Origin of the sequence: Arthrobacter sp. UM1 (genome assembly GCF_020483305.1) — a bacterium.
GTDB lineage: Bacteria > Actinomycetota > Actinomycetes > Actinomycetales > Micrococcaceae > Falsarthrobacter.
On the sequence record NZ_JACWAB010000002.1, the window covers coordinates 228,099 to 285,247 of the forward strand.

Consider the following 57,149-nt stretch of genomic DNA (forward strand, 5'->3'; position numbering starts at 1 on the left):
GCACCACGCCGGCCACGAAGGAGGCCGCGGCCGCGGCGGCGGCGAAGACGGGCAAGGCCTTCGACGCGGCCACGTTCGTCCCGGGCATGGGCATCCCGCGGACGGAGTTCCTGTGGATGCTCATCATCGGCGTCGTGTTCTTCGGCGTCTTCACGGTGCTCTCGGGGCCGTGGGCGGAGAAGATGGGCCGGCGGAACCTGGTCATCGGAGTGTCCGCGGCGATCGCGGTGTTCGGCGCCCTCTGGCAGCCGCTGGTCTCGATGGGGCGGCCGGGGGCGATGATCCTGCTCGTCGTCGGCTTCGCGCTCATGGGCACCACGTTCGGTCCGATGGCGGCGTATCTGCCGGAGCTGTTCCCCTCGAACGTCCGGTACACGGGCTCGGCGGTGGCCTACAACCTGGCCTCGGTCATCGGCGCCGCGCCGGCGTCCTTCGTGGCGGTCTGGCTCTGGCAGAAGGCGCACGGGAGCGTGGTGCTCGTGGGGCTGTACCTGGCGCTCTCGGCGGTCATCACGCTGATCGCGGTGTTCTTCTCCAGGGACACGCGCGACGTGGCGTATGAGGACAACGTGGCCTGACGATCGCCCAGGTGCTGCCTGGGACCAGTTCTGGGCCACAGGGGCCGTGCGGGCCCGAGCAGGGCCTTGCAGGCCCTCGGGGCGGGGGCGTTGAATCGCCACTATGGAGTTCTCACCGCAGCCCCCACTGTCGTCTGACCCATCCGCGCAGCGCGGCGACCGGTCCGCACGGTCTTCCGTCCAGCCTGAACAGCCCGGCGCCTCGAGCTCACTGCTCGACGACGCCCGCTCGCTCCAGGAGGACCTGCGCCGCTTCCGCCGGGACCTGCACCGCCACCCCGAAGTGGGCCTGGACCTCCCCCGCACCCAGGAGGCCGTGCTCGGGGCCCTGGAGGGCCTGGGCCTCGAGGTCTCCCGGGGCAGGGAGGTCTCCTCGGTCACGGCGGTGCTCCGAGGCGGCCGGCGTCGGGAGCGCGACGGCGACGGCGTCCCGACCGTCCTGCTCCGCGCGGACATGGACGCGCTGCCTGTGGAGGAGCGCTCGGGCGCGGAGTACGCGAGCGAGGAGCCCGGGGCCATGCACGCCTGCGGGCACGACCTCCACACGGCGATGCTCGTCGGCGCCGCCCGTCTGCTCGCCGCCCGGCGGGACGAGCTCGAGGGCGACGTCGTCTTCATGTTCCAGCCGGGCGAGGAAGGATGCGACGGCGCCGGCCACATGCTCCGCGAAGGCGTCCTCGAGGCCAGCGGCCGCCGTCCCGACGCGACGTTCGGCCTCCACGTCATGAGCCTGCCCGGGCCGCGGGGCCGCGTCCGCCACCGCGGGGGAGTGCTCATGGGCGGAAGCAGCGCCCTGAGGGCCACCCTCCTCGGCCGGGGCGGCCACGGATCCTCGCCGCACCTCGCAAAGGATCCTGTGCCCGCCCTCGGCGAGATCATCACGGGCCTCCAGTCCGTGGTGACGCGCACGGTGGACATCCTGGATCCGGCCGTCCTCAGCGTCGGCGTGGTCGAGGCGGGCGGGGCCAAGAACGTCATCGCCGAGTCGGCCCGCTTCGAGGCGACGGTCCGGGCCTTCTCGGAGGACAGCGTCGCCGTCCTCGAGCGCGCCCTCCCGGCGTACGTCCGGGGTGTGGCCCAGGCGCACGGGCTGGAGGCCGAGGTCGAGTTCGAGCGCGAGTACCCGGTCACGGTCACGGACCCCGCGGAGGACGCGAACGCCGCCCGGCTCGTCGAGGAGATGTTCGCCCAGGCCGGGGACGCCGGACGTCTCGAGGAGCTTCCCCGGCCCATCTCCGCCTCCGAGGACTTCTCCCGCGTGCTCGCGGAGGTCCCGGGCACGTACATGTTCCTGTCCGCGGCGGCCGATCCGGAAACGGTCCAGCGCCCCGACGCGTTCAACCACTCGCCGTTCGCGGTGTTCGACGACGACGTCCTCGCCGACGGCGCCGCAGCCCACGCGTGCTTCGCGCTCGGGCGGCTGGGGCAGCTCGCCCGGGGAGAGGAGGCCTGATGGAGCACGCACCCGTTTCAGAAGGCGGACGTCCGCTGCGCTCGCCGGAGCGTGCTCCGCGCCCCGAGGGCCGCACGCTCGTGGCCGCCGGCGCGGGCAACGCGGCCGAGTGGTTCGACTGGGCCCTCTATGCCACTTTCGCGTCCTTCCTCGCGGGGGCGCTCTTCTCCAAGGCCGATCCGGCCTCCGCGTTCCTCCAGACGCTCGCGATCTTCGCCGTGGGGTTCGTCGCCCGGCCGGTGGGAGGCTGGCTGTTCGGCCTGGCGGGAGACCGGATCGGGCGCAAGCGGGCCATGCTGGCCTCGGTCCTCCTCTCCGCCGCGGGCTCCCTCCTCATCGGCGTGATCCCGGACTACAGCGTGATCGGCGCCTGGGCCTCCCTGCTGCTCGTCGTCGGCCGGATCTGCCAGGGGCTCGCGCACGGCGGCGAGCTTCCCACCGCGCAGACCTACCTCGCCGAGATCTCTCCCCGCGAGGAGCGAGGGGCCTACGCCTCCGTCATCTACGTCTCGGGCACGCTCGGGATCGTCGGCGGATCGCTCGTGGGGGCCGTGCTCGCGAGCCTCCTCTCCCACGAGCAGATGGCGCAGTGGGGATGGCGCATCCCCTTCCTCCTCGGCGGCGTCCTCGGCCTCGTCACGCTCCTGCTGCGCAGCCGGATGGACGAGTCCGAGCTCTTCGAGGACGTGAAGGAGGAGGGCGTGGACGCCCCCTCGACCTGGCAGACCGTGCGCGAGAACTGGCGCTCGGGCCTGACGGTCATCGGCCTGACGGTGGGCCTCACCGTGGCCTACTACGTGTGGAGCGTCTCGGCTCCCGCCTACGCCATCAACGTCCTCGGCGTGGACGAGAAGGGGGCCCTGTGGGCCGGGGTCGCGGCCAACCTCTTCATGGTGGCGGTCCTGCCGCTGTGGGGCCGGCTGAGCGACCGGATCGGCCGCCGTCCCGTTCTCCTCATCGGAGCGCTCGGCACCGCGCTCGTCTTCTTCCCCGCGACGGCGATGATCCGGGGCACAGCGCTCAGCCTGGGGCTCGCGATGGCGCTGGCGCTGCTCTTCGTCTCGGCCTTCGCGGCGATCTCCCCGGCGGTCTACGCCGAGCTGCTCCCCACGAAGAGCCGCACCCTCGGCGTCGCGATCCCGTACGCCCTCTGCGTGGCGCTCTTCGGAGGGACGGCCGCCTATCTTCAGGCGGGCATGAAGCAGTGGTTCGGGGCTCACGGCGGGGACGCGTTCAACGGGTATGCCGTGGTGCTGCTGCTCGTCTCCGCCGTCGTCGTGCTCCGCATCCCGGAGACCCGCGGCAAGGACCTCCGCGAGGACGACTGACGCCGGGCGCCGGAACGCGCGCGGGGCGGGATCCGAGGTGAATCGGATCCCGCCCCGCGCGTCCGGGCGGCTCAGAGAGCCGGGAGTCAGGCGTCCTTGATCGCCGCGAGCACCGTGCCCGCCGTGACCGTCTGGCCCACCTCGACGGCGAGGCCCTCGATCACGCCGTCCTTGTGGGCGGCGATCGGCTGCTCCATCTTCATGGCCTCGAGGACGACGACGAGGTCACCCTTGGCGACCTTGGCCCCGTCTTCGGCGGCCACCTTGATGATGGTGCCCTGCATCGGCGCGGTGAGGTCGTCGCCGGAGGCCGCCGGTGCGGCGCCGCCGCGGCCCCGACGGGTCGGCTTGCCGCGGCCCGCGCGGCCCTGGGAAGGAGCGGGAGCCGCCGCGGCGCCCGCGCTGAGACCGGCGGGGAGGACGATCTCCACGCGCTTGCCGTTGACCTCGACGGTGACGGAGGTCTTCTCGTCCTGCTGATCCGGGTCCTCGACCGCGTTGAACGGCTCGAACTCGGTGGTCTGCTCGGTCTCGATCCAGCGCGTGTGCACCGTGAAGGGCGATCCGTCCGCCGGGGCGAACGCCGGGTCCTCCAGCACGGCGCGGTGGAAGTCCGCCACCGTGGGGATGCCCTCCACGACGAGCTCCGAGAGCGCCCGGCGCGAGCGCTCGAGCGCCTGCTCGCGGGTGGAGCCGGTCACGATGAGCTTGGCGAGCATCGAGTCGAAGCTGCCGGAGATCGAGTCTCCCGCCACGACGCCGGAGTCGATCCGCACGCCCGGTCCGCCCGGCCACGTGAGGGCCGTGATCTTGCCCGGGGAGGGGAGGAAGCCGCGGCCGGAGTCCTCGCCGTTGATGCGGAACTCGAACGAGTGGCCGCGGATCTCCGGGTCGGTGTAGCCGAGGGCCTCGCCGCGGGCGAGCCGGAACTGCTCGCGGACGAGGTCGATCCCCGTGACCTCTTCGGAGACGCAGTGCTCCACCTGGAGGCGGGTGTTGACCTCGAGGAAGCTGATGGTGCCGTCCGTGCCCACGAGGAACTCGCACGTGCCGGCGCCCGTGTAGCCGGCCTCCTTGAGGATGGCCTTCGAGGACTCGTAGAGGCGCTCCTCCTGCTCGCGGCTGAGGAACGGCGCGGGCGCCTCCTCGACGAGCTTCTGGTTGCGGCGCTGCAGGGAGCAGTCGCGCGTGGAGACGACGACGACGTCGCCGTGCGCGTCCGCGAGGCACTGCGTCTCGACGTGGCGGGGGGCGTCGAGGAAGCGCTCGATGAAGCACTCGCCGCGGCCGAACGCGGCCGTGGCCTCGCGCACCGCCGAGTCGTAGAGCTCCGGGATCTCCTCGCGGGTGCGGGCGACCTTGATGCCGCGGCCGCCTCCGCCGAACGCGGCCTTGATGGCCACGGGGAGTCCGAACTCGTCGGCGAACGCCAGGACCTCGTCGCTGCTCGAGACCGGGTCCGCCGTGCCCGGCACGAGCGGGGCGCCGACCTTCTCCGCGATGTGGCGGGCCTGGACCTTGTCTCCCAGGGAGGAGATGGCGCGCGGGGAGGGGCCGATCCACGTGAGGCCGGCGTCGATGACGCGGCCGGCGAAGTCCGCGTTCTCCGCGAGGAAGCCGTAGCCCGGGTGGACGGCGTCCGCCCCGGACTTGCGCGCGATCTCGAGGATCTTGTCCTGGTCGAGGTAGGTCTGGCCCGCGGTCTCTCCCTTGAGCGCGTAGGCCTCGTCGGCGAGCTTGACGTGCTGCGCGTTCTGATCCGAATCCGCGTAGACGGCGACCGTCCTGAGGCCCTCGTCCCTCGCCGCGCGCGCGATGCGCACCGCGATCTCGCCGCGGTTCGCGATCAGGACTTTCGTGAACTCGTTCAATCCGACTCCAAACCAGTGTGTCTGTCCTGCCCGCTCAGGCGCACGCGTGGGGATGGGCGCCGAGGGGCTGCTTCGGTAAGAGCTTACGCGCATTCGGAGGAAGTCCACAGCTGCACCGGGGCGGGGTGTCAGGTGAGACCCGCTCCGTTGTGGGAACCCTACAAAAAGGCGCCCTCACAGCCGGGCGCTCCGAACGCCGGCGCTCAGTCTGCGGGAGCCCAGACGTCCGCCATGCGGACGCCCAGCTCGGCGAGCTGCTCCCTCAGCGCGGCGACCGAGATGCCGACGACGGCCGACGGGTCCCCGTCCACCTTCGCGATGAAGGCCGCACCCCGCCCGTCGATCGTGAACGAGCCGGCGCAGTGCAGGGGCTCGCCCGTGGCGGTGTAGGCCCGGATCTCGTCCTCGGCGAGCTCCGCGAACGTGATCGCCGTGGACACGGTGCGGCCGGAGGCCGGATGCGAGCCGGTGCGGTCGCGGCCGTCGTCGTCGTTCGCTGTGCCGGAGGCCGGGGCCTCGCCCCGCGTGTCCACGAGCCACTGGCCGGTGTGGAGGACGCCCGTGCGGCCGGACTGGGCCCGGAGGCGCTCGGCGGCCCGCTCGGCGGTGTAGGGCTTGCCCTGGACCTCGCCGTCGAGCTCGAAGAGGGAGTCGCAGCCGACGACGAGCCGCCCGCGGGCCTCGGGTCGCTGTGCGACGGCCTCAGCCTTGGCGCGAGCGAGCAGGAGGACGAGCTCCGCCGGGGAGGCGTCCGCGCTGGCGGCGGTGAGCGCCTCCTCGTCCGTGTGCGAGACGAGCTGCTCGAACCCGATGCCGGCGGCGCGCAGGACGCCCGCCCGGCCGGGGGACTGGGAGGCGAGGACGAGCAGGGGAGCGGCGCTCATGCGGTCAGCTCTCCCCGCATCGCCTTGACGAGCGTCGAGAGGGGGAGCGAGCCGAGGCCGAGTGCCCGTGCATGCCACGCCTTGACGTCGAGCGGCTCCTCGGAGCGGGAGGCCGCCTCGTCCCGGAGCTGCTCCCAGATGCGCTGGCCCACCTTGTAGCTCGGCGCCTGGCCGGGCCAGCCGAGGTAGCGGAGGTACTCGAAGCTGCGCTGCCCCTCGGAGAGGTCCAGGTGCTCGTCGAGGAACGCCTTGCCGGCGTCCGGGGTCCAGCGGGTCTCGCCGGTGCGCTTCTGCCACTCGGCGGGCATCTCCAGCTCGAGGTGCACGCCGATGTCGAAGACCACGCGGGCCGCGCGCATCCGCTGCGCGTCCAGCATGCCCATCGCGTCTCCCGGGTCCGAGAGGAAGCCGAGCTCCTGCATGAGCCGCTCGGCGTACAGAGCCCAGCCCTCGCCGTGGCCAGACGTCCAGCAGAGGTCGCGGCGCCAGGCGTTGAGGGCGTCCTTGAGGAAGGTCGCCGTCCCCACCTGGAGGTGATGGCCGGGGACGCCCTCGTGGTAGACGGTCGAGGTCGTGCTCCACGTGGTGAACGACTCCTCGCCCGGCGGGACGGACCACCACATGCGGCCCGGCCGCGAGAAGTCGGAGCTCGGACCCGTGTAGTAGATGCCGCCGTCCTGCGTGGGGGCGATCCGGCACTCCAGCGTGCGGAGCGGCTCCGGGATGTCGAACTGCTCGCGGCCGAGCTCCTCGACAGCTCGGTCCGAGATCCCCTGCATCCATTCGCGGAGGGCGTCCGTGCCGTGGAGCTGCCGGGCCGGGTCCTCGTTGAGCACGCGCTTGGCCTCGGCGACGCTCGCGCCGGGACGGATCCGCTCCGCGAGGGCCTCCTGCTCGGCGACGATCGAGGCGAGCTCCTCCAGACCCCATGCGTAGGTCTCCTCGAGGTCCACGGCCTCGCCGAGGAAGCTGCGGCTCGCCCGCGCGTAGCGCTCGCGGCCGACGGCGTCCTTCTCCGGCGCCTCATCCCACAGCTCGGACCGGAGGAACCCGGCCAGCTTGGAATAGGCGACGTTGGCCTGCGCCGCGGCCTCGTTGAGCCGCTTGGCGAGGGCGGGGTGGCGTTCCTCCCCGGCGGCGGCCAGCTGGGTGAAGAACCCGTCCGCCGCGCCGTAGGCCGAGCACTGCTCGATGACCGTCTCCACCTGCCTGCGCGCCGCGACGACGCCTCGCTCGGCCGCACACCGCAGGGACTCGATGTACCCGGCCACGGCGCCCGAGACGTTCTCCATGCGCCCGGCGATCCGCTCGAAGTCCTCCCGGCTCTCCTGCGGCATGAGGTCGAACACCGCCCGGATGTCCTGGGCGGGGGAGGCGATGTTGTTGAGCATCGCGTGCTCGTCCAGGGCTTCCACACATTCGAGGGCGAGGCCGAGGCGCTCCCGCATCGCGTCGAGCGTGACGGCGTCGGTCTCGTCCTGAGGCGTGAGGGCCGCCAGTCGCGCGAGCGTGCGGCGGGCCAGAGCGGCGCCCTCCTCGATGCCCGCGGGCGAGTAGTCGGGGAATTCCGTCTCGCGGCCCGGGACGCCGAGCATCGTGGCGAGAGTCGGGTCGAGTGCGATGGCCTCGGCGGCGTAGTCCTCGGCGGCCTGGTCGATCTCGGTGGGCGTGCGGCGGGGCGTCTCTGGCGTCGTGGAGCTCATGCCCCGACTGTAGCCCGGTTCGGCCGGGACGGGGTCAGCGCTTGCGCTTCCAGGAGCCGGGGCCCGGCATGTTCGGCAGCGCGAGGAGCGCTCGCCGCACGAACGCGCGGGCCTGCGAGCGCGGGCCGGGCGCCTTCTTCTTGGGCTTCGGCGCGGGCGCGTAGGAGTTCGTGGCGGCGACGACGACGGTCAGCGCGGCCAGCTCCTCGTCCGTCAGCTCGCCGCGGACCACGGTCAGCCGCGGCTCGGCGGCCTCGTTCTCCAGTTCGGTGCTCATGGGTCAGTCCTTACAGCGGGATGTTGCCGTGCTTCTTGGCGGGCAGGCGCTCGTGCTTGTCGCGGACGGCGCGCAGGCCCTTGATGATCTGCAGCCGGGTCTCGCTCGGGGCGATGACAGTGTCGATGTAGCCGAGCTCGGCCGCCTGGTAGGGGTTGAGCAGGTGGGCCTCGTAGTCCTCGATGAGCTCGGTGCGGCGCGCCTCGACGTCGCCGCCGTTCTCCGCGATGCCCGCGAGCTCGCGGCGGTAGAGGATGTTGACGGCGCCCTGCGCGCCCATGACGCCGATCTGGGCCGTGGGCCAGGCGAGGTTGATGTCCGCGCCGAGCTTCTTGGAGCCCATGACGATGTACGCGCCGCCGTAGGCCTTGCGCGTGATGAGCGTGATCTTGGGGACCGTGGCCTCGGCGTAGGCGTAGAGCAGCTTGGCGCCGCGGCGGATGATGCCCTGGAACTCCTGGTCCGTGCCCGGCAGGAAGCCCGGGACGTCCACGAGCGTGATGATCGGGATGTTGAACGCGTCGCAGTTCCGGACGAAGCGCGCGGCCTTCTCCGAGGCGGCGATGTCCAGTGTGCCGGCGAACTGCATGGGCTGGTTGGCCACGATGCCCACGCTGCGGCCCTCCACGCGGCCGTAGCCGATGACGACGTTCGGTGCGTAGAGCGCCTGCATCTCGAGGAAGTGGCCGTCGTCCACGATCGACTCGATGACGGTGTGCATGTCGTACGGCTGGTTGGCCGAGTCCGGGACGAGCGTGTCGAGGGCGAGGTCCTCCTCCGTCTCGGCGTCCTCCTGGCCGTGCGGCACGCTCGGCGTCTCCGTGAGGTTGTTGCTCGGCAGGAAGTCGAGGAGCTCGCGGACGAACTCGAACGCGTCCTCCTCGTTGCTCGCGAGGTAGGTGGCGGTGCCCGTCTTCTCGTTGTGGGCGCGCGCGCCGCCGAGCGTCTCCATGTCCACCTCCTCGCCGGTGACCGTCTTGATGACGTCCGGCCCGGTGATGAACATGTGGGAGGACTGGTCCACCATGACCACGTAGTCCGTCAGGGCGGGGGAGTAGGCCGCGCCGCCCGCGCACGGGCCCATGATGAGGGAGATCTGTGGGACCACTCCGGAGGCGTGGACGTTGTTGCGGAAGATGTCCGCGAACATCGCGAGCGAGGCGACGCCCTCCTGGATGCGGGCGCCTCCGCCGTCGTTGATGCCGATGACGGGGCAGCCGGTCCGCATGGCGAACTCCTGCACCTTGACGATCTTCTCCCCGTTCACCTGGCTGAGGGAGCCGCCGAAGACCGTGAAGTCCTGGGAGTACACGGCCACCTGGCGGCCGTCCACGGTGCCGTAGCCGGAGACCACGCCGTCCGTGAGGAGCTTCTTCTTCTCCATGCCGAAGGACGTGGAGCGGTGGACGGCGAGCTGGTCGAACTCCACGAACGAGCCCTCGTCCAGCAGCGCCTCGATGCGGGAGCGGGCCGTGCCCTTGCCGCGCGCGATCTGCTTGTCCAGGGCGGCCTGGCCGGCCGGCGCCATCGCCTCCTCGCGCCGCGCCCTGAACTGGGCGATCTTCCCGGCGGTGGTGGTCAGATCGAATTCCTCGGACGACGGCGTCGTCCCCTGTCCCTCGGCAGTCATGTCTCTCATGCTAGCCCGAGGCCCCGCCCGGGACGGGGGACCTCCGGCCGGGCGTCTGCCTTACCGGGCGGTAGAGCGCTCCCGTAAGGTGAATGACATGGATCACAGCCAGATGACGTTCCACGACCCGCAGCAGGCCACGCCCGCCCCCGGCGTCTCCCCGAGCACGAGGACGCTCGAGGGCCGCACCGTCCTCATGTCCGGCGGCTCGCGGGGGATCGGCCTCGCCATCGCCGAGCGGGCCGCGCGCGACGGCGCCAACGTGGCGATCCTCGCGAAGACCGACACGCCGCACCCTGCCCTCGAGGGCACAGTCCACACCGCGGTGGAGCGGATCGAGGCCGCCGGAGGCCGCGGCCTCGCGATCGTCGGGGATGTGCGCGACGACGATCAGGTGGCCCGCGCCGTGGAGCAGACCGCGGCGGAGTTCGGCGGCATCGGCCTCGTCGTCAACAACGCCTCGGCGATCGACCTCACGGGGTCCGCGACGATCCCCATGAAGAAGTACGACCTCATGCAGGACATCAACGCCCGCGGCACGTTCCTGCTGAGCCGCCTCAGCATCGAGGCGCTCGCGGCCGCGGAGAACCCGCACATCCTCACCCTCTCGCCGCCGCTCAACCTGGACCCGCGGTGGTTCGCCTCCAACCTCGCCTACACGATGGCCAAGTACGGCATGTCGATGACGACGCTCGGCCTCGCGGCCGAGCTCGCCGAGCAGGGGATCGCGGTCAACTCCCTCTGGCCGGCGACGACGATCGACACCGCCGCCGTCCGGAACGTCATCGGGGTAGAGGAGCTGGCCGCGGTGAGCCGGACCCCGGAGATCGTCGCGGACGCGGCCCATGCGGTCCTCACCCAGGACTCGCGGGCTGTGACGGGCCGGTTCCTCATCGACGAGGAGGTGCTCGCCGCCGTCGGCGTCACGGACTTCTCCCGGTACGCGCACGGCGAGGGGCCTCTCGCCAAGGACTTCTTCCTCGACTGAGGCGCTGAGGCCCCGGCCGGGGAGGCCCGTCCGGGGCGCCCCCCTCGCGGAGCCGGCCGCCCAGGATGCTCTGAGACCCCCTCGCTAGGATGTGATCCATGCCCGCTTCCCCTCCCGTTCTCGCCCAGGACGCGCTCGCCGCCGCCCTCGCTGAGCTCGGCGAGGCCTCGCTCGACGTCCGGGTGCTCGAGGAGACCGGGTCCACGAACGGGGACCTGGTCCAGGCCGTCCACAGCGGCGCCGTCACGAGGCCGTGCGTCATCGCGGCCCGCCACCAGACCGAGGCGCGCGGACGGCTCGAGCGCTCGTGGGCGGCTCCGCGGGACTCCTCCCTTCTGCTGTCCGTCTTCCTCAGCCCCGAGCACCTCCACGCGGACGGGGACCCCCACGCTCTGCGGAGCCCGGACGCCTCGAGCACGCGCCGCTCCTCGGCCTTCGAGACGGCCACGGACGCCCTCGGCCTCCTGCCGCTCGCCGTCGGCGCCGCCGCGGTCGAGACGGTGCGCCGGGAGACGGGGGTGCGGGCGGAGCTCAAGTGGCCCAACGACGTCCTCGTCGGCGGACGCAAGCTCGCGGGGATCCTGTGCCAGCTCACCCCGCACCGGGGAGGGCTCGGGATCGTCGCGGGCGTGGGCCTCAACGTGGCCCAGTTGCGGGGCGAGCTGCCCGTGGACCGCGCCACCTCGCTCGCGCTGGAGGGGGCCGAGTCCGTGGACCCGAACCGGCTCGCGGCCGCGCTCGTGGCCGCGATCCTGCGCCGGAGCCGCACGGTGCTCGTGGACCGGGACCTCGCCTCCATCGCCTCCCTCATGTCCACCGTCGGCGCCCGGGTCCGCGTGGAGCGCGTGGCCGAGGACCCCGCGCAGGACGTCGTCGGGACCGCCACCGGCCTCGCCCCGGACGGCGGCCTCATCGTGGTGCGCGAGGACGGCGTGACGGAGACCGTCCACGCCGGGGACGTGTGGCACCTCCGGGACGCGGAGGCGCCGCGCACCCCGCAGCCCGGCCGGGAGGCGGACCGCCAGGAGGCGGGCGCGTGAGGATCCATCTCGGCGAGGGGGAGCACGTCATCCTGGCGGAGCGTCCGAGCGGACAGTCGCTCGTGTGGCCCTTCGTCCGGCTCGTGCTCGGCGTGCTGGTGCTCGGCGCGGCCCTCTCCGCGGCGCGCGTGCTCTGGACCGGGACGCGGTTCGCCGCGGCCGGCTCGCTGCCGGACCTCGTCCTCGGATGCATCGGCGCGGCCCTGGCCCTCTGGGTGCTCAACGCGCTCAGCCTGCGGAGGATCCGCCACTGGCTCTTCACCTGGTACGTCCTCACGAGCGAGCGGCTCATCCTCCGCCGCGGCGTCGGCGGCCGGATCGAGGACAGCGTGCCGCTGCCCGCCGTCTACCGCGTGGACATCCGCCAGGCCTGGACGCAGCGGATGACCCGCACCGCCTCCCTCCGCTTCTCCGTGGCGCAGGGAACCCAGTTCACCCTGAGAGACGTCCCCAACGCGCCCGTCTTCCGCGCGGAGATCGTGGACGCGATCTCGAAGGCGCAGCAGCGCCACTGGCACCACCCCATGCAGCCCGGCCCCGTCCCCGCCGGCGCCGAGAGAGGATACGCATGAGCTCCGTCGTCGTCCCCCGCGAAGAACCCGAGCCGAACGGAGAGGAGCCGGCCGAAGAGGAGCCGCGCCCGCTGACGCTCTCGATGCCGATCATCCGGCCCGGCGCGCCCATCTCCGACTACCCGAGCAGCTTCCCCGACCGCCGCTCCGGCGAGCTGGCCGGCCGCGCGATCGGCGCGAGCCGCCCCGCGGACCAGGCGGCCACGGACGAGGCCGTCGAGCGCCTCCAGAACATCCTCCTCGGCTCTGAGCGCACGCTGCGCCGGCGCGAGGTGGCCAACGGCGCGGGGGTCTCCCTCCTCTCCGCGCGGAAGCTCTGGCGGGCGCTCGGCTTCCCGGACACGGCGGACGACGACGTCGCGTTCACCCCGCAGGACCGGACCGCGCTGGACACGCTCGTCTCGCTCGTGAGGGACCGGAACCTGACCGAGGACGCCGCGATCTCCATCACCCGCTCGATCGGGCAGATGACGGACCGCATGGTCGTCTGGCAGGTCGAGGCGCTCATCGAGGAGATGATCGCCCACCAGGGCCTCTCCGACGAGGAGGCCCGGCGCCGGCTCGTCCACGAGATGCCGAGCCTCATCGAGACGCTGGAGAGCTCGATCGTCTACGCGTGGCGCCGCAACCTCAACGCGGCCGTGGACCGGCTCGCCGTCCGGTCCGACTCGGGCCCGGACACGAAGGGGCACGGCACGGGCGCCGGCGCCGACAGGGCCCTGCCGCTCGCCCGGGCCGTGGGCTTCTGCGACCTCGTCTCCTACACGGCGATGTCCCGGCAGATGTCGGACCGCACGCTGGCCCAGCTGGTGCACCGGTTCGATCGGACCTGCTCCGAGATCATCTCCGTGGGAGGAGGCCGGCTCGTCAAGACGATCGGCGACGAGGTCCTCTTCATCGCCGGGACCCCGGAGGAGGGCGTGGAGATCGCGCTGGCGCTCGCGCAGGCGATCAACGACGACGACAAGCTCCCGCCCGCCCGCGTCTCCCTCGTGTGGGGCCGCATCCTCTCGCGGCTCGGGGACATCTACGGGCCCACGGTCAACCTGGCGGCCCGGCTGACCTCGCTCGCCGAGCCCGGGACCGTCCTCACGGACGCGCCCACCGCCTCGGTGCTCTCCGGCGACGACCGCTACGTGCTCCTGCCGCAGGCCATGCGCTCCGTGCGCGGCTTCGGGGAGATCCAGCCCGTGACGGTGGCGCGGGGGCGGGGCAGCGGCCTCAGCATCGACTAGACCGCGCCCCGCCCCCGGGCCCGTCAGCGGGGACCGGTCCGCACGTCAGTGCGCAACAGGGCAGCGGCCCTGCGGAGCCTGCGCGTCCCGGCCGCCGATCCGCACGCCCGTGGACGGGCGCGTCAGGATGGTGGTCCAGGAGAACGTGCGGTCCTCGGGGCTGGCCGAGATCGAGACTCCCTCGTCGCTCAGCGCCGCGACGGCGGTGGACAGCGCGCTGACGGCGATCTTCTCGCCGGGGCAGCGGTGACCCGTCCGGACGCCCGCGCCGCCCTGGGGGATGAAGTCCGCGATGTCCTCCGCGTTCTCCACGCCCATGAAGCGCTCCGGGTTGAAGGAGTCCGCGTCCTCCCAGCCGGCCGCGCCCGTGTTGGTGCCGAGGATGTCGATGAGGAGGCGGTCGCCCTTGCGCACCGGGCAGCCTTGGACCGTGGCGTCCTTCCGGGCGAGGCCCGGGAGCATCGGCACGAACGGGTAGACGCGGCGCACCTCCTGGGCGAACGCGACGGCCTCCGGCACCTCCGTGAGGACGCCCTTCTCGGCCGCGGCGGCGCGGATCCGCTCCCGCCACTCGGGGTGCTCGGCGAGCGCGACGGCGGCGAAGGCCGCGAAGCGGGAGACCGCGACCGTTGGCCGGGTCAGGTTCTGGAGCTCGATGCCGGCCGTGCGGGCGTCGAGGAGCTGGCCGTGCTCGTCCTTCATCTCCGCGACGCGGGCGAGCGTGCTGCCCTCGGGGGCTGCGAGGGAGCCGTCGCGGGCGCCTTCGATGAGCCCTGCGGCCCACGAGTCGAGCTGGCGGCGCTCGAACCAGGCGACGGGGTTCGTGGGGAATCGGCCGAAGGTGTCGAGCAGGCGGCTCATCTGCTCCGCGCGGCGCACCATCTCGGCGCGCTCGGCGGGGATGCCGGCCCAGCGGAATGCGGCGAGGCCGAACGCCTTCGCCGTGTCGTCGTAGACGTTGCCGCCCCGGCCCTCGCGCCACTCGGCGAGGAGGTCCTGCATCTCCTCCCGGATGAGGGGGATGAAGCGGGCCACCTCCTCGTCCTCATAGGCGAGGTCTGCCATCGTCTGCTTGCGGACCGAGTGCGCGGTGCCGTCCAGGCCGTGGACGGCGCCCTTGCCGAAGAGCGGGCCGCTCACGAACTCGGGCATGGCGCCGGAGCGCTCGACGAGCTCGGGGTCGTAGAAGGCCTCGACGCCCTCCTTGCCGCGCAGGAGCACGGTGCGGCGGCCGAGGAGCGGGAAGTCCACCGGGGTCTCCGCCTCGGAGGAGACGCCGGCCCGGCGGCGCATCTTCGAGGCGAAGAGGTAGCCGGACTTGAGCAGCTCGCCGAGCCGCTCGGAGGCGAGCCGGGAAAGGGGGTTCTGGGACTGCGTGGACATGGAGGCGGTCTCCTCAGCGGATCGGGGATGTGAAGCGTTCTCTGTCTTTCCGCTCTCGACGCTATCGGGTGAGGAGATCAGGCCGCGAGCGTTGTGGAGCCGGCTGTCAGGCGGCTGTCAGGTCAGGCCCAGTCAAGCGGGGGATGGGGTGCGACGGCGGAGGCGCGATAATGGACGGGTGAGCGATCAGAGCGAGAACGTGACCATCCCCCGTCCCTCCGACTACACCACCGAGGCGCTCGCGGCGCTCGACGACGAGCAGCGGCAGGAGCGGTACGAGTCCCTGGCCCAGTTCATCCGGGAGCAGCGGATCGCGTACTACGTCAAGGACGCGCCGCTCGTCTCGGACGCGGCGTTCGACGCGGCCTACCGGGACCTCGAGCGCTTCGAGGCCGAGTACCCGCACCTGCGGACCAACGACTCGCCCACCCAGGAGGTCGGCGGCGAGGTCTCGAGCGCGTTCGCCCCTGTGACCCATCTGCACCGGATGTACTCGCTCGAGGACGTCTTCTCCGTGGAGGAGCTCACCGCCTGGCTCGAGCGGGCCGAGGCGAGCCTCAACGGGGCCTCCCCGCGCTGGCTGACGGAGCTCAAGATCGACGGCCTCGCCGTGAACCTCCTCTACCGGGACGGCGAGCTCGTCCGCGCCGCGACGCGGGGCGACGGCGTCACCGGCGAGGATGTGACGCACAACGTCAAGACGATCGCGGACGTGCCGGCCCGCCTCCAGGGCTCGGGCTGGCCCGCGGAGGTGGAGATCCGCGGCGAGGTGTTCATCCCCTCGGCCGTCTTCGAGGAGCTCAACGCCGGGCTGCTCGAGGAGGGCAAGGCCCCGCTCGCCAATCCCCGCAACGCGGCGGCGGGATCGCTGCGCCAGAAGGACGCGGAGCTGACCCGCAAGCGGCGCCTGTCCATGTACGTCCACGGCATCGGCACCCCGCTGGGCGAGCTCGCCTCGAGCCAGTCGGACGCGTACGCCCTGCTCAAGGAGTGGGGCCTGCCGACCTCGCCCCACTTCGAGGTGCTCGACTCGGTCAAGGCCGTCCTGGACTACATCGAGCGCAACGGCAGCCACCGCCACGACCTGGAGCACGAGATCGACGGCATCGTGGTCAAGCTGGACAGCTACGCCCAGCAGCGCCACCTCGGCCACACGAGCCGCGTCCCGCGGTGGGCCGTGGCCTACAAGTACCCGCCCGAGGAGGTCCACACGAAGCTCCTGGACATCCGGGTCCAGGTGGGACGCACGGGCCGGGTGACCCCGTACGGGGTCATGGAGCCGGTCAAGGTGGCGGGCTCCACGGTGGAGATGGCCACCCTCCACAACCAGGACGTGGTCAAGGCCAAGAACCTCCTCATCGGAGACACGGTCATCCTCCGCAAGGCCGGGGACGTCATCCCGGAGATCGTGACGAGCGTCCCGGCACTGCGCGACGGCACCGAGCGCGAGTGGACCATGCCCGCCGAGTGCCCCTCCTGCGGCACCCCTCTGCGCCCGGCCAAGGAGGAGGACGTGGACCTGCGGTGCCCCAACGCGAAGTCCTGCCCGGCCCAGCTCGTGCGCCGCGTCATCCACGTGGGCTCCCGCGGCGGCCTGGACATCGAGTCCCTCGGCTCGGAGGCGGCGGCCGCCCTCGTCACGCCCGCGGAGCCGGAGGGCGGCGGGCTGACGAGCGAGGCGCAGCTGTTCGAGCTCACCCTCGAGGACCTCAAGCCCCTCATGGTGCTGCGAGACGAGCGCGTCTACCTCAAAGAGGAGAAGCGGTACGAGAAGACGGGGGAGAAGGTCGCCGTCCCGTACTTCTTCAAGGCCTCCGCACCGGACGAGCCGCAGGAGCACGCCCTGGAGCTCATCGCGGAGCTCGAGAAGGCCAAGGCGCAGCCGCTCTGGCGTGTGCTCGTGGCCCTCTCGATCCGCCATGTGGGCCCCACCGCCGCCCGGGCTCTCGCCACCGAGTTCGGCAGCATGAGGGCCATCCGGGAGGCAGGCTTCGAGCGCCTCGCCGAGGTGGACGGCGTCGGCCCCACGATCGCCAACGCCGTCGTCGAGTGGTTCGAGGAGGACTGGCACGCCGAGATCGTGGACCGGTGGGCCGCCGCCGGCGTTCGGATGGAGGACGAGCAGGACCCCGAGCTCGTCAAGACGCTCGAGGGCCTGACCGTCGTGGTCACGGGCACGCTCGAGAGGTTCTCCCGGGACTCGGCCAAGGAGGCCATCGTCTCCCGGGGCGGCAAGGCCTCCGGCTCGGTCTCCAAGAAGACGCACTACCTCGTGGCAGGGGCCTCGGCTGGCTCCAAGCTGGACAAGGCGAGGGACCTCGGCGTGACTGTCCTCGACGAGGACGGCTTCGAGCGCCTCCTCCGCGAGGGGCCTGAGGAGGCCGACGACGCCGGGGCCGGCGCGGACAAGCAGACGAGCGAGAGCGCGGACGGAGGGAAGGCAGAATGACAGAGAAGCAGAGCCAGGCGCGGAACCGTCCTGAAAGCCGTCCCGCGGGCCGGGCCGAGACCCGAGGCGGATCCGAGGCGGTCGCCCCGCCGCAGGCCCCGCCGACGGCGGCCGAGCTCCTCCGCGTGGCCCGCCGCGCCGCCCAGGCCGGAGCCGCGGTGCTCGCCGAGCGTCCCGCCGGGCCCCTCAGCCTGGGCGCGCTCGGCGGCAGCACCAAGTCCTCCGCCTCGGACCCGGTCACGGAGTTCGACCGGCGCGCGGAGGACGCCGTCCGCCGCGTCATCACAGAGGCCCGTCCCCAGGACGCCATCACGGGCGAGGAGCACGGCCGCACGGTGCCGACCCGCCCGAGCGGCTACCAGTGGAGCGTGGACCCGCTGGACGGCACGGCCAACTTCGTGCGCGGCATCGCGTACTACGGCACGAGCGTGGCCGTCCTCGGCCCGGACGGGGACTGGCTCGCGGGGTCCGTCGTGGCCCCGGCGCTCGGCGTGCAGTGGTGGGCCAGCCAGCGCGGGGGCGCGTTCCGCCAGGACGGCGAGCAGGCGCCCGTGGCCCTGACCGGACCGGACCCCGACCGGGCGGGGAAGATCCTCGCCACGGGCTTCGCCTACGACGCCGAGCGCCGCCGCCACCAGCTGCGGGAGTTCGCGGACCTCTTCCCGGACTTCGACGACGTCCGCCGGCTCGGCGCCGCCGCGCTGGACCTCTGCCTCGTGGCGGACGGAACGCTGGACGCCTATGCGGAGCGCGGCATCCACACCCACGACTGGGCGGCCGGGGCGCTCATCGCCGAGGAGGCCGGCGTCGTCGTCGAGCGCCCGGGGCCGGATGCCCGGCAGGACGGCGAGTACCGCGAGCTCCCGCGGGTCACCGCGGGGCTCAAGCGCCGCACCGCCCCGGACCAGACCGTGACCGTGCGCCCCATCCGGCCCGAGGACTACGCCGCGGTGGCCGACTTCACCGTCCGCAGCTACCTCGCGGCCGGCCATTTCGACGACGCCGAGCACGAGTACATGAAGAAGATCGCGGACGTGAAGACGCGCGCCGAGGCAGCCGACGTGCTCGTGGCCGAGCGCGGGGGAGAGGTCATCGGCTCGGTGACGCTCGCCCGCCACGGGGACGAGTGGGCGGACATCGCGCAGCCCGGAGAGCTGGAGTTCCGCCTGCTCGTCGTGGACCCGGAGGCGCAGCGCTCCGGGGCGGGGCGCGCGCTCATGCAGGCCGTCATCGACGAGGCGGAGGTGGACCCCGAGATCACCGACGTGGTGCTCACCACCGGGAAGGACTGGCGCGCTGCCCGGTCGATGTACTCGGCGATGGGCTTCACGGGCCGTCCGCTCCGGGACTGGTTCGTGCCGGACACGGACATCCGCCTCCTCGTGTACGGGCTGCGCATCCGGCCCGCCGCTGAGGACGCCGGCGGCGGCCACTAGGCTAGAGAACAGAATCCAGACCCTGAAACACCAAGGAACTGATTACCCATGAGCGCTTTCAGCGTTGACGAGATGGCCCACCTGGCCGGTCTCGCCCGCATCGAGATGAGCGAGTCGGAGCTGCAGCAGCTCTGCGGCGAGCTCGGCGTCATCGTCGACTCGGTCAAGAGCATCAGCGAGGCGGTGGGGGAGGACGTCCCCGCCACGAGCCACCCGATGCCGCTTGCGAACGTCATGCGCGAGGACGTCGTCGGCCAGACCCTGACCCAGGACGAGGCCCTCTCGGGCGCGCCGGACAGCGCCGAGGGCCGGTTCAAGGTCCCCGCGATCCTCGACGGCGAATAAGGAGAACCATGAGCATCATCACCCTCTCCGCCGTGCAGATGGCGGACAAGCTCGCCGCGGGCGAGATCACGAGCCGCGAGCTCGTCCAGGCGCACCTCGACCGGATCGCCGAGGTCGACCCGAAGGTCAACGCGTTCCTCCACGTCAACGCCGAGGAGGCCCTCAGCGTCGCGGACGAGGTGGACGCGGACCGCAAGGCCGGCAAGCCCCTGCACCGCCTCGCGGGCGTGCCCATCGCGGTCAAGGATCTCATCGTGACCAAGGGCCAGCCGACCACGGCCGGCTCGAAGATGCTCGAGGGCTGGGTCTCGCCGTACGACGCCACGGTGATCGAGAAGATCCGCGCGGCGAAGCTGCCGATCCTCGGCAAGACGAACCTCGACGAGTTCGCGATGGGCTCCTCCACGGAGCACTCCGCCTACGGGCCCACGCGCAACCCGTGGGACCTTGACCGCATCCCCGGCGGCTCCGGCGGCGGCTCGGCCGCGGCCGTGGCGGCCTTCGAGGCGCCGCTGGCCCTCGGCACGGACACGGGCGGCTCCATCCGCCAGCCGGGCGCGGTGACGGGCACCGTGGGCGCCAAGCCCACCTACGGCGGCGTGTCCCGCTACGGCGCCATCGCCATGGCGAGCTCGCTCGACCAGATCGGTCCCGTGACCCGGACGGTCGAGGACGCCGCGCTCCTCCAGGAGCTCATCGGCGGCCACGATCCCAAGGACTCCACGTCGCTTCCCGAGGCCCTCGAGGGCCTCGCCGAGGCCGCCCGGACGGGCGGAGGGGGCTCCCTCGCCGGCCTGCGCGTGGGCATCGTCGCCGAGCTCCAGGGCGAGGGCTACCAGGACGGCGTCGAGGAGCGCTTCAAGGAGGCCGTCGAGCTGCTGCGCGGCGCGGGCGCGGAGATCGTGGAGGTCTCCTGCCCCAACTTCGTCCACGCCCTGAGCGCGTACTACCTCATCATGCCCTCGGAGGCCTCGAGCAACCTCGCCAAGTTCGACGGCGTCCGCTACGGCCAGCGCCGCCTGCCCGAGAACCCGCCCGTGACCATCGAGCGGGTCATGTCCGCCACCCGCGCCCACGGGTTCGGGCCCGAGGTCAAGCGCCGCATCATCCTCGGCACCTACGCCCTCTCGGCGGGGTACTACGACGCGTACTACGGCTCCGCGCAGAAGGTCCGCACGCTCATCCAGCGGGACTTCGCGGCGGCCTTCGAGAAGGCGGACGTGCTCGTCTCCCCGACGGCGCCCACGGTCGCGTTCGAGCTCGGCTCCAAGCTGGACGACCCGCTCGCCATGTACCTCAACGACGTGGCGACGATCCCCGCCAACATGGCCGGCGTGCCCGGCATCTCCGTCCCGGCCGGCCTCTCCGAGGGCCTGCCCGTCGGCGTCCAGTTCCTGGCGCCGGCCACCGAGGACGCCCGCATGTACCGAGCGGGCGCGGCCCTCGAGAAGCTCCTCGAGGAGAAGTGGGGCGGCCCGCTCCTCGGGAAGATCCAGGACCTGACGGCGGCGCCGGCCGGCTCGGCCGCGGACGCAGCCTCGAACGACGCAGCAGGAGAGCACTGATGACCGACCTTGTCTCATACGAAGAGGCTCTCGGCGCCTACGATCCGGTCCTCGGCTTCGAGGTGCACGTCGAGCTCAACACCAAGACCAAGATGTTCTCGGACGCGCCGAACGAGTTCGGCGACGAGCCCAACACCAACGTCACCCCCGTGGACCTCGGCCTGCCGGGCGTCCTCCCGGTGGTCAACAAGGCCGCGGTGGAGTCCTCGATCCGCCTGGGCCTCGCCCTGAACTGCCAGATCGCGGAGTCCTGCCGGTTCGCCCGGAAGAACTACTTCTACCCGGACACGCCGAAGAACTTCCAGACCTCGCAGTACGACGAGCCGATCGCGTTCGACGGCCACCTCGACGTCGAGCTCGAGGACGGCACCGTCTTCCGCGTGGAGATCGAGCGCGCCCACATGGAGGAGGACGCGGGCAAGCTGACGCACGTCGGCGGCTCGACCGGCCGCATCCAGGGCGCCGAGTACTCCCTCGTGGACTACAACCGCGCGGGCGTCCCGCTTGTCGAGATCGTGACCAAGCCGATCGTCGGCGCCGGGGACCGCGCTCCCGAGCTGGCCCGGGCCTATGTCACGGCCATCCGGGACATCGTCAAGGCGCTCGACGTCTCCGACGGCCGCATGGAGCGGGGCAACGTCCGCTGCGACGCGAACGTCTCGCTCATGCCCAAGGGCGCGTCCCAGTTCGGCACGCGCACCGAGACGAAGAACGTGAACTCCACGCGCGCCGTCGAGCACGCCGTCCGCCACGAGATCCAGCGGCAGGCGGCCGTGCTCAACGCCGGCGGCACCGTGGTCCAGGAGACCCGCCACTGGCACGAGGACACGAAGGCCACCACGTCCGGGCGACCGAAGTCGGACGCGGACGACTACCGCTACTTCCCGGAGCCGGACCTCGTCCCCGTGGTGACCACGGCCGAGATGGTCGAGGAGCTGCGCGGAACCCTCCCCGAGATGCCGGCGGTGCGCCGCAAGCGCCTCAAGGAGGAGTGGGGCTACGCGGACAAGGAGTTCCGCGACGTCGTCAACGCGGGCCTGCTCACCGAGATCGAGGAGACCATCGCGGCCGGGGCCACGCCTGCGGCGGCCCGCAAGTGGTGGATGGGCGAGATCTCCCGCCTGGCCAAGACCAAGGACGTGGAGCCCACGGAGCTCGGCGTGCGGCCGCAGGACGTCGTCGACCTCGAGGGGCTCATCGGCGAGAAGAAGATCAACGACAAGATCGCCAAGCAGGTCCTCGACTTCATCTCCCAGGGCGAGGGCACGGCGGCCGAGATCGTGGACGCCAAGGGGCTCGCCGTCGTCTCGGACGAGGGCGCCATCGGCGAGGCCGTGGACGCTGCAATCGCGGCCAACCCGGACGTCGTGGAGAAGATCAAGGGCGGCAAGATGCAGGCTGTCGGCGCGCTCATCGGCCCCGTCATGGGCGCCACGAAGGGCCAGGCCGACGCCGGAGCCGTGCGCGCCATGATCCTGGAGAAGCTCGGCGTCAGCTGAGCCGCCGGGGTCCTGCCGGCCCAGAGCGCCCGCCCTCGCCCGTCACGGGCGTCGGCGGGCGCTCTGCGTTCCTGGTGCGCATCCCGGCTGTTTGCTCCCTCTCGGCGCGGCGCGCGCGCATTCCGACGGCGCATGTCGCCGCAGGGGAAGCGCAAAGGATGCGCATCCGGTGAGGTGAGGCACAATTGGAGGTGCCACCGCTCAGGTGACGGCCCGAGCCCGCGGGAACCCCGGCGGGACGCGGCGGGACGGTGGACCTGCCCCGGATTCGGACGCCTCGCCTGAGCCCTCCCCAGATGAAGGAGCCGCCAGCCCCATGCGCGCCTTGTACAAGCCGGACGCGAGCGCCGGATTCGAGATGACCGAGCGCCCCGAGCCTCAGCCGGGCCCCGACGACGTCAAGATCCGCGTCATGACCACGGGCATCTGCGGCACGGACCTCCACATCCTCGCGTGGGACGCCTGGGCGCAGGGAGCGGTCAACGCGCCGCTCGTGGCCGGGCACGAGTTCTACGGCGAGGTCGTCGAGGTCGGCTCGGACGTCCGGGACGTCAAGGTCGGGGACCGGGTCTCCGGCGAGGGGCACATCGTGTGCGGCGTCTGCCGCAACTGCCGTGCGGGCCGCCGTCAGATGTGCATCCGCACGGTCTCCGTGGGCGTGCAGCGGGACGGCGCCTTCGCGGAGTTCGTCGTCATCCCCGAGACGAACGTCTGGGTCCACCGCGACCCCTCGATCCAGCCGGCCCTCGGCGCGATCTTCGACCCGCTCGGCAACGCCGTCCACACGGCGCTCAGCTTCCCGCTCGTCGGCGAGGACGTGCTCATCACCGGCGCCGGGCCGATCGGGCTCATGGCGGCCGCCGTCGTGCGCCACGCCGGCGCGCGCAACGTGGCCATCACGGACGTCTCGAAGCCGCGCCTCGAGCTCGCGGAGCGGGTGGGCGCTGACCTCGCCGTCGACGTCTCCTCGATGCGCATCCGCGAGGCGCAGGAGCGGCTCGGCATGCTCGAGGGCTTCGACATCGGGCTCGAGATGTCCGGCCACAAGACGGCGCTGCCCGAGATGATCGAGAACATGAACCACGGCGGCCGGATCGCGATGCTCGGCCTGCCCGCCACGTCGATCGACATCGACTGGGGCAAGGTCGTCACCCACATGCTCACCCTCAAGGGCATCTACGGCCGCGAGATGTTCGAGACCTGGTACGCGATGTCCGCGATGCTGTCCTCCGACCCGGTGACGCGCGAGCGCATCGAGTCCGTCATCACGCACACCCTCCCGGCGTCCGAGTGGGCGGACGGCTTCGCGCTCGCCGGCGACGGCAAGAGCGGCAAGATCGTCCTCGACTGGACCGTCTGAGCCGCCGCGACCGAATCGACCGTCCGGACCGTCTGAACAGTCGGCCCGGACGCTCCGGACCGAACCCCTGACCCGTACCCCGAAAGGCACACCGTGTTCGCATTCAAGGACGACCTCGCGGCCGAGCTGGCCCAGATCGACGCCGACGGCCTCTACAAGCGCGAGCGGCACATCGACTCCGCCCAGTCCAACCGCATCCAGGCTGGGCAGCTCGGGCAGGACGCCGTCGAGACCCTCAACTTCTGCGCCAACAACTACCTCGGCCTCGCAGACGACCCCCGCCTCATCGAGGCCGCCAAGCGCGGACTCGACGAGCGCGGCTTCGGCATGGCCTCGGTCCGCTTCATCTGCGGCACCCAGGACCGGCACCTCGAGCTGGAGCGGAAGATCTCCGAGTTCCTCGGCACCGAGGACACCATCCTCTTCTCCTCCTGCTTCGACGCGAACGGCGGCGTGTTCGAGTCGCTCTTCGGCAAGGAGGACGCGATCGTCTCGGACGCGCTCAACCACGCCTCGATCATCGACGGCATCCGCCTCTCCAAGGCCGCACGCTTCCGCTACAAGAACCAGGACATGGAGGACCTCCGCGCCCAGCTCGAGGCCGTGAAGGAGATGAACGACGGCGCCGGGGCCCGCCGGACGATCATCGTCACGGACGGCGTGTTCTCCATGGACGGCTACCTCGCGCCGCTCGAGCAGATCTGCGACCTCGCCGAGGAGTTCGGCGCGCTCGTCATGGTGGACGACTCGCACGCCGTCGGCTTCATGGGCCAGACCGGCGCGGGCACACCGGAGCACGCGGGCGTCTCCGACCGCGTGGACATCTACACGGGCACGTTCGGCAAGGCGCTCGGCGGCGCGTCCGGCGGCTACGTCTCCGGCCGCGGCGAGATCGTGGCGATGCTCCGGCAGAAGGCCCGCCCCTACCTGTTCTCCAACTCGGTGGCGCCGGCGATCGTCGAGGCGACGCTCACTGCGCTCGACCTCGTCAAGGAGTCCGGCGAGCTGCGCGGCCGGCTCTTCGAGAACGCCGCGCTGTTCCGCACGCGCATGGGCGAGGAGGGCTTCGAGCTCCTCGACGGCGAGCACGCGATCATCCCCGTCATGTTCGGCGACGCCGCGCTCGCGGCCCGCGTGGCGGACGCGATGCTCGAGCAGGGCGTCTACGTCACCGCCTTCAGCTACCCCGTGGTGCCCAAGGGCGCCGCCCGCATCCGCGTGCAGCTCTCGGCGGCCCACTCCTCGGAGGACATCGAGCGCGCGGTGGCGGCCTTCGTGGCGGCCCGCAAGAGCGCGACGGCGGGGGAGTAGGAAGCAGCCGCCCGTTCGGCGCCGGGCGAGTGGTCCCTGTCCGGTGTCGGGCGAGTGGTCCCTGTCCGGTGTCGGGCGGGCGGTTCCCGTTTGGGGTCGGGCGCGTGGCTCAGAAGGGGAGTGCGCAGGCGAGGACGATGCTCACTGCGGTCAGGCCAACGGGCAGCCCCATCGCCATGCTGCGGGACCGCGAGGAGGCGCGGAGGGTTCCGGTGGCGAGAACAGGAACGAAGCCGTGTGCCGTCATGCGAAGCGCCCACTCTTGGGGGAGCGCGGAGCCGGCGGTCATGAGGCTTACGCAGCAGAGAGCCGCTCCCATAGCGGCGTCCGCCGCACTGGGACGCGAGTGCCGGACGTGGGGGAGCAGACGCCCTCGGGCGCAGCCGTGGCGGACCTTCCTCCCTCGGCGGATTTCGCCGTGCAGGACTGTGGCGACGAGCAACAGCGGTGGAATGGCCCAGAGTCCCTGCGTCATGGTCGGCGGCTGGCGTCGAGACGGCCGTCCGGGCCGATCTCGCGGGCCAGGAGACGGGCGTGGGCTGCAGTCCTGGCGGCGGTCGGCGCAGGGGCATCGGCACTCGTTCCGCCGTGGGCCGCAGATTCGCGATCGCGGAAAATCAAGGCAGACATGTGTTCAATATACTGCGGGGCTGCGGGGCTGCGGGGCTGCGGGGCTGCGGGGCTGCGGGCGAGACGGTGAGGCGTCGGGCCTACAGCGGGGCGCCTGAGCTCGGCTGTGGAGCGGCCCGTCCGCGCCCTCCAGGGCAGGCTTGCTGACACCCGGTTTTATGCGAGTCCTTTCGTCCCGCACCCGTTTCTGTGCACAGCAGTCCATTCGCACCCGTTTCTGCTCAAAATCGTGCTCGAAAGCGGGTGTATTTGCCTGAAAGTGGGTGTGGTGGCGATTCCGGGTGTGGGTCACGGCTCGCCTGCGCGTCGGGAGCGGGGCGTGTCTGGCTCTGGCGTTGGGACTGCCTCTGGCGTTGGGATCGGTTCTGGCGCCGTGACCTGCTCGTTGCGTCGGGCCGAGTCTGCGCCACCAGCTGCACCCGTTTCTGCTCGTCACGGACTATTCACACCCGCTTCCGCTCGCCGTTGTCGATTCGCACCCGTTTCTGCTCAAAATCGTGCTCGAAAGCGGGTGTATCTGCCTGGAAACGGGTGTGGTGGCGATTTCGGGTGCGAGCGGCTTAGGGTGCGAGCGATTTAAGGTGGGAACGGCTTGGGGTGCAAGCGGCTCAGGGTGCGAGCGGCGCGGTACGGCGTCGTGTGGGCGGCGCGGTGGGGCGTCGTGTGGGCGCCTGCCCGCCTCCAGGCCCGCCTCGACGTCGCTCCGCCGCCGCCCGGGAAGATGCGGACGACATAGAGTCGTGGCATGCACACCCACCGCCGGACCTCGAGGCGCCGAACCGCTCCGGCCGCGTCGCGCCTGGAGGCCCGGGGAGCCCCGACGTGCCGCCCCGCCACGGCCGAGCCGCGCCCCGCGGCGGTGGCGCTGCGGTGGGAGATCGGGATCGTCCTGGCGCTCTCGCTCGGCAAGTCCGCCGTCTACTCGCTCCTGGATCTGGCCAATGCGCTCTCCAAGGGAGGCCTCAAGGGACAGAGCGTCGCCCTCAACGCCCGCGCCTCGGCCGTGCCGCTCATCGACGCCCTGTACCAGCTCGCGGGCATCGTGTTCTCGCTGGCGCCGGTGGCGCTCGTCGTCTTCCTCCTCTGGCGGGAAGGCCCCAGCCTGAGAGCTGCCTTCGCCAAGCTCGGTCTTCCCGCGGCGCCGTGGGCCGGCGCCTCGGCGGGAGCCACGACGGCGCCCGCCAAACCCGCAGGCCCGACGGCGCCCGCCCGTCCCGCACACACGACAACACCCGCCCGCCCCGCACGAGCCGCACTCCGTGACCTGGCCCTCGGAGCCGCGCTGTTCCTCGCCGTCGGCCTGGCCACCCTCGCGCTCTACACGGCGGGCCGGGCCGCGGGCCTCACCGCCCGGATCGAGCCGAGCGGCCTGAGCAGCGCGCCGTGGAACGCCGCCATCCTGGCCCTCTCCGCCGTCCGGCACGGGATCCTCGAGGAGACCGTCATGCTCGGCTACCTGTTCTGGCGCGGGCGGCAGCTGGCTTGGGCGCCGTGGGCCGTCGTCGTCGGGAGCGCGGTGCTGCGCAGCCTGTACCACGCGTATCAGGGGTTCGGCCCGATGCTCGGCAATCTGGCCATGGGAATCCTGTTCGGCGCGCTCTACAGTAAGATCGGGAGGTTAGCTCCCCTGATCATCGCCCATGCTCTCCTCGACCTCACGGCGTTCCTCGCCGCTGACTGGTTCTCGCGCCTCTGAGCCGCCACGGCCCCGCGCGCCCAGTCGGCGGCCAGCGGCCCGGAGTGGGGGAGCGCGGGCTGCGTCACCCCTGCAGCGAAAGCCACCACCGCATGCTCTTGAAACTCTGGGCGCGCTACATGAGGCCCTACACCGGGCTCGTCATCGGCGTCGTCGTGTTCCAGCTCCTCTCCACCATCGCCACCCTGTACCTGCCGAGCCTCAACGCGAAGATCATCGACAAGGGCGTGGCGAACGGCGACACCGACTACATCTGGCGCGTCGGCGGGCTCATGCTCGCGGTCTCCTTCGGCCAGGTCATTGCGGCGGTCATCGCCGTGTACATGGGCTCGAAGGCCGCCATGGCGCTCGGCCGGGACCTGCGCCAGGCCGTCTTCCGCCAGGTCTCCTCCTTCAGCGCGCGCGAGGTGGGCGACTTCGGCGCGGCCACCCTCATCACCCGCGGCACCAATGACGTCCAGCAGGTCCAGATGGTCACCCTCATGGGCCTGAACTTCATGGTCATGACGCCCATCATGTGCATCGGCGGCATCGTCATGGCGCTGCGCGAGGACATCTCGCTGTCCTGGCTCGTGTGGGTCTCGGTGGCGGTGCTGCTCGTCGTCGTGGGCTCGCTCGTGGCCATGCTCATGCCGCTCTTCCGCTCGATGCAGTCCAAGCTCGACGGCATCAACGGCGTCCTCCGCGAGCAGATCACGGGCATGCGCGTGGTCCGCGCGTTCACGCGGGAGCCGTTCGAGACGAACCGCTTCGCCGACGCGAACCGGGACATCACGAACGTCTCGATGCGGATCGGCAACATCTTCGTCCTCATGTTCCCGATCATCATGATGATCCTCCACCTGGCCACCGCCTCGGTCCTCTGGTTCGGCGGCCACCGCGTGGACGCGGGGAACATGGAGGTGGGCTCGCTCACCGCGTTCCTCCAGTACCTCCTCCAGATCCTCATGGCGGTCATGATGGGCACCTTCATGGCGATGATGATCCCTCGCGCCACGATCTCCGCCGACCGCATCGGCGACGTCCTCAAGGTGGTCCCCTCGATGGCGCAGACGCGGGAATCGGCGCTCGAGGCGGACCGCGCCCGCGGCGTCGTCGAGTTCCAGGACGTCACGTTCGCGTACCCGGGCGCCGAGGCGCCCGTGCTCTCCCACCTCACCTTCACGGCGGAGCCGGGGACGACGACGGCGATCATCGGCTCCACCGGCGCCGGCAAGACGACGCTGCTCTCGCTCATCCCGCGCCTGCACGACTCGGGCTCGGGCTGCGTCCTCATCGACGGCGTGCCCGTGGGGGAGATCGGCCGCGAGGACCTCAAGCGGATCGTCTCGATGGTCCCGCAGAAGCCGTATCTCTTCTCCGGAACCATCGCCTCGAACCTGCGGTTCGGCAAGCGGGACGCCAGCGACGACGAGCTCTGGCGCGCCCTCGAGACCGCCCAGGGGCGGGACTTCGTCGAGGCGAAGCCGAAGCAGCTCGAGTCGCCCATCTCGCAGGGCGGCACCAACGTCTCCGGCGGGCAGCGGCAGCGCCTGTGCATCGCGCGCTCGCTCGTCATGCAGCCGAAGGTGTACCTGTTCGACGACTCGTTCTCGGCGCTCGACGTCGCCACGGACGCGGCCCTGCGCCGCGCCCTCGCGGCGAACACGGGGGACGCAACGGTGATCGTCGTCGCGCAGCGCGTGGCCTCGATCCGCGAGGCGGACCAGATCCTCGTCCTCGACAAGGGCGAGATCGTGGCGCGCGGCACCCACGAGGAGCTCCTCGAGTCCAGCACCACGTACCAGGAGATCGTCGAGTCCCAGATGAGCGCGGAGGAGGCGGCATGAGCGCCGAGAAGCAGAACCGCGGCGGCGCCGGCAGCCACGCCGTGAGCCGCGAGGAGGCCGAGCTCGAGGCCGGCCACGAGGCCCGGTCGCCCGGACAGCCGGAGCTCGAGGCCCGCCACGAGCCCGGCCGCGAGGCGGACCACGAGGCCGAGGAGTTCACCCCCGGCGAGATGGACGGTGACATGTTCGGCGGAGCCCCCGCCAAGAAGCCGAAGGACTTCTGGCCGAGCGCCAAGAAGCTCTTCGGCCTCCTCGCCGGGCAGAAGCTCGGGATGGCCCTCGTGACGCTCATGGTCGTGGCGGCGTCGGTGCTCAACGTCGTCGCGCCCCGGATCCTCGGCCACGCGATGGACGTCATCTTCGCCGGCGTCATGGGCCGGCAGATGGAGGGCAAGGTTCCGCCGGGGGCCACCAAGGAGCAGGTCGTCGAGGGGCTGCGCGCGCACGGCGAGTCCAAGTTCGCCGACATGCTCTCCGGCATGGACTTCACCCCGGGGCAGGGCATCGACTTCGCGCGCCTCATGCAGCTCATCATGGCCGTGCTCACCATGTACCTCGTGGCGGCCTTCCTCATGTGGCTCGAGGGGTACATCCTCAACCGCATGGTCATGAAGGCCGTCTACGGGCTGCGCGAGCGGGTCGAGGCCAAGGTCAACGCCCTGCCGCTCGGCTACTTCGACACGCGCCAGCGCGGCGACGTGCTCTCCCGCGTGACGAACGACGTCGACAACATCCAGCAGGCCCTCCAGCAGGCCTTCTCCCAGCTGCTCTCCTCGATCATCCAGGTCGTCGGCATCATCGTCATGATGTTCGTGGTCTCCTGGCAGCTCGCGCTCGTGGCGCTCGTCGCCCTGCCGCTCTCCGGCGTGGTCGCGGGCGTCATCGGCTCGCGCAGCCAGAAGAAGTTCAAGGAGCAGTGGAAGAACACCGGCGCCCTCAACGGCCAGATCGAGGAGTCCTTCTCGGGGCACGACCTCGTCAAGGTCTTCGGCCGCGAGGACGAGATGCTCGAGCGCTTCGACGAGCGCAACGAGGCCCTCTACAAAGCCTCCTTCGGCGCGCAGTTCGTCTCGGGCATGATCATGCCCGTCATGCAGTTCGTCTCCTACCTCAGCTACGTGGCCATCGCCGTCATGGGCGGGCTGCGGGTGGCGTCCGGCTCGATGACCCTCGGCGACGCCACCGCCTTCATCCAGTACTCCCGCGAGTACACGGAGCCGCTCGGTCAGATCGCGGGCATGGCGAACATGCTGCAGTCCGGCGTCGCCTCCGCCGAGCGCACGTTCGAGTTCCTCGAGGCCGAGGAGGAGCCGGAGGAGCCCGAGACCCACGTGCTGCCTGAGCGCGTGGCCGGCCGCGTCGAGTTCGACCACGTCTCCTTCTCCTACGACCCGGAGAAGCCGCTCATCCGCGATCTCACCTTCACGGCCGAGCCCGGACAGACGATCGCGATCGTGGGCCCCACGGGCGCCGGCAAGACCACGCTCGTCAACCTGCTCATGCGGTTCTACGAGATCCGCGGCGGCTCCATCCGGCTCGACGGCGTGGACATCCGCGACCTCTCCCGGACCGAGCTGCGCTCCAAGACCGGCATGGTCCTGCAGGACGCGTGGCTGTTCGGCGGCACCATCCGCGAGAACATCCGGTACGGCCGCCTCGACGCGACCGACGAGGAGGTCGTCGAGGCGGCCAAGGCCACCTACGTGGACCGCTTCGTCCGCGCCCTTCCGGACGGCTACGACACCGTCATCGACGACGACGGCGGCAACGTCTCCGCCGGCGAGCGGCAGCTCATGACCATCGCCCGAGCCTTCATCGCGAGCCCGTCCCTGCTCATCCTCGACGAGGCGACGAGCTCCGTGGACACCCGCACCGAGCTGCTCGTGCAGAAGGCCATGGCGGCGCTGCGCAGCGACAGGACGAGCTTCGTCATCGCCCACCGCCTCTCCACGATCCGGGACGCGGACGCGATCCTCGTCATGGAGGACGGCGACATCGTCGAGCACGGCAGCCACGAGGAGCTCCTGGCCCGGGAAGGCGCCTACCACCGCCTCTACATGTCCCAGTTCACCCAGGGCGTGGACATCGACGAGGAGGAGGCCGCGGCGAAGGCCTGACGGCTTCCCCGGCCCCGGACCCCGAACCCCCGGACTTCCGCCCTCCCGGTCTCGACTCACCACCCCGACCGGATTTGTGGCGCGTTTCGTGCGACTTCGACCCTGATTTCGCACGAAACGCGCCACAAACGTGAGGGGGCGAGGGATGGGGTTCAGCCCGGCCACCCGCGAGAACGGAGGCCCTCCCGGACTCGGCTGACGGCAGCCGCCCATCCGTTCCGGGCCATCGCGGCATGGACTTCGATGAGCGACCACCCTGCGGACTCGAACTGAGCCCGCTTCTCGATGTCCAGGGCCGAGCGGCCGGCAGTGAAGTGGTGTCTGCCCTGGTATTCGACGGCGACGCGCCACTGCGGAAAGGCCAGGTCCGGCGGCGGAAGCGGATGTCCTGACGGCGCGAGCAGCACCGGATTGCATGCGGGCTCGGGAAGGCCCGCTTCCGTCAGGGCAAGTCGGAGGCGGGTCTCCTGCGGCGAATCCGAGCCCATGCGTGCGAGCCCCACTGCCTCGCGCAGCCTGACCGAGCCGTGTCTGCCCTTCACCGTGTCCAACCACGCGCCGAGGCCTTCGAGAGAGTCGAAGGGCTCGAACCGGTCTTCATAGGAGATCCGCGGCTGACGGATCATCCAGTCCACAGCGCAGACGAGATCTTCCGTCGACCATGTCCTGCCCGTCATCAGCAGCGTGCGGCGCATCGAGGTCACGGGAATCTCGAGGCCCGGCAGCTCCACCGTGTCGTCGAGGGGGATGTCCGTCCGCCAGACGGTGACCTTGTCTCTGCGGCAGCCGGGCGCCTTCCTGGGGCGCGCCAGATGGATGCGTCGGAGGTCAGTCCCCGCTGGAAGCGGCATTCCGTGGAGCGCCGCTGCGGTCTCGTGGGCTGCGACGACGCCGGACATGATGCGGCCCAGAGCGTTGAGCTCTCCGGTGAGCCGAGCGCGCCATGCCGCCACGGGGTCCGGGGGAAGAGCCTGCAGGTCTGAACGCAGCGCCCAGATGCCGCGCGAGAGCCGGTCGCCCCGTGGCGAGCGCGACTTCATGTCGCCGAGTCCGGCGGCCTTGGCCTCGGCTGCGGTGAAGACGAGCGGGAGGTGAGCGCGATCAGGAGGAGTGGCGGACATGCCTTAGGTTCCCACCGCAACGCGTCGCCCCGCGGCGGTTCCCTGCCAAACGTGGACAACTTTCCTCCGCTCCCGCTCCCGCTGCCGCCCCGCCGCCGCCCCGACTGCCCCCCCGATTTGTGGCGCGTTTCGTGCGAAATCGACGTCGAAATTGCACGAAACGCGCCACAAACCGCCGATGGTGGTGGGAGGCGGGGAAGGAGGGAGCGGACGGACCTCACCCGTACGTGAAGCTGTACAGCGTCAGCCCGGGGCTCGGCTTGAGCCGGAGGGTGCCCTGCTTCTGCTCCGCCTCGGACAGGATCCGGAGCGCGTCCGGGGCGCCGTGGATGCGGTGCGTCGTCGTGCCGTGGGGGCCCTCCACGGTGAGGGTGCCCTCGCCGCCGACGACCACCTGCACGGACTTCGCGGTGTACCCGAGCACGAGCGAGGCGCCGTCGGCCTGCGGGCTGATGGACTCGTCCTCGATCCTCCACGGGCCGCTCAGCGCGTACGAGTCCGCGTTGACCGAGCTCACAGCGGGGAACGTGCCGGTGCGGTACTCGGCCTCGCCGGAGTAGAGGCGCTGCCGCTTCGAGCCGAGGTAGGTCTCGGGCGTGATGCCGCGGCTCTGCGGGGTGTCGTCGCGGACGGAGCTGCCCTCGGCCGGGAGCTTCACGCCGGGGTTCGCCTCGCGCAGGAGCTGCCGGATGAGATGCTCGGTCTCCTCGTAGTTGCCCTCGCCCACGGAGTAGTGGCGCACGGTGCCCTTCGCGTCCGCGAGGTAGTGCGCGGGCCAGTACCGGTTGGAGAACGCGTCCCAGGTCTGGAACCTGTTGTCCTGGAAGACGGGGTACTGGATGCCCATGCGCTTCACGGCGCCCTGGACGTTGGCGGCCTCGTGCTCGAACGCGTACTCCGGCGCGTGCACGCCCACGATCTCCAGGCCCGCCGACTTGTACTTCTTGTACCACTCGTTGAGATGCGGGATGGAGCGCTGGCAGTTGATGCAGGAGTACGCCCAGAAGTCCACGAGCGTCACCTTGCCCTTGAGGGACTCGTTCGTCGGCGCAGAAGCGGCGTTGAAGGTCTGGCCGCCGGGGGTGAGGCGGGGGAGCGGCCCGCAGTCGTGCAGTCCGGCGCCGCCCTCGGGGCAGTCTTTGAGCTTGCCGTCCGCGCCGCCGCCAGAGCTGAGCGCGCCGCGCACGCTCTCGTCTCCGCCCACGGCCTGCTGGAGCCCGTGCGTGTAGTCCGGCAGGGCGCGCTGGAGCTTCGCGGGCGCGTCGAGGAGGAGCCCGACGGCGAGCCCGATGAGCAGCACGCCCGCCGTGACCCGCACCGCCCGCTGCCGCTTGCGGAAGGCCTTCATCCGCTCGGCGAGCCCGCGCCCGGCGAGGGCGAACGCGAGGAGCGGGATCGCCGTGCCGATGGCGAACGACGCCGTGAGCACCACGGTCTCCCACCCGATCCGCCCGGTGGCCCCGGCCACGGTGATGGCCGCGAGGACCGGCCCGGCGCAGGGCACATAGACCGTGCCGAGCGCGAGGCCCAGCACGAATCCGCCCCGGTCTGAGGAGACGTGCTTGCGGGGCAGCCAGGAGAACGGCTTCTCGAGCCATTCCTCGAGCTTGGGCACGATCATTCCGAGGCCGACGAGCACGAGCACGGCGATGCCCGCGATCCGCAGCGCGTCCTGCGGCAGTCCGAGCGCGTTGAGCAGGAGCGATCCGAGCAGCGTCACCACGCTGAAGCTGAGGACGAGTCCCGCCACGATGAGGTACGGGCGCGTCCGGGACGGCTTGCCCTCGGCGCCGTCGCGGGAGGCCCCGCCGGAGACGAAGAGGACGGGCAGCATCGGCAGGATGCACGGCGAGATGCCGGTGATGAGGCCGCCGAGCAGGCCGATGAGGGCCAGGGACAGCATGAGGGGCTCCTTCCGTCGGGACGCGAACTGCGAGGGGTTCGCAGCCGGACGGCCCACGGATTGCGGCCCCTGAAGAGCCCCAGCTGAGCCCCAGCTGCCTCCCAGGAACCCCGCCAGGTCAGGCGGCGAGCCCCTCGGCGAGCCCCGCGGCGGGCCACTCCACGACCCGCTCCGCGAGACCAGGCGGCGAACAGCGGAAAAACTTCCAATCCGCCCCGCCGGGCGCGCCGAACCTCCCGTGAAAGCCAACCGAGGGCGTCCCCGCGGCGCCCGCTGAGCAGGGAAAGGGAGAAGCATGACTGTCTCACCCGTCTCGACCACCGCCCGCAAGATCGCTGCCGGAGCCGTCGGCGCGGTCCTCGCCCTCGGCCTCGCGGCATGCGGCGGCCAGGACAAGGGCTCGGACAAGCCCTCGATGGACAAGAGCCCGTCCATGCAGAAGACGGACGGGGCCATGGAGAAGAGCCCGTCCATGGACAAGTCCCCCTCGATGAAGAAGTCGGACGGCGCGATGGAGAAGTCGCCGTCCATGGAGAAGAGCGACGGCGCCATGCAGAAGTCGCCGTCGATGGAGAAGTCCGGCGGATCCATGGAAAAATCTCCTTCGATGAACAAGAGCACAGGGGCGGGGCAGTAGGCCCCCTCTCGTCCCAGCCCGCCTCCGCCGAGCCCTCGTCGCCGACGGAGGCGGGCCTTGCCATGCTCGCGCACCGCACCGCTCAGGGGGACGAGGAGGCGTTCGCCGGCCTCTACGACGCTCTCTCCCCGCTCGTCTACTCGATCTGCAAGCGCGTCCTCGTGGACGCGGGCCTCGCGGAGGAGGTGTCCCAGGAGGTGTTCGTGACGCTGTGGCAGCAGGCCGCCCGCTTCGACGCGGAGCGCGGCAGCGTCCGCTCCTGGGTGGCCGTCATGGCCCATCGCCGGGCCGTGGACCGGGTCCGGGCCTCGCAGTCGGCTCGGGAGCGCGAGGAGCGCGTGGGCCGGGAGGCGCCGACGGTCTATGAGCACGTCGAGGAGTCCGCCGTCATGGCCGTTGAGGGCGAATCGGTCCTCCGGGCCCTCGGCCGCCTCTCGGATGCGCAGCGCCGCGCCATCGAGCTGGCCTACTATGGCGGCCTCACGTACTCGGAGGTCGCGGCGGCCACGGGCTCGCCGCTCGGAACAGTCAAGACCAGGATTCGCGACGGCCTCAGCCGCTTGCGACTCGAGTTGGGAGGAAGCCGTGGATGACCGACAGCGCGATCTGACGGGCGCCTACGCGCTGGACGCCCTCACCGAGTCCGAGGCCCGCGAGTTCGAGCGCCACGCCGATCCGGCCGCCCGGGCCGAGGCCCGCGACCTCGCCGAGACCGCCTCCCGCCTCGCCGAGACGGCGCCCCTCGAGTCCCCGCCGGCGCGACTGCGCTCGAGCGTCCTCGCCGCGATCCGTGAGACTCCCCAGGAGCGTCCCGCTGAGAACGACGACGACGGCGCGCGCCCCGCCCAGCGCGGAGGCGGATCCTCGGCCCTGCCTGCGCCGGAGCGGGAGGCGGCGGTCTCGCCCGTTCCCGCCGGCAGCCCGGTCCGCAGCACCGCCGGCAGTCCGGCGCGCAGCACCGCGGAGGAGCCCCGGCCCGCTCGCGCCGTTCCCGGCGCGTCCTCCAGGCCGCCTCGGGCCCGGAGGCTGAGGGCCCGTGCGGGCGCCCTCCTTGCGGCGCTCTGCATCGCCGCGGGCGGCTTCGGCGCCGGAGCGGTCTACGGCGGCAAGACGGCGGAGCGGCAGGCGGCGAGCGCGTCGTCGTCGGCCTCCCCGGGAGCGCAGGCGGAGGGGAGCTCCGGCGCCATGATGGCCAAGATCGGCGCGTCCGCAGACGCGGCGATGGTCTCGGGGCGGATGGACGGCTCGAACGTCTCGGTGACCTACTCGAAGGACCTGGACATGGCGGTGAGCAACAGCATGCTGCCCGCGCCGCCCAAGGGGAAGGTCTACGTCCTCTGGCTCTTCGACGAACAGGGCAACGTGACGGCCGTCGGCGAGCTCGGGGCGGCTCCCAACGGGCACACGCCGGCGCTCGGCGAGCTGAAGGGCGGCCTGACGGGCGCCCGCGAGTTCGGCATCACCGTGGAGAGGCCCGGCGCGGTCACCCCGAGCTACAAGCCGTTCATGCTCGCGAAGGCGTAGGCGGCGCGGCCCGGCGCAGTCCGGCACAGCCCGACGGGCGGGGATCAGATGGTGACGTCGCCCTTCGGCGAGGAGAAGGTCACGGTCAGAAGTCCCGGCGTCCCGTTCGGCGCCAGGAACTCCACGTGGACGCCGTCCAGCACGCGGTCCACGTCCTCCGGGCTGGAGGCGCCGAGCCATTCCTCGAGCCGCTCGGCGCTGCCGGCGATCTGGAGGGCGGTGACGTCGGCCTGGGGATCGAGCGCCTGGGAGGGGTGGAGGTCGTCGGAGCCCTCGTCCCACCGCAGGAGATAGGGGACCTGGGGATCGGCGATGACGCCCTTGATGCCGATCTGCTTCCAGGAGAGGTCTCGGCCGTCCGGGAAGCGGCGGTGGCCGGGCACGGCGCTGCGCTCGAGGCGCTGCTCGAAGGGCGCGAGGTCGCTCACGGCCACGCACCAGCTCATCCAGCCGCCGCCCGCCTCGGAGCGGGCGCGCACCACCTGGCCGAACGGCTGCTTCTCCGCGGCGGGGTGCTCAAGGACCTCCACGACCTCGATGTACCGGCGGCCGTGGAGCGGGATGATCTTGTTCCGCGTGCCGAAGCGCGGGTGGACCCCGCCCTTGACGGCGTCCACGCCGAGTCGGGCGGCGATGCGGTCCGCCGTGGCGTCGAGGCCGTCAGGTTCTGAAGCGTAAGAGACGTGATCCAGGCGCATGCCGCCATCCTTTCACCGAGAGATGTCTCACAGTAATTAGGCAGACCTAAATTTAGGAGGCCGAAGGTTGGCGCCCGGATCGGGCGGTGCCAACCTGAGCGCTCGACGACGGCAGCGCCCGACGACGGCGGTGCCCGATGACGGCGGCGCCCGTGGGATGCCACGCCCCGATCGCCATGCGGACTCCGCTTGCGGCGGGCCGGCGGGCTGTCCCACACTGGCTGGGAATGGTCACGAGTGCCAGCGCGAAGCCCCGGCTTGCTGGCCGGCAACCCTCCCGCCGCGGTGGGGTGCCCCGGGTGAGGACCTGGTCCGCAGCATGAACGCGTGCGGGCAAGCGCGGCCGCGGTGAGACGCGGCCCTTCCCGTCGGAGGTCTCGATGAGCCGTCTCGCCCCGTCTCCCTCGTCCCCCTCGTCCGCCCGCGCCCGCGCCGGCGCGCGTCCGGCCTCGCCGCCTGCCCGTTCGGCGGCCCCGGACCCGGCCGTCGCCCCGTCCGCCTCAGGCCTGCAGTGCGCTGACCTGGGCCCCTTCCTCCTCGAATCCGGGCGCTGTCTGGCCGATCTCCGCCTCGCCTGGGAGTCGTGGGGGCGGCTCAACGAGCGGGGCGACAACGCCGTGCTCGTCCTCCACGCCCTCACCGGCGACACGCACGCCCACGGGACGCCCGAGGATCCGGGCTGGTGGGACGGCCTGATCGGTCCCGGGCGGGCGCTGGACCCGCGCGAGCACTTCATCGTCTCCATCGGAATGATCGGCGGCTGCGCCGGCAGCTCCGGCCCCTCCTCGCCGGACCCGGCCACGGGTCTGCCCTCCGGTCCCGACTTCCCCCAGCCGAGCATCCGGGACTCCGCCCGGGCCGAGCGGCTGCTGCTCGAGCGCCTCGGCGTCACGCGGCTCGCCGCGGTCCTCGGCGGGTCGATGGGCGGCGCCCGCGCACTCGAGTGGGCGGTGACGAACCCCGATCTCGTGGAGCGCTGCGTCGTCGTCGCCTCCACCGCCGCCTCGACGGCCGAGCAGATCGCCCTCGGGGGCATGCAGGTGCGGGCTCTGCAGGCGGACCCCGCCTTCCGCGGCGGACGCTACGACCCCGCGCAGCCGCCCGTGACCGGGCTGAGCCTGGCGCGGCAGATCGCCCACCTGTCCTATCGCAGCGAGGCGGAGCTCGAGGGCCGCTTCTCCCGCTGCCCCCAGGAGTCGGGGGAGTGGGCGGGGCGCTTCGCCGTCGAGTCCTACCTCGAGCACCAGGGCCGCAAGCTCACCGAGCGCTTCGACGCCAACTCCTACATCCTCCTCACCCGCGCGCTCATGGGGCACGACGTCGGCCGCGCTCGCGGAGGCGTCCGCGCCGCGCTGTCCCGGGCGGAGGGCGTGCGCTTCCTCATCGCCAGCGTGGACTCGGACCGTCTCTACCTGCCGGCCCAGTCCGAGCGCCTCGCCCGCGCCCTCGGGGCCCCGCACGTGAGCATCAGCGCTCCCAACGGCCATGACGCCTTCCTCACCCACGCCCACGCGATCGACGACGACGTCCGCCGCCTCCTGTCCTCCTGAGCCTGCCCTCCTGGGCGTGTCCCCGGAACCTGTCCACCTGAACGTCTCCTCCTCATCGTCTGTTGCGAGTTGGAGGAAAGAGCGGGTCCATTCCTCCAACTCGCAACAAACGATGAGGGGGGGGGCCGGGGGCCGGGGGCCGGGGGTGAGGGTGGGTGAGGGATGAGGGTCGGGGGAGAGGGAAGGGCAGAGCCCAGCCGAGAACTGCCCCCTACCGCTTGCCGACCTCGCCCTCGTGGGACCCCATGGGCATCGAGCCGCCGAACATGGGCGCCGGGGTGGGCCGCTTGGGCAGGACGCCGTCGCCGGACGACTCGTGCCGCAGGCGCCGCACGACCCACGGGACGAAGTGCTCCCGTGCCCAGCGGATGTCGTCGGCCCGGGCCTCGCGCCAGCTTGTCGCCGGCACGGGCTCCACGGTCTCGGGGGAGAGGCGGTGCGGGACCTGGAGCGCGTCGAGGGCCATGGCCGCGATCGTCTGGTGCCCGAGCGGGGAGAAGTGCAGCCGGTCCGCGTCCCACATGCTCTTGTCCTTGAGCTCGTGGAGGTTCCAGAGGTCGCCCACCACGGCGTCGTGGCGCGCGGCGATCCCGCGGATGTGCTCGTTGAAGACGGCCACGCGGCCGCGCACGCTCCCGAGCACGGGCGTGCTGCCGATGTCGGGCCCCGTGAAGAGGAGGATCGTGGCCCCCGAGGTCGCGAGGATCGCCACCACCGCGTCCAGCCTCGCCGCGATGACGTCCGGGTCCCCGCCCGGACGGATGACGTCGTTGCCGCCGGCGCAGAGCGTGATGAGATCCGGGCGCAGCTCGAGCGCGGAGGCCACCTGCTCGTCCCGGATCTGGTCGAGCAGCCGCCCGCGCACGGCGAGGTTCGCGTAGGCGAAGTCCGGCTGCGACTCCGCGAGGACCTCGGCCACGCGGTCCGCCCACCCCCGGTGGCCGCCGCCCTCGGACGGGTCGCCGATCCCCTCGGTGAACGAGTCCCCGAGCGAAACCTGCCGGGTCCACGGGTGGGGCGCCGCCGCCGGCACCGAGCCGTCCGCACCGAGCGCGGCGGCAGTCTCCTCGCGCACGGCTGCGTCCTTCTCAGGCGCGGGGACGGGCCTCTCGGCGTGCTCTTCGGGCTCGGGCATTGCGGGACCCCTTCCTGGCGGTTCCGTTGACATTCTCGCGAGGCGCTCGACTACGTTGGACTCCATGAGCCACGCCCTTGTCACACGCTACTCGTCGGAGCCCCGCCGGGACGGCTCCGAGCACGCCCTCGTCCTCCTCCACGGCTACGGCAGCCACGAGCTGGACCTGCTCTCCCTCGAGTCGATGCTCCCGGAGGACCTGCTCCTCGTCAGCCTGCGCGCCCCCGTCCAGGAGGGCCCGGGCTTCGCGTGGTTCCCCCTCGCCTTCCAGGAATCCGGCGAGCTCGGCTTCCGCCGCGAGGACGTCCTCAGTGCCGCGGAAGGCATCGAGCGGCACCTCGCCGACGAGCTCCGCCCCGAGGACTTCGCGAGCGTCTCCGTGCTCGGCTTCTCCCAGGGCATGGCCCTCGCCTCGGTCCTCGCGCAGCGCCGGCGGGTGCCGTGGGCGGCCGTCGTCGGGCTCTCCGGCTTCTGGGTGCCCGCGGACGAGGACGCCGACGACGACGCTCCCGCCGGACCCGCCCCGCTCTTCTGGGGACGCGGCCTCGAAGACCCGGTCATCCCGCAGCGCCTCGTGGAGGAGACGGCCGCCGCCCTGGACGGGCGGCCGCACAGCGTGGTCAAGGCCTACGAGGGCCTGCCCCACGCGATCAGCCCGGAGGAGATGCGCGACGTGAGCGCGTTCCTCAGCGCTGCTCCCGCTCGATGACGACGGCGGACTCGCCGAGCGAGAGCCAGTCGCCCGGCTTCAGCTGGCGCCCGCGCCGGGTCTCCGGCTCGCCGTTGACGGACACGAGGCCCTCGGAGACCACGGCCTTGGCCTCCACGCCGTCCTCGACGAGGTTCGCGAGCTTGAGGGCCTGGCCGAGCCGGATCATCTCGTCCCGCAGGGGGAGGGGCTCGGCGTCGGCGGGGGCGGGGACTGGGTTCTCTGCCATGCCTCTATTCTTTCTCATCGCGGTCCTCGCCGGGACCCTCATGCCCCTCCAGAGCCGGGCGAACGGCGGACTGGGCCATGCGCTGGGCGATCCGATGGCGGCGGCCGCCGTGAGCTTCGGCTCAGGGCTCCTCATCCTCGCCGTCGCCGCGCTCGCGGTGCCCTCGATGCGCCGGGGCGTGCAGTCCATCGTCCCGGCGGTCCGCTCGCGACGGATCCCGTGGTTCTACCTGCTCGCGGGACTCGTGGGCGCGTACACCGTGTTCTCCCAGTCGACGGCGGTGCCCATGACCGGCATCGCGCTCTTCACGGTGGCCATCGTGGGCGGACAGACGGTCTCCGGGCTGCTCGTGGACCACTGGGGCCTCGGCCCGGCGGGGCGCTCGCGGATCACGGCGGCCCGCGTCCTCGGCGTCGTCCTCATGCTCATCGCGGTCGTCCTCTCCATGACGGGCAAGGGCGCGGGCGGCCCGGGCGCGGCCGTGTGGCTGCTCCTGCCCCTGTCCACAGGCTTCCTCATGGGCTTCCAGCAGGCAGCCAACGGGCATTCGGCCCGGGCCTACGGCTCGCCCATGGCGGCCACCTTCATGAACTTCCTGGCCGGATTCGCGGCGCTCGCGCTCGTCTGGCTGGCGATGCACCTCGGGCAGGGGTTCCCGGCCCTGCACGGGCAGTGGTGGATGTTCCTCGGCGGCGCCTGCGGATGCGTGTACATCGGAGTCAACACGTGGCTCCTCAAGCACCTCGGCGTGCTCGCCACGTCCATGGGCATGATCACGGGCCAGCTCCTCGGATCCCTGCTCCTGGACCTGTTCGCGCCGCTGCCCGGGGCGCACGTCGGCGCGACCGCCGTCGTCGGCCTCCTCCTGACGTTCGCGGCCATGGCCGTCATGAACATCCGCAGGAAGAAGCGCTAATGTTGAAGACTGACGCGCCCGCGGGCGCATGGAGACGTTTCCCCCATCGAAAGGCCTGTCACTGTGGCTGAGAAGTCCGCCCTTGATTCCGTGATCTCCCTCGCCAAGCGGCGGGGGTTCGTGTTCCAGGCAGGCGAGATCTACGGCGGCTCCCGTTCGGCGTGGGACTACGGCCCCCTCGGCGTGGAGCTCAAGGAGAACATCAAGCAGCAGTGGTGGCAGACGTTCGTGCGCTCCCGCTCGGACATGGTGGGCCTGGACTCCAGCATCATCATCCCCACCCCGGTGTGGCACGCCTCGGGCCATGTCGCCACCTTCACGGACCCGCTCGTCGAGTCCCTCCACACCCACAAGCGCTACCGCGCGGACCACCTGCTCGAGGCGTACGAGGCCAAGCACGGCCACCCGCCGGAGAACGGCCTCGCGGACATCAACGACCCGGAGACGGGCCAGCCCGGCAACTGGACCGAGCCGCAGAACTTCTCCGGCCTCATGAAGACGTTCCTCGGCCCGGTGGACAACGAGGAGGGCCTGCACTTCATGCGCCCGGAGACGGCGCAGGGCATCTTCGTCAACTTCAACAACGTGGTCACGGCCGCGCGCAAGAAGCCGCCGTTCGGCATCGGCCAGATCGGCAAGGCCTTCCGCAACGAGATCACGCCGGGCAACTTCATCTTCCGCACTCGCGAGTTCGAGCAGATGGAGATCGAGTACTTCACCGCTCCGGACGAGGCGGACGAGCACTTCAAGCGCTGGGTGGAGGACTGCTACGCCTGGTTCGTCGATCTCGGCATCTCCGAGGAGAACCTCCGGAAGTTCGACGTCCCGGCGGAGGAGCGCGCGCACTACTCGGCCGGCACCATCGACCTGGAGTACAGGTTCGGCTTCCAGGGCAGCGAGTGGGGCGAGCTCATGGGCGTCGCCAACCGCACGGACTTCGACCTCTCCAACCACTCCGAGGCGTCCGGCCAGAAGCTGCAGTACTTCGACCAGGCCTCGGGCGAGCGCTACACGCCGTACGTCATCGAGCCGTCCTTCGGCCTGACCCGCTCCATGATGGCCTTCCTCGTGGAGGCGTACCACGAGGACGAGGCGCCCAACACGAAGGGCGGCGTGGACGTCCGCACCGTGCTGCGCCTGGATCCGCGCCTCGCCCCGGTCAAGGCCGCCGTGCTCCCGCTGTCCAAGAAGCCGGAGCTGCGCGAGCCGGCCCAGAAGCTCTCGGACGAGCTGCGCCGCCACTGGAACATCGACGTGGACGACTCAGGCGCCATCGGCCGCCGCTACCGCCGCCAGGACGAGATCGGCACGCCGTTCTGCATCACCGTGGACTTCGACACGCTCGAGGACCAGGCGGTCACCATCCGCGAGCGCGACTCCATGCAGCAGGAGCGCGTCGCCCTCGACAAGGTGCGCGGCTACCTCGCCGAGCGCCTCATGGGCTGACCGGGTGGCTTTCTCCGTCCGGCCGTGGCGAGAGGGGGACGACCTCGCCCTCCTCGAGCTCTGGAACGACGCCGAGAACGCCCAAGCGGCGGTGGACCGCGCCCTCCTCCAGGGGGATTCGGACTCGCCGTTCGCCCGGGGCGTCGTGGCGCTCGACGACGGCGTTCCCGCCGCCGCCGGATCCCTCGCCGCCTCCCGGATGCACCCCGAGCGGGTGTGGATCCACGTGGAGACCGCTCCCGCCGTGCGGGGGCAGGGCCTGGCCTCGCAGATCGCGGACCGCCTCCGGGACGAGCTCGCGGACGCCGCGGACCGCGGCCTCGTGCCGTCCGCCTCGATGAAGGCGCGGTACGCGGTGGAGCCGGGGCCGATCGCGCGGGACGTCGCCGTCCAGGCGGGGGACGCCGAGCTGTCGGCCGCCCTGAACCCGGCCGCAGCGCGCCTTGCGGCGCGGCTGGGGCTGGAGCCCGTGCAGGAGTCGCGCTCCGTCGTCGTGCGCCCGGGGGCCGTTCCGGTCCCGGACTTCCAGGACCACGCCGCGGGCTCGCGGCACGTGACGGACCTGGCCACGGGCTCGGTGGAGCTGACGCTCGCGGTCAAGGCGTTCTACGAGGCGGCGCACGCGGAGTGGGACCCGGCCGAGGCGACACCGGGCGGGATCGCGCAGATGCTTCTCTCGCCGCAGTCGGGCGCCCACGGCGCCCTCGTGGTGCGCAGCGGGCCGCCGTTGCCGGAGGACGCCCCGGCGGGCGCCAAGGCGGGGAAGATCCGCGCGTTCGCGGTGAGCTACGCTTCCGCCCAGAATCCGGAGGACGCGGAGAACTCGGGGGCGGACGCGGACGCCGCGGACGTCCTCATCGGCTGGGACCCGGAGCTCTCGGAGGACGAGCAGGTGCGAGCTGTCGCGGACCTGCTGGGCCTCATGGTCGCCGAGCGCCCGATTCGGGTGGAGGCGGACCGCTCCATGACGCCGCTGCTGCGGGTGCTCGCGGCTCTCGAGGCGGACGGAACCGCCGTGACCACGCACGAGACGCGCATCCTGGCCACCCCTGCAGCCCGTGATTCTGCCGCGAAGGGAGGCGCTGAATGAGCCTCGAGACCATGCCCGCGAAGCTGGACCTCGATCCGCTCCAGCTCGGGCGCCACACCGTGGACACGCCGGTCATCCTCGCGCCGATGGCGGGCATCACCAACCGCGCATACCGGCGGCTGTGCCGGGAGAACGGCGGCGGCCTGTTCGTGACCGAGATGGTCACCTCGCGCGCCCTCGTGGAGCGCTCGCCGGAGTCCATGCGGATCATCCAGCACGACGAGGACGAGCAGCTGCGCTCCGTCCAGCTCTACGGCGTGGACCCGGTGACGGTGGGCGCTGCGGTGCGCCTGCTCGTCGAGGAGGACCGCGCGGACCACATCGACCTCAACTTCGGCTGCCCCGTCCCCAAGGTGACCCGCAAGGGCGGGGGAGCGGCGCTGCCGTGGAAGAAGGACCTGTTCCGCGCCATCGTGGAGACGGCCGTCCGCGAGGCCTCGAAGGGGGACGTCCCCCTCACGGTCAAGATGCGCAAGGGCATCGACGCGGACCACCTGACCTTCCTCGAGGCCGGCCGGATCGCCCGGGACGCGGGCGTGGCCGCGGTGGCCCTCCACGGCCGCACGGCCAACCAGTTCTACTCCGGCCAGGCGGACTGGGACGCGATCGCCCGGCTGCGCGAGGCCCTGCCGGACATCCCCGTGCTCGGCAACGGTGACATCTGGTCCGCGGAGGACGCGGTGGCCATGGTCAACCGCACCGGCGTGGACGGCGTGGTCATCGGCCGGGGCTGTCAAGGGCGCCCCTGGCTGTTCGCCGATCTCCAGGCGGCGTTCGAGGGCTCGGCGGAGCGCCGCCGGCCCGCTCTCGGCGAGGTGGCCAAGGCCGTCTACCGCCACGGCGAGCTGCTCGTGGAGACGTTCAACGGAGACGAGCTGCAGGCCATGCGGGACATCCGCAAGCACATGGCGTGGTACTTCAAGGGCTACGTGGTGGGCTCGGACATCCGGACCCGCCTGGCCACCGTGCCCACGCTCGAGGAGCTCGCGTCCATCCTCTCCGAGCTGGACCCGGACTCGCCGTACCCCGGCGCGGACGCCGAAGGACCCCGCGGCCGCGCGGGCCGTCCCAAGCGCACCGCCTTGCCGGACGGCTGGCTGGACTCCCAGGAGCTCACGGGCGTGGGCGCCGAGATGATCAAGGCGGCGGAGGTGGACGTCTCCGGTGGCTGAGCAGACTGGGCAGGGCAGGCGCACTCCGCTGAGCGGCGAGTACACGGAGCGGGACCGCGAGCGGTGGCTGCCCGAGCCGGCCAAGAGCGCGTACCGCACGGACTTCGAGCGGGACCGCGCCCGGGTGCTGCACTCCTCGGCGCTGCGCCGCCTCGGCGCCAAGACCCAGGTGCTCGCGCCCGTCACGGACGATTTCATCCGCACCCGCCTCACCCACTCCCTCGAGGTGGCGCAGGTGGGCCGCGAGCTCGGCCGTCTGCTCGGCTGCGACCCGGACATCGTGGACGCCGCGTGCCTCTCCCACGACCTCGGACACCCTCCGTTCGGCCACAACGGGGAGAAGGCGCTCAACGAGGCCGCCTCCCAGATCGGCGGGTTCGAGGGCAACGCGCAGACCCTCCGCCTGCTCACCCGGCTCGAGCCGAAGGCCCTCTTCCCAGACGGGCGCCCCGCCGGCCTCAACCTGACGCGCGCGAGCCTCGACGCCGCGTGCAAGTATCCCTGGCGCGCGGAGGAGGCCCCGCTCAAGGCGGACGGCTCCCGCTCGTCCAAGTTCGGCGCCTACGAGGACGATCTCCCCGTCTTCGCGTGGATCCGCGAGGGCGCTCCGGAGCGCCGCGCGTGCCTCGAGGCGCAGGTCATGGACCTCTCGGACGACATCTCCTACTCGGTGCACGACGTCGAGGACGCCATCGTCGGCCGCCACCTCCAGCTCAAGTGGATGGACCACCGGGACCAGCGCGCCCGTTTCATCGGCTACACGCAGCAGTGGTACCTGCCCGGCGCGCCGGCCGAGGAGATCGACGCCGCCCTCCGCCGTCTCGAGGCCCTGCCCGGCTGGGTGCGCTCGTCCAGCGGCTCCCGCCAGGACATGGCGCGCCTGAAGAACATGACGAGCGGCCTCATCGGGCGCTTCGCCTCCGCCGCGTTCGAGGCCACCCGGCAGTCCTATGACAGTTCGGCGCTCACGCGGTACCGCGGCAGCGTCGTCGTGCCCGAGGAGACGCGGCTCGAGATCGCGGTCCTCAAGGGGCTTGCGGCCACGTTCGTCATGGAGAGCGACCTCCGCCAGCCGCTCTACGAGCGGCAGCGCTCCCTCCTCGCGGAGCTCGTGGAGGAGCTCGTGCGCACCGGGGAGCGCCACCTCGATCCGATGTTCGCCGCGGACTTCGCGGAGGCCGACGACGACGCCGCCCGCCGCCGCGTGGTCATCGACCAGGTCGCTTCGCTCACGGACCGCAGCGCCCTGGCCCTGCACGAGAGCATCCTGGGCGGGGCTCCGACGTTCCTGTAGAGGGGTGCCGGAAGGCCTTGTCCACATTCGGCGTTCGCGCCGGGTGGACGGCCTCCACTGGGCGATAGAGTGAATCTGTGGCTGGGCTGATCAAACGCGAGGTGATCGACGCGGTCCGCGACCGCGCGGACATCCGGAGCGTCGTGGAGGGGTACGTGACCCTGCGCTCGTCCGGTGTCGGCTCGTTCAAGGGCCTCTGCCCCTTCCATGACGAGCGGACGCCCTCCTTCTACATCCGCACGTCCACGAACACGTACCACTGCTTCGGCTGCGGAGAGGGCGGAGACGTCATCTCCTTCGTCCAGAAGCAGGACCACTCCACGTTCGCGGAGACCGTGGAGAAGCTCGCCGCCATGCTCGGCATCACCGTGGAGTACGAGGACGGAGGGACGGGCGCCAAGCCGGAGGAGCTGGGCCGGCGCCGTCGCCTCCTGGACGCCCACAAGCTCGCGGAGGAGTGGTTCCGCCGCCAGCTCGGGTCGGAGGAGGCGGCCACGGCGCGCTCCTTCCTCGCGGAACGCGGCTTCAGCCGAGAGGCGGCCGAGCGCTTCGGCTGCGGCTACGCTCCGAAGGGCTGGGACGGGCTCCTCAAGCACCTGACCTCCAAGGGCTACACGCGAGAGGAGCTTCTCGAAGGCGGCCTTCTCAGCCAGGGCCAGCGCGGCTCCTATGACCGCTTCCGGGGGCGCCTCATCTGGCCCATCCGGGACCTGACGGGCGCCACGATCGGCTTCGGGGCCCGCAAGCTCTTCGAGGACGACCAAGGCCCCAAGTACCTCAACACCCCGGAGACGCCGCTCTACAAGAAGTCGCAGGTGCTCTACGGGATCGACCTGGCCAAGAAGGCCATCGCCCAGCAGCGGCAGATCGTCGTCGTCGAGGGCTACACGGACGTCATGGCGGCGCAGCTCGCCGGCGTGGACACGGCCGTGGCCACCTGCGGCACGGCGTTCGGCGCGGACCACATCAAGATCGCGCGGCGGCTTCTGCGGGATGACGGCACGGGCGGCTCCGTGGTGTTCACGTTCGACGGGGACGCGGCGGGCCAGAAGGCCGCCCTGAGGGCGTTCGAGGAGGACCAGAAGTTCGTGGCCCAGACGTACGTGGTCGTGGAGCCGAACGGCCTGGACCCCTGCGACGTCCGCCTCAAGCACGGGGACGAGGCCGTGCGGAAGCTGCTTGAGAGCAAGCGGCCGCTCTTCGAGTTCGCCATCCGCTCCACGATCAAGGGCTTTGACGTCAGCACGGCCGAAGGCCGCGTGGGGGCCCTGCGGCAGGCCGCGGAGATCGTCGCGGGCATCAGGGACGCCACCCTGCGCCCCGAGTACTCGCGCCAGCTCTCGCAGTGGCTCGGGATGGACCTGGGCTCCGTGGAGCAGGCGGTGGCCCGAGCCGGCCGCTCGGGCGGACCCGCATCGCAGCCCTCCCGGGAGAGCCGAGACCGGGGGAGCGGCGAGCAGGCCCCGCCCGTGCGGCTGGACCTCCGGGATCCCGTGGTCCGCCTGGAGAGGGACGTCATGGTGGTGGCCCTGCAGATGCCCCAGCTGCTGGACCGCACCCGCTGGGCGCCGTTCACTCGGCTGCGCCTCTACACGCCGGCGCTCGCGGCCGTGCACACCGGCATTCTGGCGGCGGCCCGCAATCAGACGCCCTTGCCCCGCTGGGTGGCCGGCGTGGCGGAGCACGTCTCCCGCGAGCTGCTGCCGCTGGTCTACGAGCTCTCGGCCGTGCCCATCCCGGCCCGGGATGACGAGGGGGCGCTGCGCTACGGCTCCGAGGTGCTCGCCCGGATCTCGGAGATGAACATCACCCGCCGCAAAGCGGACCTCGTCAGCGAGCTCTCGCGCCTGGACCCGGAATCCGAGCACGAGCGCTCCAGCCAGATCTCCCGCGAGCTCATCGACCTGGAGCAGCAGCGCCGGGCTCTGCGGCGGGACTGACCGCGGCGTCGCCGTTCGTTGCCATGGGGCTGACCGGGAAGCCGATCCCGCCGTGGACGTCTCCGTCCAGGCTCGACTGGTCGAACGGGATCCGCCCGCTGAGCACGTCCTCGACCCGTCCGAAGTCCACGGTGCGGGTCCACCGGCCGACCACGAGCGTGGCCACGGCGTTGCCCGCGAAGTTCGTGAGGGCGCGCGCCTCGGACATGAAGCGGTCGATGCCCACGATGATGCCCACGCCGGAGACGAGCTGCGGCGCGTGGGACTGGAGGCCGGCCGCGAGCGTGGCGAGGCCTGCGCCGGTCACGCCCGCCGCGCCCTTCGAGGCGATGATCATGAAGACGATGAGCCCGAGCTGCTGGCCGAGGTCCATCGGCTGCCCCAGCGCGTTCGCCACGAAGATAGAGGCCATCGTCAGGTAGATCGCCGTGCCGTCGAGGTTGAAGGAGTAGCCCGTCGGCACCACGACGCCCACGGTGGACTTGTCCACGCCGAGGTGCTGCATCTTGGCCATGAGGTTCGGCAGGGCGGACTCAGACGAGGACGTGGCGACGATGAGCAGGAACTCCCGGCCCAGGAACTTGAGCAGGCGGAAGACGCTGACGCCCGTCACGGCCTTGAGCACCAGTCCGAGCACCACGACCACGAACAGGATGCACGTGATGTAGAAGCCCACCATGAGAGTGAGCAGGGACAGGACGGCCTTGAGCCCCGTGCTCGCGACGACGCCGGCCATCGCGCCGAACGCGCCGATCGGAGCCAGCCACAGGATCATCGTGAGGATCTTGAAGACGGCCTTCTGGAGCACGGCGATCGCGTCGAGCGCCGGCTGGCCCTTCTGCCCCATCTGCTGGAGGGCGAAGCCGACGAGCAGCGCCACGAGCAGCGTCTGGAGGACCTTGCCCTCCGTCAGCGCGGAGAAGAGGCTCGTCGGGATGAGCGAGGAGAAGAAGTCCCAGCCGCCGCCGGCGTGCTCCGCCTGAGAGGCGTACTTGTCCACCGCTCCCGCGGGCGCGTGCAGTCCCGTTCCCGGGTGGATGAGATTGCCGACGACGACGCCGATGCCGAGGGCGAACGTCGACATGACGAGGAAGTACGTCAGCGCGATGCCGCCCGCCTTGCCCACCGTCGAGGCGCTGCGCAGAGAGCCGATGCCGAGGACGATGGTGCAGAAGATGACCGGGCTGATCATCATCTTGATGAGGTCCACGAAGAGGTCGCCGAGGTGCTTGAGCTCCTTGCCGAGGGGCGGGAAGAAGAAGCCGACGGCGATGCCCGCGAGGACGCCGATGATGACGCCGATGTAGAGCCAGTGGGTGCGGTCCTTGCGGGCCTTTGGCGGGGCAGGGGCAAGGGGAGTGGCACTCACGGCGATCGCATCCTCGAGATCAGAGTCAGGGCAGAGGTGTGACGGCGGTCAAGTGACGCCGACCTCACCAAGGTACACGAGGGAGTCCGGCAGACGTGCACTGGGGGCAGGGCGGCCCCGCCTCCGCCAACGAGAAGAGGCCCCGCGATCTCTTCGATCGCGAGGCCTCTCAAGAGCTCCCCCGACTGGACTCGAACCAGTAACCCTTCGATTAACAGTCGAATGCTCTGCCAATTGAGCTACGGGGGAAAGCAACGGATAAGACTCTACACGAGGCGCTCGCGCTGTCCAAATCGGCGACGCCCCCGATGGCGGCCCTCGGCAGGCGCCGGCTCGGCGGCCCCGCGGCCTCTCCGAGACAAAACAAAGGTGCCCGTGACAAAATCGTCCGGTTGCCGACGTCACAGTGTCGGGCAGCACCGCGTAGAGAACGACCCGAGGACGAGCGTGAACCAGCAGGACATCCACCCGGACGCCAAGCAGCACCGGGGCAGAATCATCGCCGTGACCGTCTCCGCAGCTCTGGGAGGGCTGCTCTTCGGCTTCGACACCGCCGTGATCAACGGCGCCGTCGACGCCATCAAGGGCGAGTTCGGAGTAGGGGAGGGGGAGCTCGGGTTCACCGTGGCCATCACCCTCATCGGCTGCGCTCTCGGCGCCTGGTTCACCGGGTCCCTCGCCGACCGCTTCGGCCGTCGCAAGGTCATGGCCGTGGCGGCCCTGCTCTTCGTCGTCCAGTCGGTGGGCTCCGGTCTCGCCTTCGCGGCCTACGACCTCATGCTCTGGCGTCTCATCGGCGGCCTCGCCATCGGCGCCGCCTCCGTCATCGCCCCGGCCTACATCTCGGAGATCGCGCCTGCGAAGTACCGCGGCGCCCTCGCCTCCCTCCAGCAGCTTGCCATCACGGTCGGCATCTTCCTCTCCCTCCTCAACGACGCCGGCCTGGCCAAGCTCGCCGGCGGCGCGGCGGGGGAGCTGTGGCTCGGCATGCCGGCCTGGCGCTGGATGCTCCTCGTCGGCGTGGTCCCGGCGCTCGTCTACGGCATCCTCTCGTGGGGCATCCCCGAGTCGCCCCAGTTCCTCGTGGGCCGCCGCCGCGACGACGAGGCCGCCCACGTCCTGCGCACCGTCACCGGCATCCGCGACACGGACAAGAAGATCGAGGACATCCGCCGCACCATCGTCATGGAGCGCCGCCACACGCTCGGCGACCTCAAGGGCAGCGCGCTCGGCCTCAACCCCCTTCTCTGGGTGGGCCTCGGCATGGCGGCCCTGCAGCAGTTCGTCGGCATCAACGCGATCTTCTACTACTCCACGACCCTCTGGAAGTCGGTCGGCTTCTCCGAGCAGGACTCCTTCGTCACCTCCGTCATCACGGCGGTCATCAACGTCCTCATGACGTTCGTCGCCATCGGCCTCGTGGACAAGGTGGGCCGCCGCCTGCTCCTGCTCATCGGCTCGGTCGGGATGTTCGTCGGCCTCGTCATGGCCTCCGTCTCCTTCGCGCATGCGACGACGGCGGGCGGCGAGCTCAGCCTCCCCGCTCCCTACGGCCCCATCGCCCTTGTCGGTGCCAACCTGTTCGTCATCTTCTTCGCCTCCACGTGGGGCCCGGTCATGTGGGTGGCCCTCGGCGAGATCTTCCCGAACCGCATCCGCACCCGCGCCCTCGGCGTCTCCACGAGCGCGAACTGGGTGGCCAACTTCCTCGTGACTCTGCTCGTCCCGGTCATCACGGCCAGCCTGGGCACGAGCTTCCTCTATGGGATGTTCGCCTTCTTCGCCGCCGTCTCCTTCGTCTTCGTCCTCCGCTTCTTCCCCGAGTTCTCGGGCCGGGAGCTGGAAGATCACGGGGCTGACGCTTAGGCTGAGGGCAGAGGCGCGCCCGTGCGGCGCACCTGGGACAAATACATGATGGAATAGTCAGGTGCCTCTATCGCTGTGATCAGGATTTCCTGAAATCGGCACCGGGAGGCTTATCCCCCGCTTATGTGAATCTACGAAAGGCTAGCGATGACTACGGCGACCAGAAATGCCGAGTCTGGCTCTCACGCTGCGTCGAGCTCGCGCCGGTCCGCCCTTGATCTCGGGAAGACCCTGCTCAAGCTCGCTCCGCGCCAGATCCAGGATGAGGTCCAGATTGCCCTCCTCGAGCTGAAGAAGAAGGGCATCGGCGTCGGCGTCGCTGCCGGTCTCTTCGGTGCTGCCCTCGTGTTCGTGACGTTCATGGTCACGTCCCTCATCGTCGCGATGATCGCCGGCATCGCGGGCGTCGGCCACATGGCCATCGTCGCGCTCTTCGTCGCCCTCGGCTTCCTCGTCATCGCGGCGATCCTCGCGCTGATCGGCCTCGGCCGCCTCAAGAAGAGCCTTCCCCTCAAGCCGAACCGCGCCATCCACGGCCTGCGCCACGATCTCGGCGTGCTCAAGGACGGCCGCCGCTTCGACGAGCGCTCGCTCCTCGACACGCGCACCAAGGAGCAGCGCGAGGCGGACGCCAAGCGCGCCGCCGAGGAGAAGCAGGCCAAGGCCCGCCAGGAGAAGATCGACAAGGGCATCGACCCGGACGCCAAGCCGCTCACCCTCGAGCAGCTCATCAGCATCACCTCGCAGCGCCGTGCGAACCTCGCCGAGACTCGCGACGACTTCGTCGAGGACGTCCCCGGCCTCAAGAAGGCCGTCGACGGCGATGGCGCCTCCGGTCGAGGCACGTCCGCTCCGCGCCGCGGCGCGCAGGGCGGCCCGTCCAAGGCGGACGAGCTCCGCGCCACCGCGAGCCGGAAGCTGGAGACGGCCAAGGTCGTCGCCGCCTCCCGCTTCGAGCAGGCCAAGGCCGTGGCCGAGGAGAAGCGCCAGGCGTTCGCCGAGCGCAAGCCGGCGTCCGCCGTCGGCGTCCACGGCGAGACCGGCCGCGCCGGCTCCCCGGAGCGCGCGGGCGCTGTCGAGGGCGGCTCGATGGCCGATCGCCTCAAGGAGCGCAAGGGCGCCGTCGCCACCGCAGGCGCGTCGCTGAGCGCGTTCGCGATCCTCGCGAACAAGCTCTCCAACCGCTCCAAGTAGCACCCGGCGCCGCACGGCGCTGACGTCCCCGGAAGGAGGGCGGCCCGACGACGGTCGGGCCGCCCTCCTTCTCTGTCTCCGTCTTCTGTGCGCCCGGATTCTGTGCGTCACGGCGATGTCAGGAGTTCTCCAGACAGCCCGGCCTAGAATGAGAACTGCTCTCTTTTCCCCGTCGGAAACGGTCTCACGTGAACACAGCCCTCGCGATCAGCTTCGCGCTCGCGTCCGCCGTGTGCCTTGCCTGGGGAGCGGAGCGGCAAGGAGGCGCCGTACGCCGGGACCACGGCCAGGAAGGCCTCGGAGCGCGCGGCATGCTCGCTCTGCTGCGTCACCCGCGGTGGCTCTTCGGACTGGTGCTCATGGGGCTCGGCACGGTGCTCAACGTCGTCGCTCTGGCCTTGGCGCCCATCACGGTCGTCCAGCCGATCGGAGCGCTCGCCCTCGTCATCACCACCCTGCTCGGCGCGAGCGCCAGCAGGACCCGGATCTCGCGGAGGCTCGGCCTCTCCGTCCTCGCGTGCCTCGTCGGCAGCTTCGGATTCGTGCTCCTGGGCGTGAAGGTCCGCAATGACGCTGTGGCGGTCACCGAAGGCCAGACGCGGGTCGTCATGATCCTGACCGCCGCCGCCATCGTGGGCCTCGGGGCCGTGTCGGCGGCGCTGCGCCGCCGCATTCCCGCCTTCGGCTATGTCATCGGAGCGGGCGTTCTCTACGGACTCGTGGCGGTCCAGGTGAAGCTCATCGCCTCGAGCCTGATGCTCCTTCCGCATCGCAGCGCCCAGTCGATCTGGGAGTGGGCGCTCAACGAGGTGCCGTGGCTCGTGGTGCTCGGCGTCGTCGCCGCCGCCGTGCTGGGCGGCTGGTTCGTTCAGCAGGCGTACTCCTCAGGGCCGCCGGACCTCGTCATCGCGGGGCTGACGGTCATCGACCCGTTCGTGGGAGTCGCCGTGGGCATCGCCGTGCTCAACGAGCTCAAGCCGGGCTTTCCGCCGCTCATCGGCGTGGCCATGGGCCTCTCCGCGGCGCTTGCTATGGTGGGAGTCTTGGCGCTGGCGCGTTTCCATCCCGATGCCCAGAGGTCCCCCGCCGGAGATCCTGAACTCCTCAAGCAACCGTGATTGAAGGACACCACGTGCCGCTCGACCCGACCACCTCCGCACCCTCCGCCGGCCGCACCGAAGGCCGGCCGCTCAAGATCCTCATCGCCGCGGAGACCTACCCTCCGAACATCAACGGGGCGGCGCAGTTCTGCTACCGCCTCGCCAAGGGGATGACGGCGCGGGGGCACGAGGTCCGGGTCGTCACTCCGCGGGCTTCGTCCGGCCCGCCCACCATCGAGCACCGCCCGGAGGCCTCGGTCTACAGCGTTCGCTCGCACGCCGCGGTCACCTTCCCGGACTTCCGGATCAGCATGTGGTGGGACGCCAAGCGCGGCGTCGAGGCGCTTCTGGACGAGTTCCAGCCGGACGTGGTGCACTCTCAGTCCCAGTACTTCGTCTGCGAGATGGCGGTGCGCGAGGCGCGCAAGCGCGGCATCCGCGTGGTGACCACCAATCACACGATGCCGGAGAACCTCTACCCGCACTTCCCGTTCCCGCAGTGGCTCAAGGAGGTCAGCGGGTGGATCCTCTGGCGCCACGCGCAGTGGATCCTCGGCAAGGCGGACGTCCTCACCGTGCCCACGCCGCTTGCGGCCGAGACGCACGAGCGCCTCACGGCCCTGCGCGGAATCCTCCCCGTGTCCAACGGGATCGAGACGGCCGACTACGCCGCCAGGCCAGGGGACGCCGCCCCGCACACCGGACCGCGCGAGGTGCTCTTCACGGGCCGTCTCGCGGGGGAGAAGAACATCGACCAGCTCATCGCGGCCTTCGAGGCCCTCGAGCACCAGGACTGCCGCCTCGTCATCGCCGGAACGGGCGAGCTTGAAGAGCAGCTCCACGCCCGTGCCGCGGAGTCTCCGGCCGCAGACCGGATCGAGTTCCTCGGCTACGTCTCGGAGGAGGAGCTGCGCAAGGCGTACCGCCGTGCCGCCGTCTTCGTCATGCCCGGCACAGCCGAGCTGCAGTCCCTGGCGACGCTCGAGGCCATGAGCGCCTCGACGCCGATCCTCGCCGCCAACGCCATGGCCCTCCCGCACCTTGTGGACGAGGGGCGCAACGGCCATCTCTTCGAGCCGGGCAGCGCAGAGGACCTGCGGGTCAAGCTGGACGGCCTGCTCGCTCTCTCGGACGAGGAGCTGGACGTCATGGGCGCACGGAGCCTCGAGATGGCCGGGGAGCACGCGCTCAAGGCCACGCTGGACACCTTCGAGGCGCTGTACCGAGGCGCTGAGGTGGCCGTGGACGGCACCGGCTTCGCGAGCCTGCGCTCCGCTCCATCCGGGGAGTGACCGGCGGGCCGCGGCCTGAGGACGGCGGCCTGTGGGCCGGGTTTGAGGGCTGCGACAAGAGCGCGTACGCCGGAATCAACACCATGGCCGTGCCCGCCGATCCATCGTTTATCCACCTTTTATTCGGTGATATTTGGACGATATAGACACCCGGCGGGGGAGCGGATGCCGCTGCATCCCCGGAAACTCGCGGATTCTGTAGGGCGTGCGGGGCTTGAACCCGCGACCAAGGGATTATGAGTCCCCTGCTCTGACCAACTGAGCTAACGCCCCCTCGGCCCGTTTGTCAGCGGATCATGTCAGCGGATCAGCGTGACGTCCGGGCCTCCGCCCCATCCTAGCGGGGAGCCTGCGTCCGCGGCCGGACTCTGCCTGTCTCTGGATCATCTCTCCGAGTTCTCTCTCCGGCTCTGTGGCTCTGGCCGTTCTGTGCTGAGACCTCCTTCCGTACCGGGCGGTAGTATCGTGGCAACCGTGTTCCGGCTCACATCTGTGAGGGCCGACCTCTGACGAAAGGCATGCCATGACCTCTCTTGACGCTTCCGCCCTCCCGTACGCGGACGGCGACTTCTACGCGTTCGAGAACCTGCTCCAGGGCGAGGAGCGGGACGAGCTCCTGCGCATCCGGGCCTGGCTCGAGGAGAACGTGCGGCCCGTGGCCGTGCAGCACTGGGTGGACGCGACGTTCCCGCATGAGCTGGTGCAGAAGGTCGCGGAGCTCGACGTCATCTCCTCGGTGCGCCGCAAGGGCCGCTCGAACCTCTTCGCGGGCCTCGTCCATGCGGAGTTCACCCGAGTGGACGCCTCCTTCGCCACGTTCATGGGCGTGCACGACGGCCTCTTCACCGGCACCATCGAGGCCCTCGCGTCCGAGGAGCAGAAGGCCGAGTGGCTGCCGGACATCTACTCCTTCCGGAAGATCGGCGCGTTCGGCCTCACCGAGCCGGAGGACGGCTCGGATGTGGCCGGCGGCATCACGACGACGGCGCGCCGCGACGGCGACGACTGGGTCATCAACGGCGCCAAGCGCTGGATCGGCAACGCCACGTGGAGCGATTGGGTGGTGGTCTTCGCCAAGGACGAGGCCGACGGCCAGGTCAAGGCCTTCCTCGTGGACACCGCCGCCGATGGCTACTCGGCGGAGAAGATCGAGAACAAGATCTCGCTGAGGACCGTGCAGAACGCCCACATCACCCTCAAGGACGTGCGGGTGCCGGAGTCTCGCCGCCTGGCGCACTGCAACTCCTTCAAGGACGTCAACAAGGTCCTCAAGGTCACGCGGCTCGCCGTCGCCTGGCAGGCCGTGGGCGTCCAGAAGGCCGCCTTCGACCTCGCGCGCGCCTACGCCGTGGAGCGGAAGCAGTTCGGCCGTCCGATCGCCTCCTTCCAGATGATCCAGGAGCAGCTCGTGGAGATGCTCGGCAACGTCACGGCCTCGACCGCGATGATGGTCCGCCTCTCGCAGCTCGAGGACGCCGGCGAGGCCAAGGACGAGCAGTCCGCTCTGGCCAAGGCCTACGCCACGGCGAGGATGAGGGAGACCGTGGCCAACGGGCGCTCGATCTTCGGCGGCAACGGGATCGTGGCGGACTACGAGATCGCCAAGGTCTTCGCGGACGCCGAGTCCATCTACACCTTCGAGGGCACCCACGAGGTGAACACGCTCGTGGCCGGCCGCGCGGTCACCGGCATCTCCGCCATCGTCTGACCGGCTGGGGCCGAAGACGCCTCAGCCGAGCGGCAGAAGCACGGAGGGGCGACTGTCCAGCCCGAGGAAGGCCAGCG

47 protein-coding genes, 2 tRNA genes and 1 riboswitch (2 of these 50 cut by a window edge) are annotated in these 57,149 nt (G+C 71.2%); of the genes, 33 read left to right on the forward strand and 16 right to left on the reverse strand.

All coding sequences use genetic code 11. From position 1 onward, the window contains the following. The 3 genes from H9I38_RS04400 to H9I38_RS04410 all read left to right on the forward strand — a co-directional run. Positions 1-578, forward strand: the end of a protein-coding gene (locus H9I38_RS04400) for an MFS transporter (RefSeq protein WP_226337532.1). It extends 1,045 nt beyond the left edge of the window; the window shows 578 of its 1,623 coding nt (coding positions 1,046-1,623); the start codon falls outside the window, past its left edge; its stop codon occupies positions 576-578. A 103-nt stretch (positions 579-681) separates the two neighbouring features. Beyond that, positions 682-2,031, forward strand: coding sequence for a M20 metallopeptidase family protein (locus H9I38_RS04405; RefSeq protein WP_226337533.1), 1,350 nt, complete (start codon positions 682-684; stop codon positions 2,029-2,031). Continuing rightward, the gene (locus tag H9I38_RS04410) at positions 2,031-3,359 is read left to right on the forward strand and encodes an MFS transporter (protein WP_226337534.1); all 1,329 of its coding nucleotides are present in this window, start codon (positions 2,031-2,033) and stop codon (positions 3,357-3,359) included. The genes H9I38_RS04405 and H9I38_RS04410 overlap by 1 nt, the downstream gene beginning before the upstream one ends. Before the next feature lie 86 nt (positions 3,360-3,445). Here the strand turns inward: H9I38_RS04410 and H9I38_RS04415 are convergent, their stop codons facing one another. The 5 genes from H9I38_RS04415 to H9I38_RS04435 form a co-directional block, all read right to left on the reverse strand. Further along, complete coding sequence (locus H9I38_RS04415; protein ID WP_226337535.1) at positions 3,446-5,323, reverse strand: acetyl/propionyl/methylcrotonyl-CoA carboxylase subunit alpha; 1,878 nt, start codon at positions 5,321-5,323, stop codon at positions 3,446-3,448. 110 nt (positions 5,324-5,433) lie between these two features. Beyond that, positions 5,434-6,114 (reverse strand): Maf family protein, encoded by a 681-nt coding sequence (locus H9I38_RS04420; protein WP_226337536.1) that lies wholly within the window; start codon positions 6,112-6,114, stop codon positions 5,434-5,436. After that, a complete protein-coding gene (locus tag H9I38_RS04425; protein ID WP_226337537.1) occupies positions 6,111-7,817 on the reverse strand; it encodes a DUF885 domain-containing protein in 1,707 nt (568 codons plus the stop codon). The genes H9I38_RS04420 and H9I38_RS04425 overlap by 4 nt, the downstream gene beginning before the upstream one ends. Positions 7,818-7,851: 34 nt before the next feature. Continuing rightward, positions 7,852-8,094, reverse strand: coding sequence for an acyl-CoA carboxylase subunit epsilon (locus H9I38_RS04430; protein WP_226337538.1), 243 nt, complete (start codon positions 8,092-8,094; stop codon positions 7,852-7,854). Positions 8,095-8,104: 10 nt separating this feature from the next. Continuing rightward, positions 8,105-9,724, reverse strand: coding sequence for an acyl-CoA carboxylase subunit beta (locus H9I38_RS04435; protein WP_226337539.1), 1,620 nt, complete (start codon positions 9,722-9,724; stop codon positions 8,105-8,107). 112 nt (positions 9,725-9,836) lie between these two features. Here H9I38_RS04435 and H9I38_RS04440 point away from each other — a divergent pair, with 112 nt between their 5' ends. The 4 genes from H9I38_RS04440 to H9I38_RS04455 all read left to right on the forward strand — a co-directional run bounded on the left by H9I38_RS04440 (position 9,837) and on the right by H9I38_RS04455 (position 13,559). After that, positions 9,837-10,712, forward strand: coding sequence for an SDR family oxidoreductase (locus tag H9I38_RS04440; protein ID WP_226337662.1), 876 nt, complete (start codon positions 9,837-9,839; stop codon positions 10,710-10,712). Positions 10,713-10,810: 98 nt separating this feature from the next. Further along, positions 10,811-11,752, forward strand: a complete 942-nt coding sequence (locus tag H9I38_RS04445) for a biotin--[acetyl-CoA-carboxylase] ligase (protein WP_226337540.1) — start codon at positions 10,811-10,813, stop codon at positions 11,750-11,752. Beyond that, positions 11,749-12,324 carry a PH domain-containing protein gene (locus H9I38_RS10945; protein ID WP_226337541.1) on the forward strand — a complete coding sequence of 192 codons (576 nt, stop codon included), beginning with the start codon at positions 11,749-11,751 and terminating at the stop codon, positions 12,322-12,324. Before H9I38_RS04445 ends, H9I38_RS10945 begins: the two co-directional genes overlap by 4 nt. Further along, positions 12,321-13,559, forward strand: coding sequence for an adenylate/guanylate cyclase domain-containing protein (locus tag H9I38_RS04455; RefSeq protein ID WP_226337542.1), 1,239 nt, complete (start codon positions 12,321-12,323; stop codon positions 13,557-13,559). Before H9I38_RS10945 ends, H9I38_RS04455 begins: the two co-directional genes overlap by 4 nt. 45 nt (positions 13,560-13,604) lie before the next feature. Here the strand turns inward: H9I38_RS04455 and H9I38_RS04460 are convergent, their stop codons facing one another. Next, a complete protein-coding gene (locus tag H9I38_RS04460) occupies positions 13,605-14,942 on the reverse strand; it encodes a cytochrome P450 (protein WP_226337543.1) in 1,338 nt (445 codons plus the stop codon). 178 nt (positions 14,943-15,120) lie between these two features. Here H9I38_RS04460 and ligA point away from each other — a divergent pair, with 178 nt between their 5' ends. From ligA to H9I38_RS04500, 7 genes are all read left to right on the forward strand, one after another. Continuing rightward, positions 15,121-17,391, forward strand: a complete 2,271-nt coding sequence (ligA, locus tag H9I38_RS04465; protein ID WP_413463515.1) for an NAD-dependent DNA ligase LigA — start codon at positions 15,121-15,123, stop codon at positions 17,389-17,391. Further along, a complete protein-coding gene (locus H9I38_RS10950; protein WP_319002175.1) occupies positions 17,388-18,827 on the forward strand; it encodes an inositol monophosphatase family protein in 1,440 nt (479 codons plus the stop codon). The genes ligA and H9I38_RS10950 overlap by 4 nt, the downstream gene beginning before the upstream one ends. A 48-nt stretch (positions 18,828-18,875) precedes the next feature. Further along, entirely contained in the window at positions 18,876-19,172 is a 297-nt protein-coding gene (gene gatC, locus H9I38_RS04480) for an Asp-tRNA(Asn)/Glu-tRNA(Gln) amidotransferase subunit GatC (protein WP_226337544.1), read from the forward strand. Between the two features lie 8 nt (positions 19,173-19,180). Then, positions 19,181-20,737: an Asp-tRNA(Asn)/Glu-tRNA(Gln) amidotransferase subunit GatA gene (gene gatA, locus H9I38_RS04485; protein WP_226337545.1), complete on the forward strand. Its 1,557-nt coding sequence runs from the start codon at positions 19,181-19,183 to the stop codon at positions 20,735-20,737. After that, complete coding sequence (gatB, locus tag H9I38_RS04490; RefSeq protein ID WP_226337546.1) at positions 20,737-22,236, forward strand: Asp-tRNA(Asn)/Glu-tRNA(Gln) amidotransferase subunit GatB; 1,500 nt, start codon at positions 20,737-20,739, stop codon at positions 22,234-22,236. Before gatA ends, gatB begins: the two co-directional genes overlap by 1 nt. 316 nt (positions 22,237-22,552) lie before the next feature. Continuing rightward, complete coding sequence (gene tdh, locus H9I38_RS04495) at positions 22,553-23,596, forward strand: L-threonine 3-dehydrogenase (protein ID WP_226337547.1); 1,044 nt, start codon at positions 22,553-22,555, stop codon at positions 23,594-23,596. A gap of 93 nt (positions 23,597-23,689) precedes the next feature. Further along, complete coding sequence (locus H9I38_RS04500; RefSeq protein ID WP_226337548.1) at positions 23,690-24,907, forward strand: glycine C-acetyltransferase; 1,218 nt, start codon at positions 23,690-23,692, stop codon at positions 24,905-24,907. Between the two features lie 109 nt (positions 24,908-25,016). Here H9I38_RS04500 and H9I38_RS04505 read toward each other — a convergent pair whose 3' ends face one another. Further along, the gene (locus H9I38_RS04505; protein ID WP_226337549.1) at positions 25,017-25,154 is read right to left on the reverse strand and encodes a hypothetical protein; all 138 of its coding nucleotides are present in this window, start codon (positions 25,152-25,154) and stop codon (positions 25,017-25,019) included. Between the two features lie 1,128 nt (positions 25,155-26,282). On the opposite strand from H9I38_RS04505, the gene H9I38_RS04510 reads away from it, so the two are divergent. From H9I38_RS04510 to H9I38_RS04520, 3 genes are all read left to right on the forward strand, one after another. Further along, on the forward strand, positions 26,283-27,233 hold the full coding sequence (locus tag H9I38_RS04510) for a CPBP family intramembrane glutamic endopeptidase (RefSeq protein WP_226337550.1): 951 nt from the start codon (positions 26,283-26,285) through the stop codon (positions 27,231-27,233). Between the two features lie 92 nt (positions 27,234-27,325). Then, entirely contained in the window at positions 27,326-29,062 is a 1,737-nt protein-coding gene (locus H9I38_RS04515; protein WP_226337551.1) for an ABC transporter ATP-binding protein, read from the forward strand. Continuing rightward, a complete protein-coding gene (locus H9I38_RS04520) occupies positions 29,059-31,179 on the forward strand; it encodes an ABC transporter ATP-binding protein (protein WP_413463516.1) in 2,121 nt (706 codons plus the stop codon). Before H9I38_RS04515 ends, H9I38_RS04520 begins: the two co-directional genes overlap by 4 nt. A 152-nt stretch (positions 31,180-31,331) precedes the next feature. On the opposite strand, the gene H9I38_RS04525 is transcribed toward H9I38_RS04520, so the two are convergent. Then, a complete protein-coding gene (locus H9I38_RS04525) occupies positions 31,332-32,300 on the reverse strand; it encodes a hypothetical protein (RefSeq protein ID WP_226337552.1) in 969 nt (322 codons plus the stop codon). Positions 32,301-32,517: 217 nt separating this feature from the next. Beyond that, positions 32,518-34,203, reverse strand: a complete 1,686-nt coding sequence (locus tag H9I38_RS04530; RefSeq protein WP_226337553.1) for a cytochrome c biogenesis protein CcdA — start codon at positions 34,201-34,203, stop codon at positions 32,518-32,520. A gap of 295 nt (positions 34,204-34,498) precedes the next feature. On the opposite strand from H9I38_RS04530, the gene H9I38_RS04535 reads away from it, so the two are divergent. From H9I38_RS04535 to H9I38_RS04545, 3 genes are all read left to right on the forward strand, one after another. Continuing rightward, positions 34,499-34,840, forward strand: a complete 342-nt coding sequence (locus H9I38_RS04535; protein WP_226337554.1) for a hypothetical protein — start codon at positions 34,499-34,501, stop codon at positions 34,838-34,840. 62 nt (positions 34,841-34,902) lie between these two features. Beyond that, complete coding sequence (locus tag H9I38_RS04540) at positions 34,903-35,433, forward strand: sigma-70 family RNA polymerase sigma factor (RefSeq protein ID WP_226337555.1); 531 nt, start codon at positions 34,903-34,905, stop codon at positions 35,431-35,433. Continuing rightward, the gene (locus H9I38_RS04545) at positions 35,426-36,364 is read left to right on the forward strand and encodes an anti-sigma factor domain-containing protein (protein ID WP_226337556.1); all 939 of its coding nucleotides are present in this window, start codon (positions 35,426-35,428) and stop codon (positions 36,362-36,364) included. Before H9I38_RS04540 ends, H9I38_RS04545 begins: the two co-directional genes overlap by 8 nt. Before the next feature lie 44 nt (positions 36,365-36,408). Here the strand turns inward: H9I38_RS04545 and H9I38_RS04550 are convergent, their stop codons facing one another. Continuing rightward, the gene (locus H9I38_RS04550; protein ID WP_226337557.1) at positions 36,409-37,062 is read right to left on the reverse strand and encodes a VOC family protein; all 654 of its coding nucleotides are present in this window, start codon (positions 37,060-37,062) and stop codon (positions 36,409-36,411) included. 229 nt (positions 37,063-37,291) lie between these two features. After that, a riboswitch (SAM riboswitch) is annotated at positions 37,292-37,408 on the forward strand. 34 nt (positions 37,409-37,442) lie between these two features. On the opposite strand from H9I38_RS04550, the gene metX reads away from it, so the two are divergent. Then, the gene (metX, locus tag H9I38_RS04555) at positions 37,443-38,612 is read left to right on the forward strand and encodes a homoserine O-acetyltransferase MetX (RefSeq protein WP_226337558.1); all 1,170 of its coding nucleotides are present in this window, start codon (positions 37,443-37,445) and stop codon (positions 38,610-38,612) included. Between the two features lie 211 nt (positions 38,613-38,823). Here metX and H9I38_RS04560 read toward each other — a convergent pair whose 3' ends face one another. Then, positions 38,824-39,747, reverse strand: coding sequence for an SGNH/GDSL hydrolase family protein (locus H9I38_RS04560; protein ID WP_226337559.1), 924 nt, complete (start codon positions 39,745-39,747; stop codon positions 38,824-38,826). Positions 39,748-39,811: 64 nt separating this feature from the next. Between H9I38_RS04560 and H9I38_RS04565 the strand changes: the two genes are divergently transcribed. Continuing rightward, entirely contained in the window at positions 39,812-40,456 is a 645-nt protein-coding gene (locus H9I38_RS04565) for an alpha/beta hydrolase (protein ID WP_226337560.1), read from the forward strand. On the opposite strand, the gene H9I38_RS04570 is transcribed toward H9I38_RS04565, so the two are convergent. Continuing rightward, the gene (locus H9I38_RS04570; RefSeq protein WP_226337561.1) at positions 40,434-40,685 is read right to left on the reverse strand and encodes an RNA-binding S4 domain-containing protein; all 252 of its coding nucleotides are present in this window, start codon (positions 40,683-40,685) and stop codon (positions 40,434-40,436) included. The two genes, H9I38_RS04565 and H9I38_RS04570, sit on opposite strands and share 23 nt — an antisense overlap. On the opposite strand from H9I38_RS04570, the gene H9I38_RS04575 reads away from it, so the two are divergent. The 6 genes from H9I38_RS04575 to dnaG all read left to right on the forward strand — a co-directional run bounded on the left by H9I38_RS04575 (position 40,684) and on the right by dnaG (position 48,543). Further along, positions 40,684-41,601, forward strand: coding sequence for a DMT family transporter (locus H9I38_RS04575; RefSeq protein WP_226337562.1), 918 nt, complete (start codon positions 40,684-40,686; stop codon positions 41,599-41,601). The two genes, H9I38_RS04570 and H9I38_RS04575, sit on opposite strands and share 2 nt — an antisense overlap. Before the next feature lie 63 nt (positions 41,602-41,664). Continuing rightward, on the forward strand, positions 41,665-43,047 hold the full coding sequence (locus tag H9I38_RS04580; protein ID WP_226337563.1) for a glycine--tRNA ligase: 1,383 nt from the start codon (positions 41,665-41,667) through the stop codon (positions 43,045-43,047). A gap of 4 nt (positions 43,048-43,051) precedes the next feature. Further along, positions 43,052-44,137 carry a GNAT family N-acetyltransferase gene (locus tag H9I38_RS04585; protein ID WP_226337564.1) on the forward strand — a complete coding sequence of 362 codons (1,086 nt, stop codon included), beginning with the start codon at positions 43,052-43,054 and terminating at the stop codon, positions 44,135-44,137. Continuing rightward, the gene (dusB, locus tag H9I38_RS04590; protein ID WP_226337565.1) at positions 44,134-45,309 is read left to right on the forward strand and encodes a tRNA dihydrouridine synthase DusB; all 1,176 of its coding nucleotides are present in this window, start codon (positions 44,134-44,136) and stop codon (positions 45,307-45,309) included. Before H9I38_RS04585 ends, dusB begins: the two co-directional genes overlap by 4 nt. After that, positions 45,302-46,603 (forward strand): deoxyguanosinetriphosphate triphosphohydrolase, encoded by a 1,302-nt coding sequence (locus tag H9I38_RS04595; protein ID WP_413463517.1) that lies wholly within the window; start codon positions 45,302-45,304, stop codon positions 46,601-46,603. The genes dusB and H9I38_RS04595 overlap by 8 nt, the downstream gene beginning before the upstream one ends. A gap of 77 nt (positions 46,604-46,680) precedes the next feature. Further along, a complete protein-coding gene (dnaG, locus tag H9I38_RS04600; protein ID WP_226337566.1) occupies positions 46,681-48,543 on the forward strand; it encodes a DNA primase in 1,863 nt (620 codons plus the stop codon). On the opposite strand, the gene H9I38_RS04605 is transcribed toward dnaG, so the two are convergent. Both H9I38_RS04605 and H9I38_RS04610 read right to left on the reverse strand, forming a co-directional pair. Further along, complete coding sequence (locus tag H9I38_RS04605) at positions 48,500-49,918, reverse strand: cation:dicarboxylate symporter family transporter (protein ID WP_413463520.1); 1,419 nt, start codon at positions 49,916-49,918, stop codon at positions 48,500-48,502. The genes dnaG and H9I38_RS04605 overlap by 44 nt on opposite strands. A gap of 170 nt (positions 49,919-50,088) precedes the next feature. After that, a tRNA-Asn gene (locus H9I38_RS04610) sits at positions 50,089-50,161 on the reverse strand. Between the two features lie 198 nt (positions 50,162-50,359). Here H9I38_RS04610 and H9I38_RS04615 point away from each other — a divergent pair. From H9I38_RS04615 to H9I38_RS04630, 4 genes are all read left to right on the forward strand, one after another. Continuing rightward, complete coding sequence (locus H9I38_RS04615; protein WP_226337567.1) at positions 50,360-51,778, forward strand: sugar porter family MFS transporter; 1,419 nt, start codon at positions 50,360-50,362, stop codon at positions 51,776-51,778. A gap of 147 nt (positions 51,779-51,925) precedes the next feature. Then, on the forward strand, positions 51,926-52,972 hold the full coding sequence (locus H9I38_RS04620) for a phage holin family protein (RefSeq protein ID WP_226337568.1): 1,047 nt from the start codon (positions 51,926-51,928) through the stop codon (positions 52,970-52,972). A gap of 188 nt (positions 52,973-53,160) precedes the next feature. Beyond that, positions 53,161-54,090 (forward strand): DMT family transporter, encoded by a 930-nt coding sequence (locus H9I38_RS04625; RefSeq protein WP_226337569.1) that lies wholly within the window; start codon positions 53,161-53,163, stop codon positions 54,088-54,090. A gap of 14 nt (positions 54,091-54,104) precedes the next feature. Next, positions 54,105-55,364, forward strand: a complete 1,260-nt coding sequence (locus H9I38_RS04630) for a glycosyltransferase (protein WP_226337570.1) — start codon at positions 54,105-54,107, stop codon at positions 55,362-55,364. A gap of 199 nt (positions 55,365-55,563) precedes the next feature. Here H9I38_RS04630 and H9I38_RS04635 read toward each other — a convergent pair. Further along, positions 55,564-55,637, reverse strand: a tRNA-Ile gene (locus tag H9I38_RS04635). Positions 55,638-55,887: 250 nt separating this feature from the next. On the opposite strand from H9I38_RS04635, the gene H9I38_RS04640 reads away from it, so the two are divergent. After that, positions 55,888-57,072, forward strand: coding sequence for an acyl-CoA dehydrogenase family protein (locus tag H9I38_RS04640; RefSeq protein ID WP_226337571.1), 1,185 nt, complete (start codon positions 55,888-55,890; stop codon positions 57,070-57,072). Between the two features lie 21 nt (positions 57,073-57,093). Here H9I38_RS04640 and H9I38_RS04645 read toward each other — a convergent pair whose 3' ends face one another. Further along, a protein-coding gene (locus H9I38_RS04645) for a M23 family metallopeptidase (protein WP_226337572.1) crosses the window boundary here: on the reverse strand, positions 57,094-57,149 show its final stretch. Its footprint extends 496 nt past the window's final position; only the last 56 of its 552 coding nucleotides appear in the window; its start codon lies beyond the right edge, outside the window; the stop codon is at positions 57,094-57,096.

Excerpts from the sequence above, each read along its gene's own strand:
- H9I38_RS04405 (WP_226337533.1), top strand. The coding sequence starts at position 682 with ATGGAGTTCTCACCGCAGCCCCCACTGTCGTCTGACCCATCCGCGCAG.
- H9I38_RS04410 (WP_226337534.1), top strand. The coding sequence starts at position 2,031 with ATGGAGCACGCACCCGTTTCAGAAGGCGGACGTCCGCTGCGCTCGCCG.
- H9I38_RS04415 (WP_226337535.1), bottom strand. The coding sequence starts at position 5,323 with ATGCGCGTAAGCTCTTACCGAAGCAGCCCCTCGGCGCCCATCCCCACG.
- H9I38_RS04420 (WP_226337536.1), bottom strand. The coding sequence starts at position 6,114 with ATGAGCGCCGCTCCCCTGCTCGTCCTCGCCTCCCAGTCCCCCGGCCGG.
- H9I38_RS04425 (WP_226337537.1), bottom strand. The coding sequence starts at position 7,817 with ATGAGCTCCACGACGCCAGAGACGCCCCGCCGCACGCCCACCGAGATC.
- H9I38_RS04430 (WP_226337538.1), bottom strand. The coding sequence starts at position 8,094 with ATGAGCACCGAACTGGAGAACGAGGCCGCCGAGCCGCGGCTGACCGTG.
- H9I38_RS04435 (WP_226337539.1), bottom strand. The coding sequence starts at position 9,724 with ATGACTGCCGAGGGACAGGGGACGACGCCGTCGTCCGAGGAATTCGAT.
- H9I38_RS04440 (WP_226337662.1), top strand. The coding sequence starts at position 9,837 with ATGACGTTCCACGACCCGCAGCAGGCCACGCCCGCCCCCGGCGTCTCC.
- H9I38_RS04445 (WP_226337540.1), top strand. The coding sequence starts at position 10,811 with ATGCCCGCTTCCCCTCCCGTTCTCGCCCAGGACGCGCTCGCCGCCGCC.
- H9I38_RS04455 (WP_226337542.1), top strand. The coding sequence starts at position 12,321 with ATGAGCTCCGTCGTCGTCCCCCGCGAAGAACCCGAGCCGAACGGAGAG.
- H9I38_RS04460 (WP_226337543.1), bottom strand. The coding sequence starts at position 14,942 with ATGTCCACGCAGTCCCAGAACCCCCTTTCCCGGCTCGCCTCCGAGCGG.
- H9I38_RS10950 (WP_319002175.1), top strand. The coding sequence starts at position 17,388 with ATGACAGAGAAGCAGAGCCAGGCGCGGAACCGTCCTGAAAGCCGTCCC.
- gatC (WP_226337544.1), top strand. The coding sequence starts at position 18,876 with ATGAGCGCTTTCAGCGTTGACGAGATGGCCCACCTGGCCGGTCTCGCC.
- gatA (WP_226337545.1), top strand. The coding sequence starts at position 19,181 with ATGAGCATCATCACCCTCTCCGCCGTGCAGATGGCGGACAAGCTCGCC.
- gatB (WP_226337546.1), top strand. The coding sequence starts at position 20,737 with ATGACCGACCTTGTCTCATACGAAGAGGCTCTCGGCGCCTACGATCCG.
- tdh (WP_226337547.1), top strand. The coding sequence starts at position 22,553 with ATGCGCGCCTTGTACAAGCCGGACGCGAGCGCCGGATTCGAGATGACC.
- H9I38_RS04505 (WP_226337549.1), bottom strand. The coding sequence starts at position 25,154 with ATGACGGCACACGGCTTCGTTCCTGTTCTCGCCACCGGAACCCTCCGC.
- H9I38_RS04510 (WP_226337550.1), top strand. The coding sequence starts at position 26,283 with ATGCACACCCACCGCCGGACCTCGAGGCGCCGAACCGCTCCGGCCGCG.
- H9I38_RS04515 (WP_226337551.1), top strand. The coding sequence starts at position 27,326 with ATGCTCTTGAAACTCTGGGCGCGCTACATGAGGCCCTACACCGGGCTC.
- H9I38_RS04520 (WP_413463516.1), top strand. The coding sequence starts at position 29,059 with ATGAGCGCCGAGAAGCAGAACCGCGGCGGCGCCGGCAGCCACGCCGTG.
- H9I38_RS04525 (WP_226337552.1), bottom strand. The coding sequence starts at position 32,300 with ATGTCCGCCACTCCTCCTGATCGCGCTCACCTCCCGCTCGTCTTCACC.
- H9I38_RS04530 (WP_226337553.1), bottom strand. The coding sequence starts at position 34,203 with ATGCTGTCCCTGGCCCTCATCGGCCTGCTCGGCGGCCTCATCACCGGC.
- H9I38_RS04535 (WP_226337554.1), top strand. The coding sequence starts at position 34,499 with ATGACTGTCTCACCCGTCTCGACCACCGCCCGCAAGATCGCTGCCGGA.
- H9I38_RS04540 (WP_226337555.1), top strand. The coding sequence starts at position 34,903 with ATGCTCGCGCACCGCACCGCTCAGGGGGACGAGGAGGCGTTCGCCGGC.
- H9I38_RS04550 (WP_226337557.1), bottom strand. The coding sequence starts at position 37,062 with ATGCGCCTGGATCACGTCTCTTACGCTTCAGAACCTGACGGCCTCGAC.
- metX (WP_226337558.1), top strand. The coding sequence starts at position 37,443 with ATGAGCCGTCTCGCCCCGTCTCCCTCGTCCCCCTCGTCCGCCCGCGCC.
- H9I38_RS04560 (WP_226337559.1), bottom strand. The coding sequence starts at position 39,747 with ATGCCCGAGCCCGAAGAGCACGCCGAGAGGCCCGTCCCCGCGCCTGAG.
- H9I38_RS04565 (WP_226337560.1), top strand. The coding sequence starts at position 39,812 with ATGAGCCACGCCCTTGTCACACGCTACTCGTCGGAGCCCCGCCGGGAC.
- H9I38_RS04575 (WP_226337562.1), top strand. The coding sequence starts at position 40,684 with ATGCCTCTATTCTTTCTCATCGCGGTCCTCGCCGGGACCCTCATGCCC.
- H9I38_RS04570 (WP_226337561.1), bottom strand. The coding sequence starts at position 40,685 with ATGGCAGAGAACCCAGTCCCCGCCCCCGCCGACGCCGAGCCCCTCCCC.
- dusB (WP_226337565.1), top strand. The coding sequence starts at position 44,134 with ATGAGCCTCGAGACCATGCCCGCGAAGCTGGACCTCGATCCGCTCCAG.
- H9I38_RS04620 (WP_226337568.1), top strand. The coding sequence starts at position 51,926 with ATGACTACGGCGACCAGAAATGCCGAGTCTGGCTCTCACGCTGCGTCG.
- H9I38_RS04640 (WP_226337571.1), top strand. The coding sequence starts at position 55,888 with ATGACCTCTCTTGACGCTTCCGCCCTCCCGTACGCGGACGGCGACTTC.